Below are 55007 nucleotides of genomic sequence, written 5' to 3'. Positions count from 1 at the left end.
CTCGGTCTCCGTCGGGAACCCGGCGATGATGTCGGCGCCGAAGACCATGTCGGGGCGCAGGCGGCGTGCTTCCTCGCAGAAGCGGATCGCGTCGTCACGCAGGTGCCGGCGCTTCATCCGCTTCAGGATCATGTTGTCGCCCGCCTGCAGGCTCAGGTGAAGATGCGGCATCAGGCGGGGTTCCGTGGCGATCGCCTGCATCAGCGCTTCATCCGCCTCGATCGAGTCGATGGAGGAGATGCGCAGGCGCGGCAGGTCGGGCACCAGCCGCAGGATGCGCTGCACCAGATCGCCGAGCCGCGGCTCCATGGGCAGATCGGCGCCCCAGCTCGTCAGGTCCACGCCGGTCAGGACGACCTCGTTGAAGCCGCGATCCACCAGCCGCTTGATCTGCTCCACCACCACGCCCGCGGGGACGGAGCGCGAATTGCCCCGGCCATAGGGGATGATGCAGAAGGTGCAGCGGTGGTCACAACCGTTCTGCACCTGAACATAAGCGCGATGGCGGCCGAAACCGTCGATCAGATGACCGGCGGTTTCCCGGACCGACATGATGTCATCGACCGTGACACGCTCCGTCTCGCCGATGAAATCGGGCGCGCGGGCGATGCCGCGCCAGGTGTCGGCCTGCATCTTCTCATGGTTGCCGATGACGCGCGTCACCTCCGGCATCGCGGCGAAGGTCTCGGGTTCCGTCTGGGCCGCGCAGCCGGTGACGATCACCGCCGCATCCGGGTTTTCCCGTCGCAGGCGGCGGATCTCCTGCTTGGCCTTGCGCACCGCCTCCGCCGTCACCGCGCAGGTGTTGACGATTACCGCATTATCGAGCCCGGCGGCGGCGGAAAGCTCTCGCATCGCCTCCGTCTCATAGGCGTTCAGACGACAGCCGAGGGTGGCGAAGATCGGCGCGCGGGCATCCATCAGAGGGCTCCGAGAAAGGCCGGGGTGAGCACCCCGTCAAACACATAGGTTGTCGGTGCGGTCATCCACACCCCGTCATCGCGCCAGTCGATCTCCAGCACGCCGCCATCGACATGGACCGACACGCGCCGACCGGTTAGGCCGCGCCGGGCCGCCGCCACCGCCGCCGCGCAGGAACAGGAGCCGGAGGCGAGCGTCACACCCGTTCCCCGTTCCCATATCCGCAGACGGATCGCGTCGGGGCCAAGCAGGCTCACGAATTCCACGTTGGTCCGCTCGGGATAGAGCGGGTGATGCTCATACCGTGGGCCAAGCCGTTCCAGCTCCACCGTCTCCGCATCCGGGACGAAGAAGGTGCAGTGCGGGTTGCCCATGCCGGTGGCCACCGGATCCCCCTCGATCGGCAGATGGAGCGTGTCCACCTCCTCCGCCAGCGGGATCTCCTGCCACTGAAGCAGCGGGGCCCCCATGTTGACGCGGGTCAGCCCGCCGCCTGCATCCTCCGCCAGCAGCAACCCCCGCTCCGTACGAAGGGTCAGGCGCGCCTTGCCGGTCTCGTCCATCAGGAACCGCGCGATGCAGCGCGTGGCATTCCCGCAGGTGGCGGAGAGCGAGCCATCGGCATTCCAGAAGGTCAGGCGCGCATCGACGCCGTCCTCCGCCTCGATCACAGCAAGCTGATCGAAGCCGACCCCCCGGTGCCGGTCGCCAAGCGCGCGCGCCAGTTCCGGCGTGACAGGCGTCCGCCGGCCCCGACCGTCGATCACGACGAAATCGTTGCCAAGGCCGTGCATCTTCATGAACGGCAGTCCGTCGGGGGTGCTGTTGTCCTTCATGCGCGACGATATACGCGAGCGAGACACTTTTTGCCAGTGCCGCGTCGGTTTTGCCCTTGACCCCGTCCCCACATGTTTCTAGTTACCCGCCTCACAGAGTGGGCCCATAGCTCAGTTGGTAGAGCAACTGACTTTTAATCAGTGGGTCACAGGTTCGAATCCTGTTGGGCTCACCACTGTTTCCAGAAACATAAGAAAATCAACTACTTGCTGTCGATTTTACAGCAGGATTTTCCGAGTTTACAGCAAGGCGTTTCGGGTCCGTTCCCATGACGGCTTTTCGCCGGTCTGCGCGCTTTATGTAGTGCGTGATCTCTGCGAGACTCTGATGGCCTGTCCAAGCGCCAATCTGGTGTGCGGAGGCGCCATGTTCGGCCAGCCAGATCGCCCGAGATTTCCGCAGCCCATGTGCGCTTCGATCGAATCCAGATTTCTCCGCAGCGCCCGATATCAGATTGCCGATCGCGTTGCTTGATCGCGTTCCCTGCTTCGTCGCGAGGAACGTCATGTGTCCCGTTGAGATCGCTATAATCGCTTCGTGCATCATGCCCCTGTCCGCCTCGCCCTCGATGGCGTGATCAGGAAGGGCGCAGGTCCACGGGATGTAGGCCTCCTCTCCCGTCTTGGCCTGACGAAAAGTGAGCACCCCGGCCTTGTCCACCATGCCTCTTCCGAGCATCACTGCATCGCTACGCCGGGCGCCCGTCCAATAGAGCAGCTCCATCGCCGCGCGAGCGACGGTGCCAATGGGCCAGCGCGCCCGGAACGCCTCAATGTGGTCGATCGTCCACGGCTCGTGTCCCTTCAGCTTGGGTGCATCAGGGCGGCGCACCCCTTCGCTCGGGTCGGTCCTGATCGTTTTGCCGAGAGACTGGCCGCACAGGAAGCGCCACGCCTTCATACGATCGCGTGCCTGCACGGGAGTGAGGGGTACAAGGTCGGCCTGAATATCGTCGGTCCGAAGGTGGCGCATCATCGCGTCCTCGGCCTGTTCGCGAATTGCCTCCAGATGCCTGCGCAGGATCGCCCTATAGCCCGCCGAGAGCTCAAGGTAGGCTGCGCTGCGCATAGCGCTCTCTATTGCGGCAGAGATTGTGCCAGAGGGCGCACGTACCGCTTTGGGCGCCGCGCGTAATCCCTCCACATAGGCTGCAAGAAAGGCTGGGTCGTCGGGTGCAACATCAGGCAACTTGATGCGAGGCTGACCGGGGACGCGAAGGTATCGGTATATCCTTCCGGCGCGGCGGACGGTCTGAATGTGCTTAAGCGTCACCGCGTCCGTCCGAACTTGCCCTGACACGTGTTGACCTCTTCCGATTCGCTCTCTGTCGGCAGTTCGGAAGCATAGGCATCCAGGTCGAGTCGGTCATAGAGCTTCCGTCCGCCCAGAATGCGACGCGGGATGCCAAGTCCCCGCAGAGTAGTCTCACTGATCCCGAGGTACGATGCCGCCTCTGTGGCGCCCATGAGGCGCGGGGCGAAAGACAGCTCGGCATGTCTACCCATTCGCGGGTCCATCATTCGCCTGCAGTATCGACTGGCGCTGCTCCGCGATGAGTTTCGCCGCCCGGCGCGCCGCCGCCTCTGCCTCAGCTTCAGAGGCGGCGGCATCTCCCGCTTTGGCGCGGAGGGCGCGGACTTTGGCGATAAGGTCGTTCCGTCTCTGGCGGTTGTCGTTTTCGTCCCTCATCACCAAACCTCATCCTGCCATTTTTCATAATCACGCTGCATCTGCTCCAGCGTCAGCAGCCCGTATTCCGCCCGCAGATACGGGGGCCAGTGCACGGTCAGCCACGGGTCGGATTTAATGATGCGGATATGCTCCTCATTGATCGGCATGCCGGGAGAGAGATACCACGCATCGCTGTGATGATCGTATTCGGGGGTGCAGGATTTGATAAGCTCGCGCATACGGTTGTCGTGCTGCCAGCGCGCCCAGAGACGTCGGATCAGGCCCATTTTGACCTCCAGAGGATAAGGGCAAGAATAGCCGCTACGAGCAGTCCCCCGGGTGCCGGGGTCGGCACAGGCGAGGGGGCAGGCGGCGCAGGCGGGCGAGGGTGATGACTACCTCCACCGCTCGGCGGATTAACGACAATCGGCGGGCGCGGTTCGGGCGGCACATAGACAAACGTGCTGGGCGGCTGGCGCAGTCCGCTGAAATCCACAGGCCATGCGGATTGCGATCCGCAGGTTTCCCCGGAGGGCAGGTATATGACCTGAAAATCGCTCGGTCCTGCCGTGTCTGCGATGGTCTGCGTGATTGTCAGACCAATCGCCACGCCCGCCAGAGTGCTGGGGATGAGTTCGAGCATATGGCCGAGGCGCATCATTGTGCCACCTCCATCTGGTCGATGTTGCGGCGATGGACGTCAAATGTCAGCGCGCAGACCCACGGGTTATCGTTCCACGCGCCGGGGCCGTGCAAGCTGTCCCAGAGCGCCCGAAATGCCATGCGCGGCATGTCCAGATACTCGTCGGTTTTCTGCACGCCCTCGGCCAGCGCGTCCTCGACCGTGATGTCCTGCAGCCGCTGAACGCGCACATCCGTAACGATCAGCGTGAGGCGGGAGGCCCATCGGGGCATATGGATGGAGGGCTTCCATGGCGGGTTGTCCAGCGTGGACTCGCTATCCGGATCATACCAGGTGAGATGAAGTTCGGTCGCGCGATACCACGCTTTTCTGTTGCCGACCGGCCTGCCGTATTGGTCATCAATGTCGAATCCGGTAACAAACGACTCCCGGACCCACAGTCTGTCGCCGACGGCACAGCGCAGACGATACGGCTCAGCCCCCATGACGGTGGTGATCTTGGCCAAGCGCCGCGTCTGGGTCTTTCGTCCCTCGATGAGGGCGCGCACCATGGGGGCGGAGAACAGGATGGGCTTGTCAGCCATCACGCATCCTCCCCCATGCATCCGTCGTAAATCTCTGCGGCGATCATGCGCGGCGCGTCCCCGCCGATGATGTAGAGGCCGTAGGCGACGAGGATGATGCCGGTCGCGGTGCGGGACGGGTCTGGCACGGTCGCGGCAAAGTCTGGCAGCGATATGCCCGCCTCAGCAGCGGAGGCAGCGCGCAGCGCCATCGTGGCCACGGCAAGGCAGCGGTCGGCCTCGCCAGCCTGTGCAGAGGGTGCGAGCATCAAGCCCGCTGAAAGCAGGAAAAAACGCATCATCGCAATGATCCCGTACTAGATTGATGGGGCTTTCTTCAGCGGTATCAGGCGGCTTCTTCGTGGGCTGATGGCGCCTCGGCCTCCGATGGCCACTGCAGTTCGGCGGGCAGCCATGCCTCGATCCGCTTGCCGTCCTCCTTCGTCAGGAACAGCGCGTCGCGGAAATCCTGATCGCGGAACAGGCGGTCGAGGTCCTTGGCCTTGAGCGCCTTTTTCATGGACAGCCAGCCGTCTCCGTCCGGCCCGCCGCCCGGGACCAGCTCCGCCCAGATCGCATCGAGCCGCGCCACCGGCAGGCGGGAAAAGTAGTTTTCGGCCGTCGGCGTCCAGCACGCCCGGATGTTCGCCCCGGAGAGTTTTGCCACGAGCGCCGCAAAGTCCCCGTCCTGCGGCTCATAGAGCCGGGCGAGCGCCGTCGTCAGTAGGGCGTTGCGGGCCTTCTTGCCCATGCCTTGGATGTCCAGCAGATGCGCAGGGGAGAGGTCGGTACTTCCGGCACTGCCCTTGTTGACGGCGTCGGCCAGCCGGTCATCCACCGTTGTCGCATCCGCTTTCTCCGGCATGATTTCTTCCGGTGACAGGCTGATCGCGAGCGGGCGATCCCAGTTCCAGACCGGCGCGGTCAGCGCAACGGTGAGCAGGTCCAGCGCAAGTTCCGGCTTTTCCAGCAGCGCTGTCTGGATGGCGAGACGGCGGATGCGGTGCAAATCCTCCACGAGAGAGTTGGACAGCTTCTCCACCTTGGACGTGTCGGCGACGTCCTCGGTTTGCGGCTTCGCTTCCTTTTCCCGCCACGGGCCGCTGAGGATCAGCTGACCCTCGCTGTTGACATAGATGTAGACGCCCGACGTCGCGCGATCTTCATCGGAGATGTCACCTTCGGAGCGCTTCTCCAACTCGTTCAGCCGTTCGATTTCCTCATCGGTCAGATCGCTGGATTCGAGCAGGCGCTCCAGTTCCTCGGCATCCGCCTCCGGAAGATCCACAGGGATCATGTCCACCCTGAGCAGGTCCTGCGTGACGTCGTAGGGCAGACACGCGTTTTCGGCATGGACCTTAGCCCATGCGTATCCCTCTGAAAGCTGAAGTGCCGCAAACTCCTCCAGGCGCTCGCGGAAGAGCTTGTCCAAAAGTGCCTCGTCCAGCAGCGCGACATCGTCGCTGAACAGATCCTCCCGCATTGCGCCGCCGGCACTGCGATAGGTGTCGAGCCCCAGCCATTTGACCCGGCGGTCATCCAGCCGGACGCCGCGCGGGGCAAGGTTGCGGCGGATGTCGGCCGCGCTGATCCCCCATGTTGTGGTGAGCACCCGGCGCAGCTCAGCCAGCAGCGCCTCTTCCGACTGTGCGGAGGTCAGCGCGCCGGCCTGATCCAGCGTGATCTGATTGCCGCGCAGTGCGTCCAGCGCTGCGGCGGGCAGGGTGGCCAGTGTCATGCGCTGGCGGACGTGCCGCTCCGTCACGGCAAAGGCCTTGGCTATGGTGGCCGGATCGGCGCCGGTGGTACTCATTCGGGCATAGGCGCGGACCTCATCGGCCGGGTGCAGCGGCCGGCGGGCCGCGTTTTCGGCGCTGGCCCAGAGGCGGGCGGTGTCCTCATTCTCGGTCAACAGCACGGGAACCGTTACCGCGTCGGCGTCGCGCCCGTCGCGCCCGGCCAGCAGCTGCAATGCCCGCAAGCGCCGCCCGCCGGCGACGATGCCGATGCGGGTTTCTACGGCCATCGGATCGATGCCCAGCTTCCCGACGGGATCGCGGAAGCCCGACAGGTTCTGCAGCAGCCCGAGCTGCGCGATGCTGTCGGCCAGCGCCGCGATCTCCGCATCAGGTGGCGCACTTCGGGTGTTGAGCGGGTGGATATAGAGATCGGACAGCGGCACGAGGGCCGTAACGGGATCGGACATTGTGGTGCTCCTTGCGGTCATCTGACCAGCTCCAGCAGGGCGAAAGCGGCCTGTGCGGCAGTGATGGCGATCAGGGCGATGGCGACAAAGCCGCAGAGGCGGCGCCAGAAGGCCTCGATCAATTCCTCGCCCCGGGTTGCAGGCTGTACGACGACCAGCTTTGCTTCCCTCGCCTGTTCAAGCCGGCTGGCGAGGCGGAGGGCGCAGTGCGGCGTGATCAGAAGGCTTACCGGCCCGCCGTAAACAGCAGCAATCCGCAGGCTATCCGGGAGATTCTGAATGTACTCGTCCGCTGACAGGTTGAATTCGCGGGCGCGTGCAAGATCGTCGGCAAAGGGATCGGACATCACGCGTTCCAATCGTGTTTGAGGGAAAAATCCCGGCCCGCCTGTTGGTATCCGGGGGGATGGCGGGCCGGGAAGGTACGCGCCGGGGACCGAGAGTGGTTGGCGCGGGACCGCAGCCGGGACAGGTGGCTGCGGATTGGGGTTCAGGCCGGGACCGGGCTTCCGGCGGTGAGCATGGCGCGGCGGTTGTCCAGCAGGATGTGCCACGCCTCGGTGCGCAGGTCCTCAGGCAGGCGGGCGGCGAGATCGGTATCCGTCACGGCGCGGCGTGCATGGGCCACGGCAGCGGGGTGAATGGCGATGGGTGTCGTCATGGTGATCCTCCATCGGGGCAGACAAAGTGTCCGGGTGTTCGATGAGGAGAATATAGGTTAAAAAACCTACGTCAAGATAAAAAATAGGACAATAAACCTATGTCAGTTTACATGACGAGCGACTGTATGCCAGAATCACCCTGCCGGCGCCGGGCGGCGGCGCGTGAGGGCGGCATGAAAAAGCCCCCTCGGTGAAGGAGGGGGCTGTGACCACAGCAGAACAGAATGAGGGCCTCTCTGAAGCGAGCGAGCTCAACCTGACGAAGCAGGTGTTGGCATTGGCGCTTCAACTCAGCGAGCTACAGGTAAAGGTGCGGCGTATGAATCGCCGGATCGCAGAATTGGAAAGGGAGATAGAGCCGACCGAGTGTGTTGACACAACACCGTTCCGCGACAGGTCATGGTCCATAGAGTAGTTGGTTAGTCGTCGATTTCCTCGGGTTCTCCTGGGCGGCCAAAGCCGACTGAGCTCTGTTGAAGGTCAATACTTTTGGGGCCGTTGTCCGTCCGTCTTCTTTTTATATAGTCCCCTATACGATAGCCATCAGTGGCGAACTCGAAATCGACCGCCCGGTGTTCGTCGAATACAGTTTCGTATTCAAGGACACCGACTACGCCGATAAGAACACGCATCGTGTTTGTTTCGTTATCCAAGGCGACTGCCTTGTGTATAGCCATCACTGTAGGAAGATTTCCGACGCTCAGGGTCCGCTCTGCGCCCGCCTGAGGGCCGCTGTAGTATGAACTCGTGAAAGTATGTCGAAGGTGATCTTTGTGGCCGCCCTTCTCAAGGTGCTCACGAACGAAGATTTCAGCCATAATCCGAAAGCGCCGTCCGGGGGTTTGCCCGGTATTTCGGACCGAGGCGGTGAAGCCATAGGCTTCCAGAGATTGTTCTCCTTGCTTCGGCACGGTCCGTCCGCGGTAGGAAACAGATAGCTTGGAGACACTGAGATAGGCGCGAGCATGGTCCCGAGATTACAGCTCCTGAACCTCTACTGCACGAAGGGCCGCATTCGTTGCTTCTCTGGACGACTGAAGCGTCTTGAAGAGTGCGATCAGGCCCAGGGCAGTGGCGATGAGAGAGCCAAGGGAAATTGCAGCGGATAGACGTGCAATCGAAACTGCTTCACGGTTCCAGATGTCCTCGGGGCTGATGCGCGGAGAGGTCGTCTCTGCTTCCTTCGAAATGGTCTGCAATTCACCATAGAGGGACTGTGCAGCGAGATGCTGTGCGAGAATCCATACCACCGGAGTGAGAGCAAGGAACAATGCAACATAGGCCATGGGTCCTTGCCAGAGTGAGCGGGGGATATTTCCAAGCTTGCTCCACTTGGAGCGATAGCCGGGTCTTTGTGTCTCCATGACCGATAAGACTCTCTACCTTGACCGAATCTCAGACATGTTGTTGCTTTGTTCTCATTATGATGTGGTAAATTCAAAGGGTTAAGTGGTGAGACAGGTTACTGATTGGAATGAGATTTTGACGCAGCTGCGAGAGATTGTTGCTCAGCCCGCTGGTGAGCGTCGTGCATACCTCTTGCGGCAGCTAGCAGCATCTCCCGCTCTGCGGGTTCTAGTTGATCAAGCAGAAACAGAACCTCGGATACGACGGGATCGTGCTGCTCAGACATAAACGTCTCCACTGTCTCTCCGAGAGCGCGGCATATCTTGATCGCCGTATCGATCCTCGGATTCCGATGAAACTTGATCATCTGCCGGATTGTGCTGTTGTCCAATCCGGCAGCTTTCGCGAGCCCTGCCTCGCTAAGAGACGGGTCTGCTGCGATGCGGTCTGAAAGGATGTCTACGAAGTCGCGCATAGGAAAAATATCCTATCCCCAAGAAGTTGGGGCAATCGGATTAAAAACCGTTGACGATATAGGTTTTTAAACCTAGTCTCCGCCTCATGGAACACCTCATGAGCGAAATCAGGTTGTACGCTGCGGCGCGGGGCATCCTCCCTTCCACCGTGCTGCAGAATGCAGCCAATCTCGGCGGTACCACTTGGTCGAAGTGGGAGGCGGGAACCGCGTCCTGCACGATGAAGGTCGCGGAGAAAGTTCGCGCCTACATGGCGGCCAATCCTCCCGAAGAAAAAACCGAGGCGGCGGAATGACTTTGCCCTCATCCGCCGCCCCTCACTCAACATTGGAGACAGATCGTGACCGGAGACGAAATCCTTATGCTGATCAATCTGATCGCGCTGCTCATTCAGGTGGCGGCGGTGATCTACCAGATACGTACGCTCTGGCTCTTGCTGAGGTGACGGCGGTCGAGCCAGCGGTAGCGGATAGTCAGCCGGCGTGGCAGCCGGCCCTTGGCGAGGATTTCGAAGCGTGTCTTGCGCGCGGGGGGCACATGCAGGTCGAGGCCAGAGATGCGTCGACGCGCTGTGACGCCCGCGTCGGTCTTCGGAAGATGCTTTGTAGTTCTGCTCCGCATCTCTCCGGTGATGTACTCTTGGTAGTGGGTCTCGGTCTCCTCCATAAGCCGCTGGCTCATTTCCACCCGTCCCGGCTGGAACCATGGGATGGAGATGCTCTCGATGGTGAGCGTGGCCGGGCCACTGCTCGTCGCGTCGATGCGAATCTTGTGCCAGCCGGGCCAAGGGTCGTCGGAGAAAGTTCTCACTTCGAACACAGGCGTGGGGCGCATGAGGGCCCTGCGGGCGGCTTGGGCCGAAACGGCGGCGGCACCCGCGCTGATCCCCATGAACAGGATGTTTGCGCCGGTGATCCATGCATTCCCGTTTTGTGTGAGGACATCCCAAGTGTGCTGTAGTGCAAGCCAAGTCATGCAGAAGTCGCCTCGTGCCGGTGATACCGCGGCGATCTTGTGCTGCGCGGTGCAGCCAGTCGAGCCGAAAGGTTCTGTCTTCACTCTTAGAAACGAGGCGGCGGAATGACATTGCCCTCATCCGCCGCCCCTCACTCTCTACGTGGTCACCCTGAACGGGACCAGCATGGAGCGTATTGCGTGGAAAAGTCTTGCCGAAAATCGACGGGCGTGGCGACGGTCGCGGCTCAGGATGAAGAGGCGGAGTTGCAGAGGTTCGCGCGCCTTCTTCGCAAGGCATTTCCGGGGGCTGCCTCGGACCACGAACTGTCCGAAACCGCCGCCGCCGTGCTGTCCACGCGTCGCCGCAATGTCCAGCCGAAGACCGTCCGCAACTGGCTGAACGGGGATAACACGCCGCATTTCCGCCATGTCATGCGGGTGCTCGCCATCGCTGGCGCGGAAGGGGTCTTCGGCCTGCTCGACCCGGAGGATCGCGCATGAACACGTTATTCTGGATCCTGCACCGCCTCTACCGCGTCCGCCAGCATCGCGCGGAGCGTAAGGCGCTGCGGTTCAAAAAAAAGGCGGAAAAGTTTTTCCACTTCGTCAAGCCCAAGGCTGTGGAAAATGCAGAGGAGCAGGTCGAATGACGGATCGTGTGCCAGCGGATGACGAGTGCCACCGCGCACTGTGCGAGCGTGAGAGCGCGGGGTCGGCCGATCTGGCCTTCCTCCTGACCGGCGGAATAGCCACTCCGGTCGTGATGGTGGGAAAAATCCTTCCGTTTGCGCCGGTATTCCGGCCTGTCAGGGCTTCCGGCGCCCGATGACCCACACCTTCACCTCGATCGGCAAGGCGGCGGCGCGGGTTGGCCATCGCGCCACGCTCCGCGCCCAGCTGCTGGAGCATCTGCGGTCGGTGGGTGGGGTGCGCACGCTCTCTGAACTGGCGGAGGAACTGGGGCGGGATTGCACGCTGCTCCGCGCCGATCTGGATTTTCTCGAAGCGGCGTCGCTGGTCTGGCGGCGCGACATGACGTGGGCCCCGTTCGGGGTCGAGCTGACGGAACCCTGCTGGTGGGCACCGCGCGTGCCGATGCCGGCGCAACCCGAGGGCAGATCATGAATCTGGACGATATGAGTGCGGATGACCTGAAGGAACTGAACAAGTCGTTGTCCCTGATCGGGCGGGCGGCGGAAACGCTGGCGGCACTGCCTGCCTCGGTCGAGGGCGGTGTGCGGATCAGCCTGCAGCCCGGTGGGGTGGCGGTGCTGGCAACGGCATGGATGATGCCGGAGTGCCGGGAGGGCGGGTGCACCTGCGCCGGGGATGTGGGTGAGCTGGTGGTCGACGATCTGGTGGTGCGCGGCTTGGAGGATCTGCAGCGTCCTATTCTCGCGGATGGTCCCCCCGCCGCACCGGCAGCGTCACCGCCGGAAACGGGTGAAAGCCCCGAGGCGATCCCACGCGCCGAAGCTCCGGTCGGGGAGGTGGCTCCGGCTGCCGCTCCGGCCGGGGAACCCTCCTGTGCATCCAATCAGCTGGCGCAGGTCTGGACCGAAGACGACGAAGCGTTGCTCATCGATCTGGTGGCGGAGCGTCTGGCCGCTGGGGATACCCGAAAGGCCGCACTGGAAGTGGGCGCGGCGGCGATCGGGCGGACGCCGTCCGCCAGCGATTTGCGTCTGCGGTCGAAGCTGGAAGAGCGGCTGCAGGCGGCCATTGAAAATCATCGTGCTGAGCGCGCGAGACGAAACGCGGCGCTGGAGCGCATGGCCGTGGCTGCGGCAGAGAAGCCCGCGCCGGTTGCATCTGCGCCGCCCGCAACCCCCGCGCCGAAACCGGAAGCGCCCGCGCCATCTGAGGAGGAGTTGACCATCGCGCAGCGCGGCATCCTGCTGTCCCTGCGCAAGCTGGGCGGTCGCAAGGGGTTTGACCCGGAAACCGATCTGGAGATCGTCGAAGGCTTTGCGCGGGGCACGAAAGCCGCCGTGCTGGCGCTCGACCTCGATCTCGATTCCGCGCTGATGGTGTCGCGATTCAAAGACCTGACCTCCGTGATCCGTGATGATCGGGGTCTCCTGACGATCAACGGGCAGGCGGACCTCATGCAGGTGCTGCGCCACATGGTCAGGGAGGCGCGCGGCGTCGCCGCGTGACCCGGTATGGTCAGCGTTTCCGACGATCCGCGCCGCGCCGAGGCGTTGGCGATGGACATCGCCGAGATTGCCGACCGGCTTGCCATTCAGGGGCTCAAACGCGCCGGTGCGCGTGAACTGACCGGCTCCTGTCCGCAATGCGGCGGGCGGGACCGGTTTTCGATCAACACCGCCAAGCGGGTGTTCAACTGCCGCCACTGCGGCGGCACGGGCGGCAATATCGATCTGGCGATGTTTGTCCTCAGCCTCGATTTTCCAGCTGCCCTGACGTGGCTGTGCGGGGAGCGGGACGGGATATCGGAGGCGGAGCGCCGGGAGCGCATCGCCCGGGCGGAGGCCAACCGGGCGCGCAATGAGCGGCGGGCAGAGGCGGAGCGGCAGCGCGCCATTGCCGGTGCGCGTGATATCTGGTCGGCCGGGGTGCCGGCTGAGGATACGCCGGTGCGGGATTATCTCGCCCTGCGGGGTGTGCCGCGTGAGCGGTTTCCGCGCCTGCCGGCGTCGCTGAGGTATCACCCCGATCTGGCCTATACGATCCAGATCGGCGGCACATGGGTAGAGGTCCATCGCGGACCCGCCATGCTCGCTGCGATCCAAGCGCCGAATGGGCGGTTTCAGGGGGTGCATCGCACCTGGCTGGACCTGTCCCGCCCGAAGGGCAAGCCGGTGATCCTGCATCCCGAGACCGGCGAGCCGGTCAAGGTCAAGAAATCCCTCGGCTCGGTGAAGGGCGGGGCGATCCGCCTGACGCTCCCGGCCCGGGTGATGGTGATGGGCGAGGGGATTGAGACGACGGCCTCGGCCCTCGTTGCGGATGTGCCGCCGGGCGCCGGGTATTGGGCGGGAGTGTCGCTCGGCAATATGGCGGGCAGCCGGAAGCTGGGGGAGGGGATGCGGTACGCCGGTATCCCGGACCTGACGGACCGCGCCGCCTTCGTGCCGCCGCCCGGAACGGAGCGGCTGATTTTCATACAGGACGGGGATTCGGAGCCGCGGCTGACGCGGGCGCAGCTGCTGTCAGGCCTGCGCCGCGCGATGGTCCTCCGCCCCGGTCTGCAAGGGCAGATCGTCCATGCCGGGACAGGCGTGGACCTCAACGATGTACTGATGGGGCAGGAAGATGACCTCTGAACTTTATCCCGCCAGCGCTTTGCGGATGGCCTCGTTCACGAACGCGCTCTTGTTGCCAAGTTCGGCAAGCCGGGCGGCTACGTCCGCGTCAATCATCAGGTTCATGCGCACCTTTCTTTCTTCGGCCGGCATGGGCGGTCGGCCCCGCCGGGCGGTGGAGAAGAACGCATCGCCCAGTTCGCGGACTTCGCCATCCTTGCCGATCATCGGATCATTCCTGCTCATATCGCTTCCTTTCCCTTGTATTGGCCTTGCGCAGGCTGATCACCCGCAGGGCATCGCCGCGGATACACCACGCCACCACGCAAAGCCGGTTCCGGATCGGGACGAGGCTGACGAACCGGCGTTCGGCATAGTCCTCGCGCAGGTCCTCGGCGGTCAGGGCGCTGTCCCAGTCAGCCTCGGCCACACTGGCGAAGTCCAGCCCGCGCTCCCGCAGGGTCCAGTCTCGCTTCGCATCGTCCCAATCGAGTTTCATAGGTTTTATATACACACCAAAAATGCCCCGCGCAATATGGATGTGTATGGAAAAGAAAACCGATTGAGGTCAGAAAAATGACCGATCGTGTCGAAAGCGTCCGCTCCATCATGTCCAATCCTGAGGACGTGGATCTGCCTGAGGGCATGGATGTGGCGCCGGAAGACGGCGGCAATAGCCCGTCGCCCGAAGACCCCGCACCCCGTGATGAGGGTGAGCCGGATGAGCCTCCGGCAGCCCGCTGCGTTGACCTGCCGCTCAATGACCACGGCAATGGTCAACGGCTGATCGCGCATTTTGGCTCCAATCTGGCCAATGTCAAACGGGTCGGCTGGTTCGTGTGGGATGACACCCGGTATGTCGCCGATCCCGATGACGTTGCCGTGCGTCGTCTCGCACACCGGATGACGGAGCTGATCGAGGCCGAAGTCGAATACATGGTGCTGCCGGATGCCGAGGCGGATATCCTCGCGGAAGCTGAGCAGATGGCGGTGATTCTGGATGAGATCGGGGTGATCCCGGCCAAGGACAGGACGCCCGACCAGCTGGATCAGATGATCGCCGCGAACCGGGTGATTGCGGCTGGCAAGGAGATCAAGGACCGGCGCGACAAGTCGATCGGTCGTAGGCTCACCCATGCCAAGAACGCCGGAAACAGCAATACGATCAATAACATGATTACCGAGGCAGGCGCGATCATCGCGCGTCCGCTGGAAGACCTCGATGCCGATCCGCTGGTGATCAACACGCTGGGCGGTGTTCTGCGGTTCCGGACGGAGCCCAACACCGAGGATGATGGCGGCATGTATGCGCCGCCGCCCAAAGTCATCGTCGAGCGGCTCGATCACAGCCGCGATCAGCTGCTGACCAAGATCATGCCGGTTGGCCTCGATCCCGCTGCCAAATGCCCGACCTTCGTGGCCTTTCTCAACCGGATCCAGCCCTCGCGCGAGATGCAGGGGTTTATCCAGCGCTGGTTCGGATATTCGATGACCGGCCTCACGCTGGAGCAGGTCTTTGCGTTCTTCTACGGCGCAGGTGCCAACGGTAAATCCGTGCTCGTCGATCTGATGGCCCGGATCATGGGCGACTATGCTGCCTCGGCCAAGATCGAGTCAATCACCGGCCGCAGTCGTCGCGGCGGCGGCGATGCCACCCCGGACCTCGTGCCGCTGATCGGTGCGCGATTTGTCCGGACCTCCGAACCCGATCAGGGACAGCAGCTGCAGGAAGGCCTGATCAAGGAGCTCACCGGCGGCGAGCCCATCATGGTGCGGTCGCTCAACGAGAACTTCATCACCGTCTATCCGTTCTTCAAGCTCACGATCTCCGGCAACCACCGTCCGGAGATCAGGGGCGGTGATGACGGCATCTGGCGCCGGGTGATGCTCGTCCCCTTCGAGGTGCAGATACCACCCGATGAGCGTGATCCAGACCTGGGCGACAAGCTCTATGCAGAGCGGGACGGTATCATGAACTGGCTCGTGCAGGGGCTGCGGGATTACCTATCACATGGGCTGCAGATACCCGACCAGGTGCTGAGCGCCACGGCGGAGTACCGGGAGGACAGCGATCCGCTGGCGACCTTCCTGACGCAGGTCTGTGGCGTCTCCGGCAAGCCCGAGCACTCCATGCGCGCCAAGATGCTGCAGGAGGCGTTCGCCTACTGGCTCGATGAGGGAGGGCGCGGCGTGTGGAAGCCCCGCACCATCTTCAATGGGCTGAGCGCCAAGCAAGGCAAATGGCGCAGTCCCGCAACCGGTCAGACCTTCACCCGGCGCAAGACGTCGGATGCCTATTACGACGGGATCGCCCTTCTGGAGCCCTTCAAGAGCCGCTTCGAGGAGTATCAGACAGTTCTAGCCCGCGCCGAGTTCCGCAGGTCCGGGGACTTGATATGACGCCCCGCACCCCGCTTTCGCTCGAAATCAGGGACGTCAGGGACGTCCGGGGCACAGCGGAGGGGCGACGTCCCTTGAGCCGGGGTCCGGGGGAAAGCCTGCGAAATCAGCGGGATGAAGCTGGGTCAGGGACGACAGGGACGTCAGGGACGACGATGCGCGCACGCGCGTGTGGTGATGGAGACTACGAAGGGTGCGGGGGATCGCTGTTCATGCGTAGCGTGGAAACGTCGTCCCTGACGTCCCTGTCGTCCCTGATTATCAGCAGGTCATTGATTTCACGTGTTTATCTTCCCTCTCATCCCACATCCTGTCGTCCCTGAAAAATCATCTGTCGTCCCTGACGTCCCTAAGAAGAACAAACGAAAACAAGATGCTGATAAAGCGGCAAACGGAGGCACAAGATATGGATTTCAGCGCAAAAGGTCTGAGTGTCGGGGATGTCGTGGCGGCTGGTGGGGGGCTTGCCCCCGTCTTCGTGGCGGGTCCGGCGCGGTGGTATGCGCTGCGGGTGTCGCCCCAGCGGGAGGATCAGGCGGAGGCGTGGCTGCGGAGACGGGGGGTCTATGCCTTCCACCCGGTGCTGATGCGTCGGGTCCATCGCATGGGCAAGGCGCGGGACTATGCGCGCCGCTATCTGCCGGGCTATGTGTTCGCGCGATTCCCGGGTCAGGCCGTGCCGCACCGGCTGGTCGGTCGCTGTGGGATCACCGGCGCCATCTGCTGCGCCGATGGGTCATGGGGCATTCTGGAGCCATCCGACCTGCGCGCCCTCCATGCGATGCGCAAGGTCGATGCTGACAGCGATGAGGAGCGCCGTGCGCTCCGTGCTGCACAGAAGCGGGCTCGCTCGATCCGGGTGGGTGAGCAGGCGATGTTTCGGAGTGGTCCGTTTGCCGGGACGCAGTGCGAGGTGGTTGAGCTTAGGGCTGATGATGGAGCGAAGGTTATCGTGACGATCTTCGGCCGGAAAACGTCCGCAGACGTATCTGTCGCCGATCTCGTCAACATTAAACGGTCCTGTTGACAGTCTCGATAGGCTGTGAGTATGTTTCTGTTATAGACTTATGTTGGCAAGCCCGCCCCCAAAGGGGGCCTTGCGCCCCAACTGGTGGTCGGTGACGCGGGGTTTCTAAACTCGTGACACGGGGTTATAATGTCCTCACTATCGATGGAAGCTAAGGAATGGTTGCGGGTCAATGACCCGGCGCGCCGGTTCAGAGCTAAGAAATACAAGGCGATGGTTGCTCACAAGCGTGGAAAGATCGCGCTGGGGCCAGCAGCCTCTTCAGTAGCTATCGACAGAAAGGCGAGAGATGAAGAACCGGTCCAGTCAGGTCGCTTTCATGCTGCACCGCCGTCCGCTTTGGCATTCCTGAAACAGAACGTAGGGTTTCAGGGTGAAGACTGTCTGTTCATGCCGTTTGCGAATGGAGTTTCGCCGCGTAAAGTGAAATTCCGTGGAAAGCCTACGCCATGCTCGCGGGTAATGTGCACTCTAGCTCATGGTGAACCTTCCATAGAACGGCCGCTATCTCGGCATTTGTGTGGAAATGGGCATCTGTCGTGTGTCAATCCTGCGCATCTTGCATGGGGCAGCGATTTCGACAACGCCTGTGACGCTCAAGTCCATCGGTGCATGGCGTTGTCATCAGCTGCAGAAAAGGCTGAGGCCGCAAAGCTCGCTGAGGCCTTAAGAGAGAAGTGCCGGAAGTAAACTCTCTGACAGCCTGTAATGTGCCCTGAGGGATGTCCTTGGGGCCTTTTGCTTTTCTGGAGTATCGTATGGGCTACTCGCCTAACATAATGGTCGCTCCATGCCCGGGCTGTGGCGCAAGGCCGAAGGTGCATACCCGCATCATCAGGTTCGCCGCGCAGCTGAGATGTAAGTGCGGCATCGCCGGGCAGTGGGTGCAATTGAGAGATGTAACGGACAACCCGTGGAATGCTGCGTCTAGAGGCTGGGATGTGATCGCAGGACGGATCATGCCGCGCTTTCGGACCCCTCGGAAAGACTGAAAGCAGCGGGGACATCATGATCGAACTGACGCTCGACGACGGCGGCTTTCAGAAGGCGCTTCGTCAGTTGGCAACCAAAGATGTCGCTATCGCGGCGACATGGGCCATCAACGATACCGCGGCGGATGTGCTGGGCAAGGTGCAGGCCAACGTACGCGAGCGCTTCGACCGTCCGACCCGCTTTACTCAGAACGCATTCGCAGTGGTGAAGAAAGCCCGGCCCAATGAGCTTGAGGCGGTGGTGGGTGAGCGTCCCTCTGTGTCGCAGCGCCATTACCTCAAGGTGCAGGAGCGGGGCGGTCAACGCGGAATGACCGGGACGGAGAAGCTTATTTCCCTCGCGACGCCGACGCACATGGATATCCGGGGGGTGCTGCCTGCTGACGAGGCCAAGCTCGATGCCTTCGGCAACTGGTCGAGCGGGGAGCGCAACCGGGCGCTGTCAGCGATCCGTGCTCAGCGGGACGTGACAGCAAACACCACCATCGCATCGAAGAAGCGTCACAAGACACGGGCGACCTACTTCATTCCGCGCACCGGCCTCACGCCGGGCATCTATCGGAAGGACAGCACGGGCGCGATCGGGATCGTCGCGGTGTTCACTTCGAAGGTGCCGACGTATCGCCGCCGCCTCGGGTTCATGGACGGGGCGGAGGAGGCGTATCGGACGCGTCTGCCCCTGCACCTGCGCCGGACCCTCGCCCGGATGGTCGAAAAGAGGGGTCTGGGTCCTTCCGGGCTGGATTCTGCACGCGGGTAATTCGCACCCCGGTTCGTGCGCGTTTTTTTAGTTTTCCGCACCTTAACAAGAGGTTGTTGTTGTGGTTCCCGAGGTAAGTCAACCTGAAACTCCGGAGCTGATGCCGGTCGAGGTCGACGATGCGATGCGGGACCTGTTGTCCCGGTTTCCTTTGCCGCATGGCGTCGAGGATGCCGATTGCAGTCAGGAGGAAATCGCCCAGGCGTTCAACATGTCGGTAAACACGGTCGCGACATGGATAAAACAAGGCGGGATGCCGGTGGTGCAGCACGGCGGCAACGGTCGCCGTTACATCATCCGGCTGTCCCACTGCTGGGCGTGGCGCAAGGCGATGGAAGCGCAGGAGGATACCAGAGACCGGCATAACAAGGCGCAGATCACGGCGCTTCAAGCATCTTTCCTTGGCCTCGAAGTTACCGATCCACGCGCGGAGATGACGCCACAGCAACGCCGCGAAGCAGCTATGGCTGATATCGCGTGGTCAAAGGCCGCGCACATGCGCCGCCAGCTGGTCCCGCTTGGGGATGTGGTCAATCTGCTCGAAAGCCTGTTTCAGATCGTGCGCGATGGCGTCGAGGCGATGCCGGATCGCCTCGAACGGGAGCTGAGCCTGAAACCGGATCAGGTGTCGGCAGTGGTTCGCGTCGGAGACGACGTGTTGCGCGCCATGACCGAGGCCGTGGAAGAGGCGGAACTCAAGGAACGGGATGTGCCGGATGTCGACGTTCAGGAACGATGGCTGATCTGAGCGGCGCGCCGGTCTCGGCTCCGCGTGGGGTTGAGCCGCTTCCTGCGTATACCGATCCGCGGTCGGCGCTGAAGATCGCACTGCCATCGCTGCGACCAGCCGCGCGCATCAGCGTCACCGAATCGGCAGAACGCTACATGCGGGTGAACGTCTCTGGTCAGTGGCAGCCCTTCCGCGCGGATGTCGCGCCCTACATGGTCGAACCGACCGATATGTCGGCGTCGCGCCGGTTCAGGGGTCTCGTCTTTGCCGGGCCTTCGCAGTCGGGAAAAACGCTGATGTTGCAGACGGTCGCAGCCCATGCCGTCATGTCGGACCCGGGCCGGGTGGCAATCTTTCAGATGACGCGGGATGCTGCCGCGCTCATGGAGCGGGAAAAGATTGCGCCGGTGATTTACAACAGCCCGGCGCTGCGCGGCCGGCTGGCCAAGGGACGGGGATCGGACACGATCTTCCAGAAGCTTTTTGTCGGCGGCACCCATCTGACCCTCGATTGGCCGACGCCGGAGAAACTCGCCTCGACCACGGTCCGCACGCTGCTCGCGACGGATTTCGACCGTCCGGCTTGGGGAAATGGTACAATCGGAGACGGTGATCCCTACACGCAAATGCGGGCCCGTACCCGGACCTATCTTTCGCGCGGAATGGTTGTCATTGAGAGCAGCCCGGGCGCGCCGATCGAGGATGAAAGCTGGCGACCCCAATCGCCGCATGACTGCCCGCCCGTCAGGTATGGGGTACTGTCGCTATATCCAGGCGGGACCCGTGGACGGTGGTACGTACCATGTCCAGATTGCGGGGCGATGTTCGAAATGACGTTCGCACGTCTGGTTTACCCCGATTCCGCGGACCCAGTAGAGGCCGGGGAGGCGGCCCGGATGCGATGCCCGCATTGCCACGAGACGTTCGGGCATGACCTGAAGCGCGAACTGAATGGCGCGGGGTGCTGGTATCACGAGAGCACTCCGGACGAAGGTGGCCGGATAGACCTCGTCCGTGTCGATGACGGTAATCTTCGCCGCACCGATCTGCTCAGCTACTGGCTCGACGGGGCGAGTGCGGCGTTTGCCAGCTGGGCGGAGCTGGTCACCGCCTACCGGCAGGCAGAGGATCATTTCGACGCAACCGGCGACGAAGAAAAGCTCCGCGCCACGGTAAGCACGGGGCAGGCGCAGCCCTATCGCCCCCGCACTGCGAGCTCCGAGATGGAGATCACGCTGCAGGGACTGAAGGACAAGGCGCAGGGGATCGACACGCCGAAAGGTGTGGCACCATCATGGGCGAAGTACCTGACCATCTCGGTTGACGTTCAGGGCGGCCGCTTTCCGGTGGGAGTGACGGCGTGGGGGGAAGGCGGGCGACATCAGCCGATCGACCGCTTCGACCTGATCCAGCCCCCTGCTGGTGCGCCCGGATCGTCCGGTCGGGCCTTGCGGCCCTTCGAGATCGCGGAAGACTGGATCGTTCTGGAGGCGCTGTCGACACAGGTCTGGCCGGTCGATGGCGCGGACTGGGGTCTGCGGGCCGTCGCCATCGCTGTCGACATGCATGGTGGCGGTGCGACCACGGACCATGCTTATCGCTTCTACAGGGCGCGTCGGAAGGCGGGGGAGGGAAAGCGCTGGTTCCTGACGCGGGGAAACGGTGGTCTCCACCACACGGACCGGGTCTGGCTGCGGGCGCCAGAACGCGCGAGCGGCAAGCGGCGGGTGGCGAGCGACATCAAGATTCTCAATATGGCTACCGACAAGCTGAAGGATGCGGTGGCTGCATCGTTGCGCCTGACAGATGACGGCCAGAACCTCTGCGTCGTACCCGGCTGGATGGAAGTATCGGAACTGACGGAATTCACGGCGGAACGCCGCGGCACGTCGGGCTGGGAGAAACGGCCCGGGATGGTACGGAACGAGAGCCTCGACCACCTCGTGCAGGCGCGTGCTCTTCATATCCACCTCGGTGCCGAAAAGATCGACTGGTCCGCGCCGGCGAAACCATGGGCGATCCTGTCGGAGGAGAATGAGTTCGTTGTGCGAGTCGGAACGAAAACAGACCCGGTGCCCGAGACGGCAGATCAAGCATCTGTCCAGCCCTCTGGCCGCGTTGCGGCGCGCGGAGGGTGGATCAAGCGAAGGGACAAATGGCTGTGAGCTACACCGTTGAACAGTACCAGACCCTTTGCAGCGCAATCGCTAAGGGCGTGACCTCACTAGAGCAGAACGGCGAGAAGGTGACGTACCGGAGCCTGGCGGAGATGCGCCAGATCAAGCGCGAGATGGAACAGGGCCTCGGGCTCGTCCCATCTCCGCGCACCCATTACCCGGCGTTCCGCAAGGGGTGACATCATGAACATGGTCGAACGGGCCATCCTGGCGGTTGCGCCGGGATGGGCTGCACAGCGCGCGCGTTCGCGGGCCGTTACCGCGCATTTCGACGGGGCAACCGTCGGCCGGCGCTCCTCCACCCTGCGTCCCAGCGGGACCGACGCCGACGGCGCTGCCCGGAATCGCCAGCGGATGTCCTTCTTCGCCCGCGACATGGTCCGGAACACGCCTTTCGCCACCCGGGCACAGGCGGTCATTACCGGCAATACTGTGGGCGACGGCATCATCCCGAAAGTGTCGGTCAGTTATCCCAAGCTGCGGAAGACGGCGCTGAAACTGGTCAGTGCGCGGGGGCTGAAGCGGATCGAAGAGCATTTCGACACGACGCGCGTCGATCGGGCAGGGCTGCTCAACCTCTACGGCCTCCAGCGGCTGGCGATGAACACGGTGATCGACGCCGGGGAGTGCCTGATCCGTATCCATAACGACGCACTCGTCCCGGGTGCGCTGCCGCTGCAGCTCGAAGTTCTGGAACCGGATTATCTCGATCAGTCGAAGGTGGGCTGGGGGTCCGGCGGAGGCGATATTCGCAATGGCATCGAATATGATGCCGCCGGGCGGCGCATCGCTTACTGGTTGTTTCCGGCGCATCCGGGGTCGGACTGGCCTGGCAACCGGGGAGCCACGGTCTCCCAACGCGTACCGGCCGACGAAATCCTTCACTTGTTCCGGGTCGACCGGCCCGGCCAGCAACGCGGTGTGACATGGTTTGCGCCGGTGATGATGCGCCTGCAGGACCTTGCCGATCACGAGGATGCGCAATTGATGCGGCAGAAGATCGCGGCCTGTTTCGCTGCATTCCGTGTGTTGGGTGAGGGTGGGACCAGCGAAGTCCCGACCGATATCATGCCAGGCATGATCTATGATCTGGGCGACGGAGAGGACGTGAAGTTCGCCGTTCCGCCGGGCGTGGAAGGATATGACGAGTTCACCCGTTCGGTGCTGCGGTCGGTCGCAGCCGGCATGGGGATCACCTACGAGGCGCTGACCGGTGATCTCGCGCAGGTCAACTTCTCGTCGGCCCGCATGGGCCGGCTGGAGATGGATGCCAATGTCAGTGCCTGGCAATGGCTGATGCTGATGCCGCAGATGATGCAGCCTCTCTCAAGGGTTTTCGTCGATGCGTGGCAGGCGGTGGATGCGGAAGAATTCGCTGCCGCAGGTCTGCCGGATGACATCTGGCAGCATATCGGGCTGAGCTGGGTGCCGCCGCGCAAGATCATCGTCGATCCGGCCCGAGAGTTCGCCGCACTGCGAGAGGCTGTCCGGTCGGGTTTTGCATCCCGCCAGCAGGTGGTTCGCATGCTGGGCATCGACCCCGAACGGCTGCTGGAGGAGCAGGCGCAGGATAAGGAGGAGGCAGATCGGCTTGGTCTTCCCTTCGACAGTGATCCCCGTGCCGACGTTTCGCGTCAATCGAAGATGGAGGACGACGCGAGCGGGCGCGTCACGAGCCTTCTGCATGCGATCCGGCAGGCGCATCCCGCGGCTTTTCATGCCGTTGTCGAAACTCTCGCAGCCTGAAGAGGACATCATGAACGAACTGCTGCTCTACGGGACGGTCGGATCGTCCTGGTGGGATGAGGATTGCTTCACCGCGAAGAGCGTGCGCGAGGCACTGGCGGGGCTGACGGGCCCCCTGACGGTGCGCCTGAACTCCGGCGGCGGAATCGCAAGCGAGGGGCAGGCGATCTATACCGCGCTTCGCGGTCACCCCGGCACCGTCGCGATCGTCGTTGAAGGTGTCGCAGCATCGGCGGCAAGCCTGATCGCCATGGCAGGGGACACGATCACCATGTCCCCCGGTGCGATGATGATGATCCATGACCCGGCACAGGATTACCTCGGCGAACGAGGTACATCGGAAGCACATCGGAAGGCGGCGGAGACGCTCGACGTGATCGCCAACGCATATGCCGGCATCTACGCGGCCCGCTCCGGCATGTCGGTCGATGACGCGCGCGCTGTCATGAAGGCGGAGACCTATTACGACGGTCCCGGAGCCATGGAGGCAGGTTTTGCGACCGCAGTGGAGGAGGAGGGCGAAGAACTCGCCCCCGCCGCCTTCGATTACCGCATTTATCAGCACGCGCCGAACCGCTTGCTGACTGCCGCAGGCGCACTCTCGCGCCAGCGACCCCGTGCAACGGTTCTGGCCATGATGGTCGGTGCCGCCAATCCACCCGGCAAGAAAGGGAAACCCATGCCGAAGAGCAAGGTGACGGCGGCGACTGCCGCCGATGAGGACGATATCACCTCCGAAGAGGAAGAGGATGTCACGGCTGAGGCGGAAGACGACATTACCGCGGAGACCGAAGACGAGGTGACCTCCGAAGAGGAGGATGAAGTCGACGCGTCCGAAGAAGACGAAGTCGAGGCCTCAGGCGCCCGTGCGGTCGCGATCATCAATATGTGCGCGCGCCACGGTGTCAGTTCCGCCAAGGCGGCCGATTACATCGGGCGCGGCATGAGCATGCAGCAGGTTTACGCCGCCATCAAAGGAAAAGGGGGTGAGAAGGTGAAGATCGATGGTCGTGGTCCGTCGACGCGCATCAGCCGCGATGAGACCGATACGAAGCTCGAAGGTATGATCGGTGCCCTGATGGGTAAATCCGATGGTCCAGCGGCGAGCTACCGCGGGCTCAGGGTTCGGCGTCTGGCCATGGAGCTCGGAGCGCCGAAGGGCCGGGTCTGGGGCTTCGATGAGAATGAGGCCGTCCGCCGCGGCATGCGTGCGACCACGATGATGGGAGGTGCGATTGGCGTGAGCGATTTTGCCTACATCACTACGGAGGTGATGAAGCGCTCGCTGATGGCGGAGTATACCCGGCGCGCCCCGCAGTGGCAGCTGGTCACAGGGCAGGCAATCACCGCAGCCGACTTCCGTGAGATCTACGCTGTCCGCTTCGGGGGTGACTTCCAGCTCAAGGAGGTCAAGGAGAACGGTGAGTACGAATCTGCTACCCTCGTTGATGAGGCTGAAGGCCTGAAGGTTCATCGTCGTGGCCGCACCATCACGCTGACCTTCGAGGCGGTCGTCAACGACGACATGGGAGCCTTTGCCCGCATCCCGCGCGAGTTCGCCCAGGCGGCGCGCACGATGGAAAACAGCATCGTCTGGTCGCTGATCCGGGGCAATGCCGTGCTGAAGTCGGACGGAAAAACCCTGTTCCACGCCGACCACGGCAACCTTGCCGCTTCGGGAGGAGCCATTTCGGTCACCACCATCGCCGCTGCCCGTAAAGCCATGGCGGAGGCTCGTGTCTTCGGTTCGAAAGACCCGGATGACTTTATTGCCCCCGAGGCTGAGCTTCTGATCGTGCCGCCGGCGCTGGAACTCGCGGCTCTGCAGTTCACCGCGGACATCGTTCCCGCCAAGGCAGCTGACACCAACCCCTACCGGTCGCGTTTCAAAGTAGAGACCGTGCCCAACCTCGGCCAGATCGCCGGCGGGTCCGATACCGCCTGGTACTTGATCGATCCTGACCTGCCGCCGGTGCAGCACGCCTATCTTGATGGCTATGAGGCGCCGACGGTGGAGACGATCGAAGGCATGAATCCCGATGCGATCAAGATGAACGCCCGCCACATCTTCGGTGCCGCCGCGATCGAGTTCCGCGGCGCTTACAAGAACTCCGGCGCCTGATCCCGGCGCTGAGATGACCTGACGGACGGGCGCCTTCGGGCGCCCTTTCAAACCTCGGCCCCCTCAAACCTCGGAGTTTACTATGAAAAACTACAAGATGCCGGGTGAAAACATCACCCTTCCGGCACCGGCAGATGTGCTTTCGGGTCAGGCGCAGCTCGTGGGCGCGATCTTCGGTGTCGCACAGTTCGATGCAACCGCGGGCGAGGCATGCGTGTATGTCCGGCGCGGCGTATTCGTCCTTCCGAAGACCTCGGCGCAGGCGTGGACTGCCGGCGCGAAGATTTACTGGGACGATACCAACAAGGTCGCCACGACGACGGCCTCTGGCAATACGCTCGTGGGCGCTGCCGCTGCCCCTGCGGCTAACCCGTCGGCGGCTGGCGACGTGCTGCTCGACGGCGTGATCCGCTGATCTGATGACCAGCATCTTCGACGGCATGGCGGGTCTGATCGCGGGCGTCCTGGGACGCCCCGATATTCTCTATCTCCCGGCCAGCGGCGTCGATCGCACCGTGCAGTCGATCTTTCGCGAAGCCCCGGTCGAGGCTCAGAACAGCGAAGGTGTCGCGGTGCTCATCACCTCGCCCAGCTGGCGCGTCGAACGTCACCTCGTGCCGGAGATCGCGCGCGGTGACCGGATAGAGCCCGGGAACGGCAAGCGCTACCGGGTGAAGAACGTCTGGCCGTCCGGGTCCCCTGCCGCGGATGCAGTGGTCCTCTGCGAGCTGACGGAGGATATCTGATGGGGGCGTGGCGGACAGCCTTCCGGACGACGGCGCGCGCAGCCCTTGCCGAGGTACCACGCTTCTCTTCCGTCAAGGTCTTGCCAGCGTGGCGTGGCAACGTGGATGAGGAGACACTTCCTGTCCTCGGTGTTGTGACCCCCGATGAGCGGATCACGCTCTCCGCGCGCGGCGCGACTGAACGCGGAACGCTCCTGCAGGTCGTCGTCAAACGTCTTGGTGGCGACGAGGTCGAGGATGACCTCGACATCGATGCGGAAGCGATCGAACAGGCTTTGTTCGCGGCCTTTCTGAGTGCCAGCACGATCTGCAAACCCGAAGGGATCAGCCTCATGGTCGAGGATCACGCCTCGCGCGCCCTTGGAACGCTGATCTGCACATTTCGCATCACCTCATTTCAGCCGCTGTCCCGCGGCTGACCCTCATCCCTCAGTAATGGAGATCGACGATGGCCGACGGCATGATCGGTTATGGCAGCAGCGTCCGCATTGGGCGTGGCGCCACGCCCACCTGGACTGACCTCGAACTGGTCGGAGACCTCGATCTCCCGGATGAGCAGGTCGACGAAGTCGAAGTCACGCACATGAAATCTCCCGGTCGCCGCCGGCAGTTCATTTCCGGTCTCATCGACGGCGGTGAGGTGGCAATCCCCACCAACCTCGTGCCCGGCAACCCGACCAACGTGCTCCTCCTCGCGATCAAGGCAAGCGGTGAGCAGGTCCTGATCGAGATTACCCTGACAGAGGATGGCGCGCCTGAGACCTATTCGGGATTCCTGAAATCCTATGCCCGGTCGGCGCCGATCGCGGACAAGATGACCGCGACGGCCACCTTCCGGCTCTCGGAGCAGGTGGTGACCTGATGGCGAACACGTTTCTGGGGGAGGTGACGGCTGGCGCTCATGGCGCGCGCTACACTCTCCGGCTCGATTTCAACGCCATGTGCGCGTTCGAGGAGGCCTCGGGTGGCAAAAGCTCGTTCGACCTTCTGGCGCGGTATGAGATCGGTGCCATCCGTGCCATCGAGATGCGGCTTCTCGTCTGGTCGGCACTGCAGCATCACCATCCCGATGCCACAGAAGAGACAGCCGGGGACCTCCTGTCGGCGGATGGTCAGATCTTACATCAGCTCATCGCGGCGGCGGCACCGGATGCGCCGCAGGAGGCGAAGGGCCGGAGAAAAAAGAAATAGGCCCGGTTGCCGGACGCCCGGGCTGGGCCGCGATGCTTGAGGCCTATGTCGCGGCGGGCTTCGATCCCCGGTCCTTCTGGGGCCTGACGATGCGGCTCTATCAGGTGCATATGCTCGGGGCTCGCCGTCGTCTGCAGAGCGAAGCGGACGCGCGGCTGACACAGGCCTGGTTGACGGTTGCGCTTGGAAATCAGCGCAGACTACCCAAGCTCAAGTCGCTCCTGAAGCGCCATGAGTCGCAGGACCCGGAACTTGCGCTTCGCAGCCTGTCTGCGCGGCTCCCGAAAATTACGATAGAGGACTGGCGCGCGCGCCAGAGAGGGTGACATGGCCACGCCGAACAATGCTGCCCTGCGCGCGCGCCTTGGCCTCGACATCGGGCCGTTTCAGTCCGGGCTGGACAAGGCGAGTTCGGAAGCAAAGGGTTTCAGCGGCCGTCTGAGCCGTATGACCAGCGGCATGCGCTCTTCGATGATGTCGCTGGGTGCTGTCTTTGCTGGCGGATTTCTGGGTGGCGCGGCCGTTGCGGCGATCTCCGAGGCCACAAGTCGGGTGCGCGGGCTCGCCACGGAAGTGGCTTCCGTCGGTGACGAAGCGAAGCGCGCGGGTATGAGTACCAAGGCATTTCAGGAGTGGAAGTTCGTTGCCGATCAGAACCGCATCGGCGTGGACAGCCTTGTGGATGGCTTCAAGGAGTTGAACCTGCGGGCCGATGAATTCGTGCTGACCGGACAAGGCTCTGCGGCCGAGGCGTTTCAGCGTCTCGGCTACGGTGCTGAAGAGTTGAAGGAGAAGCTGAAGAACCCGTCCGAGCTGATGCTGGAAATCATCGGGCGCCTTCAGAAAATGGACCGTGCCGCCCAGATCAGGATTTCGGACGAATTGTTCGGCGGCTCCGCTGGCGAGCGGTTCGTCGAACTGCTGGATCAGGGCGAGGCGGGTATCCGGCGGACCATCGACCAGGCCAACGAGCTGGGTATCGTCATGGATGACGAGTTGATCGCCAAGGCCGCCGAGGTCGACCGGCAGTTCAATCTGATCGCAACCACAGTGGGGACGACGCTCAAATCCGCGATCGTGTCTGCTGCCGCGTCGCTTTCAGATTTTATCGACGGATATCGTTCGTTCGAGAACCAGCGGGATACCACGCTGCAAAACCGCCAGTCGGAAATAATGAAGGAGAAGGTGCGGCTGAATGAAATGATGAAGCGTATGGCGGGCCGTCCGTCCGGCATGCGCAGCACGGGTCAGATCAGCCAGCGCCTCCGCGATCTGAACGCTGAAGAGGATGAGATCATCGGCATCCTGTCGAGCCGGCAGGAGACGACCTGGAAGCCTCAGAACGACAACTGGGTGCCTCCCGTCTTCATCCCCAGTGGCGGGTCTGGCAAGGGTAAGGGATCAGGCGGAAGGGGCGGCGCCGCTAAGCCGAAACAGGACGAATACTCTGCTGCCGTTGCGTCCATCCGCGAGGAAACCCGTGCTCTGGAGGCGCAGTCCGACGCGTTCAGCAAGGCGGAAGCCTCAGGGCGGACCTATGCGGATGCCGTGGAATACGCGCGGCGGCGCGCCGAGCTGATGACCGCCGTGCAGAAGGCCGGCCTGAAGGTTACGCCGGAACTGGAGGCGCAGATCGAAAGCCTTGCCTCCGCCTATTCCGTGGCCGCCCAGGGCGCTGAGGACGCCGCGGACCGGATGCAGGAGTTGCAGGACAATGGAGAGCGCGGCAGCAACGCGGTCGCCAACCTGTTTCTGGCAGCAACCGAAGGGTCGGATATGGCGCGGCAGGCATTGGCGCAGCTGCTCGCCCAGATTGCCCAGGCACAGGCCCTCAAGGGCTTCGCGGCCCTCGCCGGAGCCGGCGGGGCGACAGGCGGGATTTTCAGCTTTCTGGGCAGCCTGATCGGATCGAACGCCAACGGCACGGATAACTGGCGTGGCGGATGGACTTGGGTCAATGAACGGGGGGGTGAACTGATGAACCTGCCGAATGGCACCCAGATCATTCCGCATGATATCTCGAAGCGGATGGCAGACTCAGCCGATCGCGGCATGGCTGTCGACATTTCGCTGAATACCGATCTCTTCACCGCAACAGTGCGGAAGGTATCGGTCGATGCCGCGACCGGTGTCGTCGGTCAATATGACCGGCAGGTCGCGCGCGAGACGGTATCAAAAGCCATGCGCGATCCCCGGGTGCGCTGATGGCGATTCTTTCTCAGACCCTCAGCCTCGATGACTTCTTCGATGGCCTCAGGGTCCAGAGCTGTACCTTCGCGCTTTCCGATCCGCGCGTGTCTGCAGGCGAGACCGGGGCGGGGGATGGCCTGACGGCCGATGTCGGCTCTGAGCTCTGGTCCGGGACCTGTACGCTTGTCCCGGCTTATCACGCCGACGCCGAGGCGGTCGCCGCGAAGCTCTACCGGCTTCAGCGATCGGGCAGCGCGTTCATGGTGTACAATCCCCGACGTCCGGGTGCTGCACTCGCCGGTGCGCAGATCAGCGCCATCGGCAGCGACCGGACAACAATCACGATCCCGAATGCGACCAGTGTCGCCGTTGGGGCATTCCTTTCGTTTTCCTATCTGAGTGACCCGGTGCGCTATGCCTTGCATCAGGTTGTCGCCAAGTCGGGCAACACCCTCGAAATCGTGCCGCGCCTCCGGCACGGTGCGGTGATAGGGATGCCGCTCACCTTCCTGCGACCGGCCTGTAAGGGATACATCCGCCCGGGGTCCGTCAACACGGGGCTGGGCGATCCGCTGCTCACGACCGGCATGACCTTCAACTGGAGACAGACCCTGCGATGAAGTCGTGGAGTGCCGCCCGGCTCGCCGCCCGCACCACGCGGCGCGGCCTGAAAACACGTCTGCTGCTCTGGATTGCCGCCCGGAACCGGGAGACAGGTGGCATCGAGGGTATCGGATTCTGGAACGGGGATGATCATCAGACCATTGCCGGTCGGCCCTACTTCGGGGCGGAGAACCTGCAGGCGGTTGGAACGCTTGTCTCAGAGGTGGGTCTCACGATCCGGTATCTCGATGTAAGTTTTGCGGGTGTGACGCCGGAGGTCCTGCAGGCCGCACGCGGCTTTGACCTGAAGGGTGCGGCGGCCGAGCTGCACCGGGTGGACTTCGATCTGATCTCGGACGAGCTGACCGGCAGTCCGGAACGTCTTTTCAAGGGATGGATCGACAAGTCGATCATCAACACGCCGCCGGTCGGTTCGTCCGGTGCGACGGTAGAGCTGTCCCTCGCGAGTGCCAGCCGGGCGCTTACCCGCACACTGACCACGAAATATTCCGACGCCAGCCAGCGACTGCGCGATGCGAATGACCGATTCTTCGCGGATGCGGAGATTTCCGCGCAGCCGATGTGGGGCGCACGCCAGACAGGGGGCCGGAGACGATGAACAGGCAGATGATGCTCTTCGACTATATCGCTGCTGTCTGGTCACGCCCGATGGATGACGGCCACGATTGCGCCCGGTTCGCGGATGACTGGTATCGTGCCGTGCACGGCGAAAGCCTGATGCCGTTCAATTACCGCTCGCAGGGGCGCGCGCTCGCCCGGCTGCGCAAGATGGGCTTTGCCGATCATGTCGCCTATCTGGCGACCCGTCTGGAGGAATGCCCGGTCGCTCTGGGTCAGGTGGGCGATATCGCCGCTGTGCCCGGCCAGCAATATCCCGCCCTTGGGATCGTGCAGGGGGAAGGTATCTACGCGCCGATGCCAACGGGCAAGATCGTCGTGCCCCTTACTGCGGCCGAACGGATGTTCCGGCTATGAGACGGCTGCTGCTCGCCACGACGCTTTTGGCCGGTCTCTGGGCGGCTCCCGCTGCCGCCGATCCGGTCTCTTTCGCGCTGCTCGCCAATGGCGCAAGCTTCTGGTCAGCCTTCGGGGCGACGATCGGCAGTGTGGCGCTGCGCCTCGGCGCTGTCGTGGGCGCGTCGCTGCTGTCGCAGAAGCTGGCTGCCAGAAAGGCGGTCGGCTCCGGCGGCGTGAAGTTGCAGACGACAGTGGGCGGCATCACGCCCCAGACCTTCGTGATGGGGCGCTACGCCACTGCCGGACAGCTGGCAGCCCCGCTTATGACCGGGGCCACAACGCCGGGTCACACCCCGAACCCGGTGCTGTTCTACATCATGGCGCTTGGCTGTCGGCCGGGTCAGACGGTACGGCGTGTCATCATCAATGACGATTACGCCGAGCTCGGCGAGGAGATGATCAACCGCGCCGGGCTCGGTGAAGTGCTCCCGGTCCTCGGCAAGTATTCAGACGCCGCATTCCTGCGTCATTATGACGGCAGCCAGACGGTGGTTGACCCGGTGTTGAGCCAGCATTTCGGCACCGCCGCGAACCGGCCATGGGGATCGGACCGGATCGGGCATGGCATCCCCTACGCCGTGGCTATGTTCAAATTCGACGCCAGGGTCTGGTCGGGTCAGCCGTCGATCCGCTTCGAAGTGGACGGCGCGCCGCTCTACGATCCACGCTTCGACAGCACGATGGGCGGCTCTGGTCCGCAGCGGTGGTCCGATCAGGCGACCTGGGCACAGACCGCGAATCTTGCGGTGATGATCTACAACCTGCTGCGCGGTATCCGCCTGCCTGACGGAAATATTTACGGTGGGAGTGCCGCGGCAGAAGACCTGCCTCTTGCGAACTGGTTCGCAGCGATGAATGCCTGCGATGCTCTTGTGGATCTGGAAGCAGGCGGCAGCGAGCCCGCCTATCACGGCGGTACGGAGGTCTCCGTCGATGAGGACCCGGCGGACGTCATCGAGCGCCTGCTGGCGGGTTGCGATGGGCAGCTGGTGGAAGCCGGCGGCGTCTGGCGTATCCGCATCGGTCCGCCGGCGCTGCCCGTGCTGTTCCTGACGGAGACCGACGATATCCTTGTTACCTCTGCGCAGACGCTCGACCAGTTCCCGGGCGACGCCGATCTCTACAACGGTATTCAGGCGGCATATGTCGACCCTGCCGCGCTCTGGGCGGAGAAGGACGCGCCGCCGCGCTACAATGCGGCGTGGGAGGCCGAAGACGGGCAGCGCCGGGTGGCGGAGCTTCAGTTGCCGGTGGTGACGAGCGCGACGCAGGCGCAGCGGCTGATGGAGGCGAACCTCGCCGACAACCGGCGTTTCCGGGTGATCAACATCACGCTCGGGCCGTATGCCTCCATGCTGGAACCTCTCGACAGCATTGCCTGGACGAGCGGGGTCGAGGGGTATACCGGCAAAGTCTTTGAGGTCACGCGGGTCGACGAGGACCTCGGCACCGCCACGGTGACCATCACCGCCCGGGAGCGTGACCAGAGCGATTACAATTGGTCACCTTCACAGGAACTGCCCGTCATCCCATCCGACCCCGGCACCGGGCCTGTGGTCGTACAGGCGGTCCCCGGCTGGACCGTGGCCGCGATCACTTATCGGGACAGCGCGGGCCGTGCGCGGCGCCCTGCGATCCAGATGGGATGGACGCCGGAGGGCGCGGTGGATGCGAAAGGTATCCGCTGGGAAATCCACATGGTCGGCACGGCGGAGATCATCTCAGGGCCGCTCGTCGCGATGGAGGCCGGCGGCGCCATCGTCATGGACGGCATCCTGCCCAATGCGACCTATGAGGTGCGCGCCCGCATCGAGGCGGACCGGCAGACGATGTGGACGAGCCCGGTCACCGTCACCACACCCGACGTGCGCCTCTCCGAACTCGATATCACCTATGGTGAGGGTGTGGTCGAGGAAGTGAATGAGTTCGTCGACGGGTATACGCAGTGGCTGAAGGACAGCACGCGGGACTTGTTGGAAAGCACCCGTCGCAATGTCTTCCGGGATATCGACGCCGACACCGCCGCCTATACCGCGCGTCAGAAAATCAGGCGGGAGGTGACCCAGACCGCGGAAGGGGTGACGGCCAGCTACCGCGAGGAGATCACTGCCGCCACCGGTCCGGGATCGGCACTGGCCCAGCAGCTGACGGAATTGAATGCCACTGTCGCAGGCAAGGCCTCGGCCACGGCCCTCAACGCGCTGACCACCCGCGTCACCACCGCCGAGGGCGACATCGATGCGACGGCGCAGGCGCTCACCGATCTGGCTGTCGTCGTCAACGGCAAGGCCTCGTCAACGGCCGTCAGCGCGCTGCAGACGCAGGTCACCCAGCAGGGCAGTGATATCACCGCCAATGCCAATGCTATCACGGCGCTCGATGTCGCGGTGGGCCGGATGTCTGCCAGCGCGCTGTTCCGGGCCTACACGGTCGCCAACGCCGGGGGGTCGCTGTCGCGGATCGCCCTTCAGGCGGCGGCCTCCTCCGGCGAGGCTAACAGCGCGCGCTCCGCCGCGATCTTTCTGGAGGCGATGTCGGGCGGGCTGAGCCGCGTCGCCATCGTGGCGGATCAGTTCGTCGTCATCAATGGCAGCGCCCGCGAGGCGCCGTTTATCGTCGAGAACGGGGTCCTGAAGGCCAAGGCCTTGCTGGTCGATGAGCTGGTGGTGCGCGGCAACATCGTCACCGGCGCGGTCACGCAGGCCACGACGATCTCGGCAAGCACGCCGCTCGCGCTCTCCGACAATGATGTTGCCCTGCAGCTCGACCTCGGCACCGTGCCGGAGGATGAGACGCTGACCGCCCAGACCAATTTCGTGTGGACCGGCAATAATACCCGCCTCTCGCTCAACTGGTGGTTTCTGGAGGACGGCCTCTGGCTGCTTGGCGATACCGTCGACAGCTTCGGGGGGAAATCCGGCGCGCGTACCGGCTTCATGACGCTCTTGATCCCGGGCGGGGGTCAGCGGCGCGTCATGCTGACCGCGAAATCCAACGGCATATCGATCACCACCCGCCGCCTGACCGTGAAGGTGCCGAAACGATGACCCATGCCGCTGAACTGACCCACTCCGCGCTCATCGACGCGGAGGGCTGTGTGCTGCAGTCCTGGCCAACGGACAGGGCGCCTGACCCGCTGCCCGAGGGGGAGATCGTCGCGATCAGCCCGTGGTATGACCACACGCTGATACGGTGGGACGGGGAGGTCTGGGTGCCGCGCGCGACCTGCGTCGTCGAGGCGGTACCGACCGGGGCGGAGGTTACTGCGCCGGAGGGCACGATCATCGAGGTCTGGGACTTGGAGGCGGACTATCTGCTGGCCACGCTCTCGCCCTCGGAGGCCGACGACTACCGCGTCTCAATCGAGCTGAGTGACCTCGGCCGCTACGCGATTGATGTCCAGCCGCCCTCGCCCTGGCTGCGATCCCGTCTCATCGTGGAGATCATCTGATGGTGGAAGTAAGGCGCAACAGCGCGGCAGTGCTCGCCGCGCGCAAGGCGGTGAAATCCGCCGCAGTGACGCTCAGGCGGCAGGAGGTTGAGAGCGGCACGGCCACGATCGCCGGGGTGCCGATCTGGATCGACGCGACCAGTCAGGGGAAGCTGACCGGGGCTGCGATCGCGGCGGGGCTCGACCCGGCCATGTCGCTCGTCTGGAAGGGCAGCGACGGGGAATTCTATCAGCTCGACGCAGCTGCGGTGATCACACTGGCCCAAGGCGCCATGGCCTTTGTGCAGGCGGCATTTGCCCGCGAGGGCCAGCTGCTGGCGGAAATCACGGCAGCGCCCGATCTGGACGCCCTCTCGCTCATCGACATCGCCACCGGCTGGCCGGGACAGGAGACCTGACATGCTCATGACCCGTCACTATGCGACCGGCACGGTCAGTGTCCCGGCAGGCGGCACCGCTGTCACCGGCGCCGGCACCGGCTGGGCAGGCGCGATCCGCGCGGGCGATGTGCTCTGGATCGCTGGCATCACCTGTCGCATTGCAAGCGTCAACAGCGCGACCTCCGTGACGCTCGCCCGCCCGTGGCCGGGGCCAGCCGCCAGCGCGGCACCCTATGAGGTCTGGCTGACGCCTGACGACGTGCTCTACGGCGAGGCGACCCGGCAGCTGATCGATATGCTGGATGAGGGCGCGCTCTCCGCGCTGTCGGGCGTCACGATGGCGGCAGACAAGGTGCCGTATTTCGACGGTCCCGGAACGGCCACGACAGCGACGCTCACCACCGCCGCGCGCGCGATTCTCGGGCTGTCCGGCGCTGCGGGGGCGGCGAAAATCCCGGTGGTCACGGGCACCGGCACAGCGGCGCTGCGCGATATCGTGGGTGTGGCCGCGCAATCGGGGGGCGTACCAACCGGGGCGCTGATCGAAACGGGGTCCAACAGTAATGGCGCGTATTGGCGGTTTGCAGGCGGGTTTCAGATTTGCATCGTTGGAGAGCGGGCGGTGTCGCACAACGGCGCCGATAACAATCAGCTTCGTGGCAGCTGGTCGTATGCCTTACCCTTTTCTGCGGTTCCGGCCGTCTTTTGGTCGCTCAACCCGTCCCGACAGACGGCTGGTAACGTCGATCGGGCGCGGCTGGCCAATATCTGGACTGAAGCGTTTGTGACTGGCGTCAACCTCTACGCGCTCAAACAACAGTCTGCTGCCGCCTGGGCCGCAGGTGATGTGCTGTCGGGTATCGACCTCGTCGCCGTGGGCCGCTGGCACGCCTGATCTTCAACCCACTTTTTCTGACAAACCCCGCCTCGCGCGGGCTTTTTTCTATGGGAGCACAGAATGCCGATCACCGCCCTTACCAAGATTATCGGGGAGGTCCGCGATGTACGCGGGCGTCCTGTTACCGGCACGCTCACCTTCAAGTCCAGCGGGCTGGGGATTGACGACGCCTTCGTGGCGCCCGCGGAGGTGACAGCCTCGCTCGATGCTTCAGGCGCTTTTGAAGTTGATCTGTGGCCGAACACGGCGGGACTCACGGCCACCAAGTACTCCGTATCGCTTGCAGGCAACGGCCTGAGCCAGACACCGATCCAGATCGGTGACGTTGTGATCCCGGAGAGCGAAACCCCGATTGAGCTCTCTCTGCTCACGAACGGTACGTGGATTGTTCCGGGCAAGAAATACGTCCAGCTGACGCAGTCGGCCTATGACGCTCTGCCCGCCAAAGCGGCTGACACGATCTACATCGTCGTGGAGGGCTGACCCGTGGCCGATATAGTCAGAATGTATAGCGGTCCTCTGCGGGTGAGGGCGATCTACCATGCCGACGTGCTGATCTGGTCTGAAGCCGGCACAGTGCCCGCCGGAGTGGTCGCGTGGTCCGGTTCAGCGACAGACCGTGCCGGCGAAATTGAAGTTCGTCTGCTGTCTGAGCCGCCGGAGGGGGCGGACGCCGTTTATATCATCGATGGCGTCGAGCGGCTTGTAACCAGCTCTCCACAGCAGGGCGGCCGCTTCATCATTTCCGACGGCATCATTGCCGGTGCGCCGCAATCCATGCAGGTAGCCTGGCGGAATGCAGCCGGACGCGGTCCGCTTGGCACGGCGCAGGTTGTCGAAAGCGCGCTGGATGAAGTTGAGCTGATCAGCCCACCGGTACTGCTCATTTCCAATCTGGTGCTCACGGGCGGTGAGGTGGGCCGCGAAAGAGCCAACTGGGGTGCAGGTGTTACCGCCGGACCGGGCGGGTGGGTCGAATGGAACGGATCGGAGTGGATACCGAGCACACAGACCGGAGACGAGTTCATCGCCGGCGCGGGAGGCAGCCAGTTTACGTGGGAAGAAGTGGGGACCGATGCGACAGGCCGGACACGCAAGGTAAGAGCGGAGCCAGCGACGGTCTATGCCATGCCAGTCATGGTCACCCCCGCGACTTACACGAGCGCAGGACAGCCGGGGGCGCAGTACATCTCCACACGAGCAACATTTTCCGGCTACCCGGCGCCAGATATCAACGGTTTCGTGCAACGCCAGCTCGGCACCACAGGGGCCATTGAATTGGTGGCTGAGACAGGGACCGAGGCAGAAGGTTATCGCTACCGTCCGGCCACCCGTGCCACTGTGGACAGCCTCGGCTTCGAGACCTGGGATTATGGTGCGGGATGGGGGCCGGTTGTTACGGTCCCGGCGGTAGCCCCGACCGTCAGTCTCGCCCGTACGCCCTCTGGGGCAATCACGCAGGGTGATACAGTCACGCTGGATGCGGCTCGAACCGGAACGCCTGATCCGACCCCGGTGTGGGAGATCACCCGCAACGGAGCACCGTTCACCACCGCTGGCGGCACATGGTCGCGGTATATCGACGATATCGAGGACGGCAATTACGTCGTGACGGTGACTGTCACCAACAGCGCCGGCACGGCCACGGATACGCTGTCTTTCACAGCCGCAGCCGCCAGTACTGACGTTCCTCCGTACGTCATCAGCAACCCCAATCTCCCAGCTCTCACGGAGGGCGTCGAGGTAACGGCGCCCGCTGTGACCTTTGGCGGAACGCCTGTCCCGACAGCCAGCCAAAAAATCCAGCGCCGTCTGCCACCAGCGACGACTTGGGAGGACACCGGAACGGGGCTGACCTTTGTCCCAGCGGCCAATTATGTCTACAGCCGCCTTGCCACGGTGAGTAATGGCGTCGGCCCTGCCCTGGTCGTCCGCAGTGCCGAGAGCGGGGCCGTCGTTCAAGTGGACTGGGCATTCACCGAAGTGGACGGTCTTATCACGATCGTCAAGTCTCCGGGGCAGCCTCCGACACCGTCGGTCACAGATATCACGTATAACAGCGCGCGCATCGTTCCCGGAACTGTCGCATCCCCGGCGTTCACCGGCTTTGCGGTGATGCCGAAAGCCGACTGGAACGGCACGAACCCCGAACTGAGCCAGCGGGGCAACCTGCAACAGTTCACAGGGACGCAGTTCAACAGCCCCGCGCCAAAAGTCGATCTGATGGTCTGGCGCAGGAGCGCGAAAGGGCTGTTCACGACGGCTGCCGCGCCAATCGCGCCGGAGTTCGCGGATACGTTTGACGCTGCGACGGGTGACCTTGCCGGCCACCAATCGGACAGCGAGCATATCTGGGCAGCCCCGGTGTCAGGCACGATGCGGATCACCGCCGCAGGACGCCTGCGTGGCACGACGAACAACTCCGGGACTGACCTGCAGCTGACGAATTACGAGCTGCCCACCGCTGGGGGGTATGTTGAGGCTGTCGGCAGACAGATGGGCGGCGGAACTCCGCCCACTGCCGTGCGTCGCACTGGCACCCTGAGTGTAGTCGCGCTCTACGCGGATGCCGCCAACTGCCTGCTTTTGAGCTTTTTCGTCGCGTCGGCAGGCTCTGCGAGCGATGCGATCCTCGTGCAGGAGCGGATCGGCGGGACTGTGACATCGCGGATTACCCACTCCATGCCCGGGCTGGGCGACGCCATCGCTGAGCACACGGCGCGGGTCGTCATCAACCGGTCGACAAAAGCGTTGTCGCTCCTCGTCGATGGCACACAGGTCGGCACCGGGACGTATACCGGCGCCTATCCGGTCGGCTCGAAGTTGGGCGCGCGCTGGCAAGGTTCGACCTCGCAAGCGCCTTCGGAAAATGGTGCAATGCAGTTCGTGGAAATCTCTGCGGGGAGGCTCTGATGCCGGTCTTTGCCTATTCCCGAACGGCCGTGGGAGACTCTGACACACGCCTGACAGGCTCGGTCCAGCTGGCGGCACTGCTGTCAGAGCAGGGCTACGCGGTCGAGCAGTGGAGCGTCGTGGCGGGCGAATACACGACGTCTGACACTCAGACAGCCCAGCCGTTCACCGCGACGAGCTCGTCCGGTCTGGTGACAATTGAGGGCATCATGCCCCCCGGAGCGCGGCTTATCTACACCGATGACCCACAGCGGCAGGCGATTATCCTGCTGCCCGCTGGCGGGACGGTGACGGTCAACAGCCGGACGCCTGCGACCACGGCAGATGAGTATGGGCGGACCATCCATGGGTCCACGGTGAATATCGGCGTGATGACAAGCTCCGTTGGGCTGGCGCGTCCGCACGGTTATGATGGCCGGTCGCGGCCCGGCTATACACAGGTCAATGATACCTATTCACAGTCTAAGCTGGCGACATTCCCGGTTATGCTGACCGCTGGCGATGTCATTAACTGCGCTCTGTCTGAGGTGCCGCTTCTGTCTGCCGCAAACGGCTCTCTCATCACTGAATATCTCTCCCTGACCGTGATGGAGGGGACGGCTCCAAGCGGTGATTTGTTCGCGCCTCAAGTCTGCCGTGCGGCGGGTGTCGCTCCGGTACTGACCGGTATCGACATTGACGCAATCTATGACAGCCTTCCGCGCTATGATGCATCTGAGACAAGCCCGCCTGCCGATCTGGACCTCTACCTCCAATACGCAGAAAAATTCCAAGGCTCCCTCCGGGCAAACTATCAGGCCGGGGATGGCACGTTTAAAGGCGGGTATGGCGAATTCATGCCGAATAATTCCGGTTTCGGGGGGACTGGGTATGGTCGTGGCATGTCGCAGGTGGCTGCGGGCCTTTTCCCGTTGCTCTGGACGAATGCGGGAACAGAGGAGCAGACCAAGCGGGCGCTCCGGGCGATAATCTCGTCCGGAATTCAGCAGGACGGGATAAATACGGGTCCAAACGGCGGCATCTGGACGACCAATTTTCCCATGATCTACCTTGCCCGCCATTTCACGGGCAAAAGCCTGTCGTCGTTCGTCATGGGAGCAAAAGGGGTTGCTCCGCAGAGCGGCGGAAACGTCCTTGGGCAATTCTATCAGGAAACGGCACAAAACCTGCTGCGCTACCGGACACCGCATACGAATTCATCTGATCCGGTGATCTGTAACTTAAGAGAAGTTCTGGCCGTCAACGGGCAGGATATAACAGTAGATAATACAGCGAATACATCAAGGCGCACCTCCAAGCTGGGGTTCCGTGGACTTCTTCTCAAAAGTCAGGACGGCACAAAGTCAAACCGGATGACCGGCCCCACGCCCGGGAATGCCTCGGGTAACTCTTTTGTCGTGACTGTAGAGGGCGCCCATACGTTCGTCGTTGGGGAGCAGGTCTGGTTCTCCGAGGACGGAACCCTAGTTCCGGGAGACCCTAACTGGTCTATCCGGTGGAGAGACAATATCCCAACATACACGCACGTCGACAACCCTGCGGCTGGCGCAGACTATCGAAAACAAGCGGTGGGCGGGGACTTCGTCCTTGTCGCGCAGGCGCTAGGTATTGTTCAGCCGTCATGGACGCCGGTCGTTCAGTATGCAAAGCGCACCCTGCCGATAGAGGGGGCAGCCTTCGGGATTTACCCTTCGGAATTCTCCCCTTACTCCCACATATTTGAGGGCGAAACCATCGTCGCGTCAGACGACCCCACGACGACATGGGGGATGCGCTTGTGGCGGAAGCATTGGTCCACGCTCGAAACCATACCCCAGATCGGAGCCTGACATGCCGCTGTTTACCTATTCCCGCACGGCTATCGGCGATTCCGATACGCGGTTTACCAGTTCCGTTCAGCTTGCAGCACTCTTGTCAGAGCAGGGCTATGCCGTCGAGCAGCTGCATGAGCTGGCGGGGGAGTACACGACCGAGGATCGCGTTGTGCCGCAAAACAGGATCGTCGTGGCACATCTGGCGCAGTCAGAGCCGGTTAGCTGCACTGAGCGCGGAAGCTTCTACCAGCAGCTCATACCGCCAGATTTGACGCGGGACGGAAATCTTGTCCTGATGCAGCGCAACGGGGCAAACAACTCTGTCGATTCAGCATCTCGCACAGAGGCGATTACGACCGCAACAAAGCGCACGTTCAATTCGTCAATGGCCCTGCTTGCCAATGCGCTGGAATACATCACGCCCGGCGTGGACTATGCGCTGGTAGAGCTTGGCGAAGCGGGAACAGGCCGCACCGAGCTTGTAAACGACAACAGCAACGGAGGTCGGCAGTGGCATTTCACAGCCGATATGATTGGTGAGTGTCTGACGGAGTTAAAGAAATACCCGGACCGGATTGCAGAGTTCTGGTATGCGAATGACAGAAGCTATGAGAATAGGTGGCTTCGTGTATTTTCTCCGCTTTATTATGGACAGCTTGAAAATGGTGCGGCCTTCGATCTTCACAATCCTAACCCCGATGTAGCGACAGATAGCGATGTGAAAATTCGAAGCGTCGTTTTCGACCATTGCTTCTGGGATTTTGAAGAATCCGACCCCACTCAGGTTGGCCGGGGTCTTTTCCCGCGCGATATTCCCTTCGACTTGCAGCCGCACAGCCCGTGGTCCTCAAGTATTATAGCCTATCTGGGCATCGAGCGTTTTGCGAAAGACAGCCGGTTCCAGTCTCTCGGCGGCGTGTTCGGCTGCCCAGCCAGTATGTGGCAAACCGATGACGGCAATCACCCCGGTAAAGTGCACTGGGCCGGGCAAGGCGAGGCTGTCTACGGATTTTTCCTCTGGCCGATGCTCAGAGCGGCGGGGGTTACGGTAAATCCCCCGGTTTTGGGAAATCTCACAGTCGGACCGGGAGGGGCTTATGCTGAGGTAGGATTGTCGCAAGGAAACGGCGGCATCCTTTCCACTAAGGCGCTCGTGCACAATATCCAGCCGGACCAGAAATGGCTCGATGAGGCCCCGGAGTTTCAGGAAGTCATGGGGTTCGGCATCCTTCGTGCGGGAGAGCCGCCCAGCCAAGCCTATTTCATCAGCCGCCCCGGCGTGAATCCTGCCATCGACGCAAAATACCTCGGCACTGTGACCATCGTTGGCGGGAAAATCCGGTTCACCATGCAGGTGCCTCTCAAGAAGGGCGACCTGATATTTCCGATGAGGGCCAAGGAGATCAGCGAAACCGCGCCCGCCTTGGCCGGGCCATATTATCGCAGCGACTATGGGAGATATTTCTTCCCCCGCGAGGAGAGCATGATCCGCATGTTCTATCCCGTGGAACATATCCCTGCGTGGTTTGATCCGGCCTCCCCTTGGGGGGTCTCTGGCATTGAGATCAATCAGTGGCAGCAGGGGTTCATGGTTCAGGAAGATGTGCCAGAGACGCACTTCACAACCGCAGGCAATGGACCCTTCTTCCGTCGCACTGACAATCTTCCCACAGGAACGACGAAAATTCGGCACCGGATCATGTGGCGGGTGCCGAACAGCGCCGCATATGTTTCAGCCAACTCCACAAGCCGCTGGCTGGCATCCATCGACACCAACGCATTTGATTTCGGGTATGTCTCGCAGCTGGATTCCATCCGGCTTGAGAGCATCAAGGACGGATCAGGCGGCACAGTCCTTGGTGAAACGCAAATCGGCAGGGTGCATCGCGGTCTCTGGATGCTGCTGGAATTCTACGCCGACTTCAACGAGGGGGCCGCCGGCACCTTCGGCGTTCGGATGAACGGCGAGGCCAACAATGAGGCGTGGACAAAATATCCGTTCAGCCAGAAAGGGACGGGGGCATTCACGACAAGCCGCCCGCTTCGCATCCACGGCATCGCATCCCGGCCAATGAATGCGGGGATCGAGATAGCCTCGCATCAGGTGTGGATCACCTCAGGCGGAACGGAAACCCTATGGATGGAGGTCGCCGGCAACGCAGCGACGGTCAATGCGTCGCCCTACAAAGACCCTGCGTCCGGGAACGCGGTCTAAGCCCTTCGGCGGCGACTCACTGCATAGAGAGCTGCTGTCCCGGCCAGTAAGAACGGGGCGGCGGCGGGGAGTGGAACGGGCGCGGGCGTTACTTCCACTGTCCAAGTTCCGGGGCCATAGCTGCGGGCGTCATCTGTGCTGTCATATCCGTCAGGACCGAAGGAATATGGGTCTGGTGACCCCCCAACTGCAGAGCCGCCCGACCAGCTCAATACCGAAAGATCATCCCCAATCTCTATGTGGAAGCCCGAGTGATATTGAATTGGGGAGTACATAAAAATCAGGCCGTAAGAGGTTACTCCGGCCGCGCTCCAATCTGGCATGCTAGAAAACGTGCTAGAACCTGAATATTGGGAGCCATTGCCTGATGTTATCGAGTAAGTAGCGGTGCGTTCATTCGTTGTGAATTCCAAGGTTGCACCGGCTAAACTTCCTCCGGGCAGCAAAGATTCATCTACGATAAAGCCACCTGTAATTCTTCCGTATGGGGTTATCGGGTAGACGAGTTCCGGGAGCCAGTACATCATCTGCCCGGTATAATTGTACGTCACAATCGCCGCCCCTGCCTGACCGGCCATCAGAGCAGCCGCAGCCGCCAGCGCAAACGCTCTCATCCTCAAATCCCCCGGATTAACCAACGCCTCACGGTCGCGTGAGTCGGGCGATTCGGGCAAGCACAATCTTCATAAACATCAGAGGCCTGCATGATCGTGGTCAGACGCCTGCGCGAGGGTATCGTCGCGCACTTTCCGATCCGGTTCAGCGAGTGGCTGATGCTGTTTCCAGCTGTGGCCATGGGCATCGCCCTGCGGTTTCAGCAGGACATGTTCAGCGTCACGCCCTCGTTTGCGGCAGTTGCCCGATGGGGCGATGAGACGTTCTGGGCAGTCCTGTTGCTCGGATGCGGGGCGATGCGGCTGCTGGCACTCGTGGTCAACGGCACCTTCGCGGGCTTCCGCTGGTCGCCGCATCTGAGGGCGTTGGCCAGCGTAGCGGGGGCACTGACATGGGCGCAGTTCGCCGTCGGTATCCTGAGCGCCGCCGTCTTTGAGGGCGGGACGTGGTCGGGCGTGGTCATGTACTCAACGATGCTCCTGGCGGAGATCGTCAATCTCGCCCGTGCGTCCGGCGATATCCAAGCTGGCCGGGGTGTGGACCGTGAACATCGCTGAACTGGATCTGGAAAAAGCCGCCAATGCCCTCGTCGTGCTGATCCTCGGCCTCGCCGCCGCTTTTGGCTGGAACCGGCGAAAGCAGGCCGCTCCGCAGGAAGAGGTCATGGAGGTCTCTGCCGCGATCGTCAGCGACAAGGCAGCCCGCGAGATCATCGAGGCGCTGGACCGCAATACCGAAGCGCTGGAGCGCAACAGTGAGACCGCAGAGGACATGCGCGATGAAATTCGTGACGTCACCCGGTCGATGTCGTCGCTGGCCGTAGAGCTGGCCCGCAAGAGGTAAGGAGCCTCATCCCATGACAGAGCCTTGGAAGGGCGCCGCGCATCGTGCGGTCGCCGATGATTTCGTGCGCGCGGCTGAGCGGATCGGCTGCGAGGTGGCGGCGATCCGCGCCGTATGGGCAGTGGAGGCGGCGGGGTCTCCCTATCGCCCGGATGGCTCGCTGCAGCGTCGGTTTGAGCCGCACAAGCTGCGGGTGCCGATCGGCGACTATCGCTCCAGCCTGCGCCTGACGGCGGCGCGCCGGGAGGCGCTGTTTCAGCAGGCCTATGCCCGCGATCCGGAGGACGCGCTGCGGGCGACCAGCTGGGGCGGGCCGCAGATTATGGGATTCAACGCCAGCGCCGCCGGCTACATCACTGCGCTCGGCATGGTGCGCGCCATGGCGGAGAGCGAGGCGGAGCAGGTCACCGCGTTTACGACGCTGATCCTGTCATGGGGGCTGGACAGTGCGCTCCGGGCGCATGACTGGCGCACCTTTGCCGCGCGCTACAATGGCTCGGGCAATGTGGCCGAGTATGCGACCAGCATCGAGACGGCTTATCAGGAAATTTCCGGGCAGGCCTCGCCCGTCGTGCTGCGGGCCGGTGCCCGTGGGGAGGCGGTGCGGCGTCTGCAGCTGGCCCTCGGGGTCGAGCCGGACGGCGCCTTCGGCCCGGAGACAGAGGCGGCAGTGCGGATATTTCAGGGGCAGTCCGGCCTGCCGGTGGATGGCATCGTCGGCGCGCGCACTTGGGCGGCATTGGCGCGGCGCCGAGATGCGCAGCCGATTCGCCAGCCCGCGCGGGAGGATCGTCTGGCGCAGATCACCAAGGTCAGCGCCGCCGCGGGCGGGCTGGCCTCGGCCGTCGCGGCCATCGGCGACGCGCTGCCGGAATCGACGCTCAATATCCTTGTCGGCGGCGGGATGATCCTCGGGCTGATTGCGGTGGCGCTATGGGCATTTCAGCGCAGCCGGGGGGTCGCGTGATGGTCATCCTCTACACTGCCCCCGACTGCCAGCCCTGCCGCGCCACCAAGCGTGCGCTTCAGCAACGCGGCATCGCCTATGAGGAGGTTGATCTCAGCCGCGATGCCGAGGCGCTCGCGCGGGTGCGCTCATGGGGCTACCAGTCCGCCCCCGTGGTCTATCTCGGACAAGACCATCACTGGTACGGCTATCGGCCCGATCTGCTCGCGGGGCTGACATGACGTGGCTGCTATCCACCCGCCTCGGCCGCGCGATGGCCGCGCTCGGCGGGATCATCGTGACGCTGCTGCTGGCCTTTGCGGGCGGCAAGCGCGAGGGCCGGCGCGATGCGCGCGCCGATCGCCTGCAGGACTATCAGGACACCCGGCGGAGGATGGACGATGCGGATGTATCTCGCGGCGATGCTGCTGACGATCTGCGCTGGCTGCGCGACCGGTCGCAGCGGTGAGGCGATCTGCGACGGGACGGCGGCGTCCCGGGCGGCGCTTGCTGCCGCGTTGGTTGCAGACGGCGGGCCGCAGAGCCGCGCGGCGGGGCGTGATCTGATCGCGCGGGTGGATGCGGGGTGCCTATCGCCATTGGACAAAGGAAAATTGCGTGGCGCCTTCATATTTCCCTCAAGCGATAAACCATAGTTCACGATGCACGCATGACGTGTGCATTTCAAGGAGGGAGATGGCGCTAAAAGCGTACAGCGCTTGGCCCTAGCCGCGGGCCACCAAAACGTCATCGGGCAGGGGCCGCTGAAGCTCTTTCGCAACAACCCATGGCGCGGTCAGCCATGTCTGCCACTCGACAGGCTCGGTGAGGATAACAGGCATCGCCTTAGGGTGGATTGCGCCCACTTCGGCATTCGGCGGGCAAGTCAAGAAACCATAGAGGTCGTCAGTCGTCTCGCCGTCCTTGACCTTCCGAACTGACCGCCATCCGGGCACATGAATACCCGCGAAGAACGCAGGCGCTTCCGCGTCCCGCAATCTGAACCACGCCACTCCGAGGCCCGGCCCCCGCGGCTCCGCGAAGGCAGTGAGCGGGACGAGGCAGCGATGCGCCACGCCAAGCCAACGTCGCCAATGTGGGGAGCCGGTGTTGCGGACATTCGTCACGCCCCGGTCGTAGGGTGCGCCGCGCTGGTGCAGCACAGTCTGCGGCGTGGGCAAGCCCCAGCGCGCCATGACCAGCTCCAGCCCCTCCGCCCCGTGGCGGACAATCGGGGCCATCTGGTCGGGGTAGATTTCGGGCTGCGGCTGAAGGTTGCCCAGCCGATCAAGCGGGGCAGGGGTGAAGAGCTGTCGCATGTAATCCTGCGACTTCTTCGACGCATATAAGTTGCACATATCCCAGTCCTTCTCCTCGCGCCGGCCGAACGGCAGGTGCGGCGACGAATAGGTGACGCACTCGGTGCCATCGGCCAGCACAAGGCCCGGAAACCGCGCCATGAACGCGTTCGCCTCCTCCAGCCCCCGCAGGTGCAGTTCCAGCACGTCCGGGCTGCCCGGCTGGCACTGAGAGGTTGTCGCGTGCTCCGTCAGGCCGATCTGGTGGAGCCACGGCCAGATGTCATTCGCTCCGCGCAACCCGCCCGACGGGACGATTACGCGGAGCGTCACCGGCCAAGCGCGGAGATCAATTTTCCATTGTGGCGTGGAGCGACGGGTCATGGCGCAGAGGCCAAAGCGGGGGTCATGGCAGTGATCCTCGTGGCAGCGAGTCTCATTGTTCTACATTTGTTCCGTCCACTAGTCGAGTCAGGATTGCCTAGGTGATCGCGGATGAGGCCGATTTAAGTTTACAGCCGCCTTCGCAACCCATTGAAACTGAACGGGTGAGCAATTAGCTGCTTTACAGCGTATGTATCTGAATTTAAGCAACTATTCCGGTCCTGTTGGGCTCACCAATATATACAAGGGCTCAGGCGGAAACGCCTGAGCCCTTTGCTTTTGCGGGCGTCGACCAGACGAGGTTCGGTGACATGTGGTCTCCCACGGCCCGCGGGGTTGGAAGGTGCAGACCCGACCCGCTTGCCCGTGAAAATCGCCAGTTGCTTTCGAAAGATCTGGTCCGAGCGGGTGAGCCGCTGACGAGGCGCCCCTACACTCTTTCGATACCGTCGCCTGAACAGTCTGGCTCAGAAATCCGAGGGCGCCGAAGGGCCGCCTGCGACGCCTTTAAGGCAGGATTCTTGCCAGCAACCGGAAATGCGGATCGCAGTTATGATGGGAGAAGCCTGCCTGATGCAGGACACAATCGGGAAATGGTCGGAGCGAGAGGATTCGAACCTCCGACCCCCTGCTCCCGAAGCAGGTGCGCTACCAGGCTGCGCTACGCTCCGACCGTGGGAGGCGGACTAAACGATGACGCAAGCGTTTGCAAGGGGCCTTGCAGAGAGATTTGCCGGCTTGGAATGCGTTGCAAGCGGCGGCGGGGTTGCAGTGGCAAAGGCAGGGCCTCAGTCCGAAGAACCGCGCCCCGGCTGTCGTCCCGACGGCTGATTTTTGACCTCATGAAAAGCCGGTCGAACGTCAGCGCGAGGGTGGACGGGGGAGAACGGAGAGCGGCTGGAACACCATGCCTTGCGATGTCTGGGCGGTGAAGGCGGTGATGCCGAAAACCTGCGCGAGGTTTTCCGGCGACAGGACCGTCTCGGCCCTTCCCTCTGCGGCGATGTGGCCCGCATGCAGCAGGACGAGCCGGGTGCAATGGCGTGCCGCAAGACCAAGGTCGTGGAGGGAGGCGAGCACCGCCCCGCCCCGGGCGGCGATCCCGGAAAAGACCTCCATGACCTGTATCTGGGCGGCGGGATCGAGCCCGGCGATCGGCTCATCGGCGATCATCAGCGGTGTGTCCTGTGCGATCATCCGCGCGATCAGCACGCGGGCCTGTTCCCCGCCCGACAGGTCGGTGGCAGGCCGCTCCCGGAATTCCGTCAGGTTCAGCAGCGCCAGCGCCTTCGCCACGATCTGCCCATCCCGTGCCCCCGCCGGATGCGCCGCTCGTCCGAGGGCGACTACCCGCTCCACCGACAGAGGCCAGGCAATCTCCCGGCCCTGGGGCATGAAGGCGGCACGGCGTGCCCGTTCCAAAGTCGGCAGCGCCGCCAGGGAAGAAGTCCCGCCACAGGGCAAAAGCCCCAGCGCTGCCCGTAGCAGGGTGGTCTTGCCAGCGCCGTTCGGGCCGAGAAGACCCACGAACTCCCCCGGGTGAATGCAGAGGTCGATCCCTCCCAGAACCGGGCGACCGCCGCGATGGACGGTGAGGCCGCGGGTGGTCAGCACTGTCATGTCGTCTCCCGCCGCAGGCGCCATATGAGGTGGAAGAAGAACGGCGCACCGACCAGTGCCGTGAGGACGCCCAGCTTCAGATCCCGCCCCGGCGCGATCGTCCGCGCGGCGATATCGGCGGCAAGGATCACTGCCGCGCCACCAAGCGCGGAGGCTGGAAGCAGGCGCGCCGGACTGGATCCCACTGCGCGGCGAAGCAGATGCGGAACGATCAGTCCGACGAAGCCAACGGCGCCCGCCACCGCGGTGACGGAGCCGATCAGCGCCACCACACCGGCAAGAAGCATGAGCCGTAGCCGGGGAAGGGAGATCCCCATGGTCGTCGCCGCTTCTTCCCCGAGTGTGAGCGCTTCCAACCCCCGGCCGGTGGCGAGGATCAGCCCGGTGCCGAGACAGAAGAACGGAAGCACCATCCAGACATGGGCCATTGAGCGGTCGGCGAGCGATCCCATCATCCAGAAGACGATCTCGTTCGCGGCAAAGGGATTGGGCGAGAGGTTCAGCACCAGCGACGTCATCGCACCGGCCAGCGCGGATATCGCAATGCCGGCCAGGATGAGCGGCATGGCCCCGCCGCGGCTCCCCGCCAGCATCAGGATGAGTACGAAGGAGAGAAGGGCACCTGCCAGAGGGGCAGCCATGAAGAACGCAGGCGCGACAACGGCAAGCCCCGTCTGAAGCGCCAGGACCGCACCGAGGGCCGCCGATGCGGAGGTGCCGATCAGCCCCGGTTCCGCCAGCGGATTGCGCAGGAAGCCCTGCATCGCCGCGCCGGAGAGCCCGAGGCTCGCCCCGAGCAGAACGGCGAGCAATGCGCGGGGGAGGCGTATTTCCTGCATGACGATCACCAGCAGCGGATCGCCCCGCCCCAGCAGTGCCCGGAGCGCATCCATCGGTGGCACCTTGGCCTGCCCGATGAGCAGCGAGGCCATGAACAACAGCACAACGGCGGCACCGAGGGCAGGCAGCAGGCCGCGAGACTGTCCGGTCACGGTTCCGCCCCGGCGCGAAGCCGCCGGACCGCGTCGATCACATGTGGCGTCCCGCAGACCCAGTCGCTGTCGGCCAGAGCCCCTTTCGCGGTGCCGGCAAGCGCGGCGAGGGCAGGGTGGTCCAGAAGGTCTTCCGCGCGGGAGGAACCGGCATAGCGTTCCCCGCGTATGAGCAGGTCGGGGTCGGCCAGCACCAGTTGTTCCAGTGACAACATCCCGCCGCCGCGCATTCCCAGCTCCGACGCGATATTGGCAAGACCAGCGGCGGAGAGGATCTCTCCCGCGAGGCTGGCATCTCCCGCTGTATAACCGTTGGCGTAGTAAATCGCGGCACGGCGCCGATCGGCGGAGGGTTGGTCAAGCGCTGCGAGGTTTGCGTCGAACCGGTTCACAAGGCGTTCGGCCTCTGCCTCCCGCCCCAGAGCGGCGCCCATCCGGCGCAGGTTGTCGCGGATGCCGGCGAAGCTGGTCTCCGGGTCAAATACCTCTACCGGTACGCCGATGCGGCGCAGGAGAGCGGTTGTTGCCGCGGAGCCGTAGCGCCCCGCCAGGACCAGGTCCGGTCGTAGCAGAACGATCTCCTCCGCAAGCCCGTGGTTCTGGGGATACTGGGCCGCCTCCGCCACCATGGCGGAAGAGCGGGGGTCGCTGGCCAGATGGCTGACGGAGATAAGCTGCCCAGGCGCCGCCAGCATCATGGCAAGCTGGTCCGTGCAGAGGTTCAGCGAGACAACGCGTCCTGGCGCCCCTCTGCCGGAGGCAGCGGTCTCTGTCGGGGGGGTGAAGGCGGGTTTCTCCGCTCCGGCGTGCATCCCTTCGGCAGACGCCGGAAGGGCGGACGCTGCCCCGCCAGCGGCAGCGCGGATCGGCGCATGAGCGAGCGTATGGGTGTCGGTCGAAGCGTCCTCTGCTGTCTTTGACATACCGCCGGCCGCAGGAGAGGACGCGAACATGGCAGACTTCGACAGCGAGGCCGAGATGGGGATCAAAGACGCGCCCATCCGCCACGCCGCCTCCCGCCCGTCTGCCGGCATCGGGTCGCGGCGTATGATCGTGGTCATGAGGGCAGATGTCTCGGCTGCGCCGCCAACCTCAAGCGACGTTCTCGAAGCGGTGCTTGATGCAACGGCGCTGCGGAGGGGCGCTGCCCGTGCGCTATCTCGCGGGGCAGGCCCATGCAGTGACACCAAGGCGCGTGGAGAGGGGGGCCTCACAATCGCGGGGACTGCGAATACACGCGCTGCCGAGGCACCCGCCTCCGTCGGGGGGGCAAGTTCCGCAGCCTGCGCGGAAACCGCGCAGGTCAGCAGCGCCATCCCGATGAGCCGTGCTACCACTTCGCCTCCAACCCGAGATAGGCCTGCCGCCCCTGGCTCCGGAAGCCCCAGACCTCCATATACTCCTTGTCGAACAGGTTCACCACGCGGGCGGTGGCGCGAAGATTTTCCGTGAGATCGTAACCGGCGGAAAGATTGACCAGCGTGTAGTTACCCAACTCCTTCGTGTCGTAGAAGCCCCAGTACTGGGTGTCGTAATTGCCCGAGACGTAACGGATATCTGCTGTGAGGGAGCCGCGACCGTTCAGCACCTGCTGCGTAGCCTCGAGGCCAAGCTCATGGCGGGGGCGGCGCACTTCAACCGTGCCATCGGGGTTTTTCGCGTCCAGATAGGTATAGCTCACCGACAGGTTCAGAGCGTCCGTCGCAGCGAACCGCCCGGCGATCTCCACCCCCTCGCGCGGGCTTTTGCCCCGCTGGTTGATATAGGTCGCCCTGCCATCGGGGGCGCCCCCGAAGACATAGGTGATCTCATCCGCCATCTTCTCGTTGAAATAGGTGACGTCGATCAGCCCACGCCCGTTCAGCACCTCCGCCTCGACGCCGATATCGTAGCCGGTGTTGCGTTCAGGCTTCAAAGCGGGATTGCCGAGCGTATAACCGTCATTGGCGAAAAGCTCGTAATAGGAGGGCTTCACCAACCCCCGCCCGGCAGAGGCATGCACGCGGAAGGCGCTGTCCGGGATCTGCCACGACAGACCGATGTTCCAGCTCGTGAAATCCTCGAATGTGTCGAAATCGTCGTGGCGCAGGCCCGCTTGCACATCCACGCCCGTATCGAAGGAGCCTCGGTATTCCACGGCCACCGAATTGTTGGCGCGGTCGTAGTCGCGGGCGGTGTCGTTCTCATCCTCCGACCGTTCGAGCATGAGGTTGAGCAGATGCCGTGCCTCGGCGATCGGCTGACCGTCCAGCCCGTAACTGAGCCGGTATTTCAGCGCCCGCGTCTCCCCCCGGGTTTCCGCCGCCTCCGTCGTGCCCTGCCGGAAGATCGAGTTCTGAAATTCCAGCCGATTGACGAGCCGGCCCTCCAGCATTTCGTATTCGGCCCAGAGGGAACCGGTAAACTCCTTGCGCTCGCCCGTGAGGTGCGGATCGTCGATCAGGTAATCACGATAGCCGGTGGCGGCATAGTTTGTTGCATCATAGCCGTAGTTCTCCCTGGAATAACGCAGGGTGAAGCCAAGCTTCAGGGCCTCCGTCGCCTGCCAGTCGCCGGTCAGCCCGATGGTGCGGCGGTCTGTCCCGTCCTTCTCGCTGCCGGTGAAGGCGGGGTTGTAGCCGTGATCGTCCCGCTTCGAGACGTTGAAGGACAACCCGCCCCGCTCCGTCCGCTGGGTGACCCAGCCGGAGGCTGCGTAACCGTTTCCGACCTCCACCGCACCGCCGTAATGCGTGCCGATCTCTCCCCGCCGGGTGATGATGTTGATGACCCCGGCGGAAGCATTGGAGCCGAAGTAGACGGACTGAGGCCCACGCAGCACCTCGATCCGCTCCACATTCGCGGTTTCCAGCCCGGTCAGGATGTACTCGTCATTGCCCCCGGTCGCCGGAACCCCGTCGATGAGGATGAGCGTATGGCTCGCCTCTGCCCCGCGGATGCGGACCTGTGTGAAGCTGGGGCCGGCGGAGGTGACGGAGACACCCGGCACTCCGCGGAGCGCGTCCTGCACCGTGCGGATACCGCGTTCCTCGATCTCCGCCGCTGTGACCACGCTGAAGGCTCTGCCATAGGCCGCAGCAGAGATCGGGGAGAGCCCGCCCGACAATACGATGCTGTCGAGCAGTACCGGAGAACCGGCCTGGGCGTGTGCTGCCACGGGGGTGAGGGCGGCGAGAATTGTGATCGTCCTGATGCCAGTGAAGGTCATCGCAAGGGCCTTTCCAGCGCAGCGCCGCACGCATGGCGGCCCGCGAATTGCAGAATGGCCTAAGGGAATCCCGCAGGCCGGTGACGTCACCTCTGCGGAAAAGCCGCTTTCCGGACGCGCCCCGCGCCGGAAATGGGTGAGCGCTGCGGCAGGTCTCCTGGCTCACGGGTCATCGCTCGGGCCGGTCTTCCCGGAGGCCGGACCTCCAGTGACGTTCTGGGCCGTCGCTCGCCGCTCACAGTTGCGGGGGCAGCCGCGGTTTTGCCCGAAGGCTCACCGCAGTTCCCTTTTCATCCGGTTTTGCCGGAACCGAAGCGGATCATGGATGATCCGCTCTTCCGATCCTTGTCAAGGGGCGAAGGGCGCGGGTGGCCCTTCGCAGACAGGCGGATCAGTTGGGCGAATGGCCGTTGCCCATGCCCGACTTGCGGGCTTCCACGTTGAACACGACCGGAACTTCACCGGCGTTTTCGAACACCAGAACCGCGTCCATCCGGTCGGCAGCCGACCAGATACGCGCTTCGGGCGCCGTGAAGCTCACATGCGGGCCGGTGGGGCTCAGCGTCACCGTCTCCCCTGCGGGAATGGTGATGGGGCCGGCAGACGTGGTGGAAACCATGTGCCGAAACCGCTCCGCCGTGCGGAGGCTCGCTTCACCCTGCGCCGGACGGATGGCGATCAGCCGATCATCTGCTGCACCCGCATTGGTCACCGAGAAATAGCCCTGCGGCGCCTGGCCGTCTCGGGTTGTCTCGAAGGCATAGGGATGCCCGACCGTCAGGTCGCCTGCGCGGAAATCATGCGCGAAAGCGGGGGTGGCAAGCAGAAGCGACATCAGCGGAAGGCTGCGAAACATGGATACTCCAATCATACTGGGATCATACCGGGTACCGACAAAGCGGCGGGCAGGCTTCGTACCAGAAAGGATCAGCGACCGCGAGTCACAACGTTAACATTATGCCGTATTTTTATGCATATCTGCTATGAATGTGCGACATTCTGCCGCGCGGCTAGTTGGCCGGGCAGCCCAGGATATCCACCGCGCCCGTGTCGCCGATAAGCGTGATGCGCAATCGGGAGCGTTCCAGCGCCAGCGTTTCGCCGGGAGGGGGCACCAGATCCGCGGTCGCCGTCACGCCATGGCCGTCCCGCCGCGTATCGCTTTCCGATACCCACACGGAGGGGTCCGGTGTCTCGAACACCGCCAGTTCCCGTCCGCCAAGAGGCGGCGCCTGGAAAGAGGCTGTCACGCGCAGGCCATCCGGGATCATCTCCACCCGGCAGGCCACGCTCTTTACCCCCGCTGTGTCCGCATCCAGCGGGCCTGAGGCCAGCGCTGCCCGGATCGCCGGGTCCGGCTGCTTCGTCATCGGCAGAAGGGCTTCTATCCGCAGGTCGACCGGCACGCAGATGTCGCGGCATACGCCCAGCATGACATGGCTTCGCAGAGAAATGGGCTGATCCGCGTTCTGGGCCCGGATTTCCAGAGGCAGGATCAGTTCCCGCGTGTAGCCGACCGTGCGCATTCCGTTCAGCTCGAACACATGCGGCGTGGGCCAGTGGAGCTTCACATCCGCCAGATTTTCCGACCCACGCCAGTCAAAACTGGGCGGGATGCCCGCATCTCCCGGTGCGCGCCAATAGGTTTTCCACTGGTCGGCGAGCGTCAGGCGAAGCGCCGCGACATGGCTGCCATCGGCCTGCCGCCAACCCGGCAGAACCTCCGCCTGCACGACATCCTGCGGCCGCGTGGGGGCGGCATGGCCGGCGACGGCGGGCAGCAGCGTCGCTGCGGCAAAAGCGAGGAGACGGAGCGGGCGGAGCATCATGGCAGGACTGTCGGCGGGATGTTGCAGGAGTTGAAATCACATTCCGGCGACGACAGGCCATTGTCTCCGATGTGGCGCAATCTCCGCTTGTGCCGAGGGTCCGATGCGCCATCTTATGCTCATGAGCAGCAGAACCACGCATATATCTGACCTGGGAGGCAAGCTCCTCATCGCGATGCCCGGCCTGGGCGATCCGCGGTTTGAACGGAGCGTGATTCTTGTCTGCGCCCATTCTCCGCAGGGGTCCATGGGGCTTGTCATCAACAAGCCGGCTGCGGATATCAGCTTTGAGGCGCTGCTGGACCAGCTTTCCATTCCGCACCTCGG

Annotated in this window: 64 protein-coding genes, 2 tRNA genes and 1 riboswitch (2 of these 67 running past the window's edge); of the genes, 41 read left to right on the top strand and 25 right to left on the bottom strand. The window is 63.5% G+C overall.

Annotated features, from left to right (window positions below):
* Both mtaB and dapF read right to left on the bottom strand, forming a co-directional pair.
* Positions 1 to 921, bottom strand: the 5' portion of a protein-coding gene (gene mtaB, locus CN97_RS06830) for a tRNA (N(6)-L-threonylcarbamoyladenosine(37)-C(2))-methylthiotransferase MtaB (protein ID WP_035708975.1). Its footprint begins 342 nt before the window's first position; the window shows 921 of its 1263 coding nt (coding positions 1-921); its start codon is at positions 919 to 921; its stop codon lies beyond the left edge, outside the window.
* Positions 921 to 1721 (bottom strand): diaminopimelate epimerase, encoded by an 801-nt coding sequence (gene dapF, locus CN97_RS06825; RefSeq protein ID WP_338085410.1) that lies wholly within the window; start codon positions 1719 to 1721, stop codon positions 921 to 923. The genes mtaB and dapF overlap by 1 nt, the downstream gene beginning before the upstream one ends.
* Before the next feature lie 136 nt (positions 1722 to 1857).
* Between dapF and CN97_RS06820 the strand changes: the two genes are divergently transcribed.
* A tRNA-Lys gene (locus CN97_RS06820) sits at positions 1858 to 1933 on the top strand.
* 23 nt (positions 1934 to 1956) lie between these two features.
* Here the strand turns inward: CN97_RS06820 and CN97_RS06815 are convergent.
* The 9 genes from CN97_RS06815 to CN97_RS20590 form a co-directional block, all read right to left on the bottom strand.
* Entirely contained in the window at positions 1957 to 2826 is an 870-nt protein-coding gene (locus CN97_RS06815) for a tyrosine-type recombinase/integrase (RefSeq protein ID WP_242685188.1), read from the bottom strand.
* Positions 2827 to 3026: 200 nt separating this feature from the next.
* The gene (locus CN97_RS06810; RefSeq protein WP_035708969.1) at positions 3027 to 3263 is read right to left on the bottom strand and encodes a helix-turn-helix domain-containing protein; all 237 of its coding nucleotides are present in this window, start codon (positions 3261 to 3263) and stop codon (positions 3027 to 3029) included.
* Positions 3256 to 3447 (bottom strand): DUF2786 domain-containing protein, encoded by a 192-nt coding sequence (locus CN97_RS06805; RefSeq protein ID WP_035708968.1) that lies wholly within the window; start codon positions 3445 to 3447, stop codon positions 3256 to 3258. The genes CN97_RS06810 and CN97_RS06805 overlap by 8 nt, the downstream gene beginning before the upstream one ends.
* Positions 3447 to 3716, bottom strand: coding sequence for a hypothetical protein (locus CN97_RS06800; RefSeq protein ID WP_035708966.1), 270 nt, complete (start codon positions 3714 to 3716; stop codon positions 3447 to 3449). The genes CN97_RS06805 and CN97_RS06800 overlap by 1 nt, the downstream gene beginning before the upstream one ends.
* A gap of 370 nt (positions 3717 to 4086) precedes the next feature.
* On the bottom strand, positions 4087 to 4656 hold the full coding sequence (locus tag CN97_RS06795; protein ID WP_035708964.1) for a hypothetical protein: 570 nt from the start codon (positions 4654 to 4656) through the stop codon (positions 4087 to 4089).
* Positions 4656 to 4937, bottom strand: coding sequence for a hypothetical protein (locus tag CN97_RS06790; protein WP_035708963.1), 282 nt, complete (start codon positions 4935 to 4937; stop codon positions 4656 to 4658). The genes CN97_RS06795 and CN97_RS06790 overlap by 1 nt, the downstream gene beginning before the upstream one ends.
* 44 nt (positions 4938 to 4981) lie before the next feature.
* Positions 4982 to 6841 (bottom strand): ParB/RepB/Spo0J family partition protein, encoded by a 1860-nt coding sequence (locus CN97_RS06785; protein ID WP_035708961.1) that lies wholly within the window; start codon positions 6839 to 6841, stop codon positions 4982 to 4984.
* Between the two features lie 17 nt (positions 6842 to 6858).
* A complete protein-coding gene (locus CN97_RS06780; RefSeq protein WP_035708959.1) occupies positions 6859 to 7188 on the bottom strand; it encodes a hypothetical protein in 330 nt (109 codons plus the stop codon).
* A 143-nt stretch (positions 7189 to 7331) separates the two neighbouring features.
* Positions 7332 to 7502, bottom strand: coding sequence for a hypothetical protein (locus CN97_RS20590; protein ID WP_156969579.1), 171 nt, complete (start codon positions 7500 to 7502; stop codon positions 7332 to 7334).
* Positions 7503 to 7708: 206 nt separating this feature from the next.
* Here CN97_RS20590 and CN97_RS20890 point away from each other — a divergent pair, with 206 nt between their 5' ends.
* Positions 7709 to 7918: a hypothetical protein gene (locus CN97_RS20890; RefSeq protein WP_088217291.1), complete on the top strand. Its 210-nt coding sequence runs from the start codon at positions 7709 to 7711 to the stop codon at positions 7916 to 7918.
* 4 nt (positions 7919 to 7922) lie between these two features.
* On the opposite strand, the gene CN97_RS20585 is transcribed toward CN97_RS20890, so the two are convergent.
* The 3 genes from CN97_RS20585 to CN97_RS06760 all read right to left on the bottom strand — a co-directional run bounded on the left by CN97_RS20585 (position 7923) and on the right by CN97_RS06760 (position 9325).
* Positions 7923 to 8414, bottom strand: a complete 492-nt coding sequence (locus CN97_RS20585; protein WP_131389558.1) for a hypothetical protein — start codon at positions 8412 to 8414, stop codon at positions 7923 to 7925.
* Positions 8415 to 8480: 66 nt separating this feature from the next.
* Complete coding sequence (locus CN97_RS06765; RefSeq protein WP_035708955.1) at positions 8481 to 8789, bottom strand: hypothetical protein; 309 nt, start codon at positions 8787 to 8789, stop codon at positions 8481 to 8483.
* Positions 8790 to 8965: 176 nt separating this feature from the next.
* Positions 8966 to 9325 carry a helix-turn-helix transcriptional regulator gene (locus CN97_RS06760; protein WP_051911024.1) on the bottom strand — a complete coding sequence of 120 codons (360 nt, stop codon included), beginning with the start codon at positions 9323 to 9325 and terminating at the stop codon, positions 8966 to 8968.
* Positions 9326 to 9423: 98 nt separating this feature from the next.
* Between CN97_RS06760 and CN97_RS06755 the strand changes: the two genes are divergently transcribed.
* Positions 9424 to 9621, top strand: a complete 198-nt coding sequence (locus CN97_RS06755; RefSeq protein ID WP_242685187.1) for an XRE family transcriptional regulator — start codon at positions 9424 to 9426, stop codon at positions 9619 to 9621.
* Positions 9622 to 9734: 113 nt separating this feature from the next.
* Here CN97_RS06755 and CN97_RS06750 read toward each other — a convergent pair whose 3' ends face one another.
* Positions 9735 to 10301, bottom strand: coding sequence for a hypothetical protein (locus CN97_RS06750; RefSeq protein ID WP_035708952.1), 567 nt, complete (start codon positions 10299 to 10301; stop codon positions 9735 to 9737).
* A gap of 180 nt (positions 10302 to 10481) precedes the next feature.
* Between CN97_RS06750 and CN97_RS06745 the strand changes: the two genes are divergently transcribed.
* The 6 genes from CN97_RS06745 to CN97_RS06725 are packed head-to-tail and all read left to right on the top strand — an operon-like array spanning position 10482 to position 13573.
* A complete protein-coding gene (locus CN97_RS06745) occupies positions 10482 to 10784 on the top strand; it encodes a hypothetical protein (RefSeq protein ID WP_248700069.1) in 303 nt (100 codons plus the stop codon).
* Positions 10781 to 10933 carry a hypothetical protein gene (locus tag CN97_RS20580; RefSeq protein WP_156969578.1) on the top strand — a complete coding sequence of 51 codons (153 nt, stop codon included), beginning with the start codon at positions 10781 to 10783 and terminating at the stop codon, positions 10931 to 10933. Before CN97_RS06745 ends, CN97_RS20580 begins: the two co-directional genes overlap by 4 nt.
* Positions 10930 to 11112, top strand: coding sequence for a hypothetical protein (locus CN97_RS06740; RefSeq protein ID WP_035708947.1), 183 nt, complete (start codon positions 10930 to 10932; stop codon positions 11110 to 11112). Before CN97_RS20580 ends, CN97_RS06740 begins: the two co-directional genes overlap by 4 nt.
* A complete protein-coding gene (locus tag CN97_RS06735) occupies positions 11109 to 11408 on the top strand; it encodes a hypothetical protein (protein ID WP_035708945.1) in 300 nt (99 codons plus the stop codon). The genes CN97_RS06740 and CN97_RS06735 overlap by 4 nt, the downstream gene beginning before the upstream one ends.
* Positions 11405 to 12442, top strand: coding sequence for a hypothetical protein (locus tag CN97_RS06730; RefSeq protein WP_131389556.1), 1038 nt, complete (start codon positions 11405 to 11407; stop codon positions 12440 to 12442). Before CN97_RS06735 ends, CN97_RS06730 begins: the two co-directional genes overlap by 4 nt.
* A 6-nt stretch (positions 12443 to 12448) precedes the next feature.
* Positions 12449 to 13573, top strand: coding sequence for a DUF7146 domain-containing protein (locus tag CN97_RS06725; protein ID WP_035708940.1), 1125 nt, complete (start codon positions 12449 to 12451; stop codon positions 13571 to 13573).
* Positions 13574 to 13576: 3 nt separating this feature from the next.
* On the opposite strand, the gene CN97_RS06720 is transcribed toward CN97_RS06725, so the two are convergent.
* A complete protein-coding gene (locus CN97_RS06720) occupies positions 13577 to 13780 on the bottom strand; it encodes a hypothetical protein (protein ID WP_242685185.1) in 204 nt (67 codons plus the stop codon).
* 4 nt (positions 13781 to 13784) lie between these two features.
* Positions 13785 to 14051, bottom strand: coding sequence for a BrnT family toxin (locus CN97_RS06715; protein ID WP_035708934.1), 267 nt, complete (start codon positions 14049 to 14051; stop codon positions 13785 to 13787).
* A 77-nt stretch (positions 14052 to 14128) separates the two neighbouring features.
* Here CN97_RS06715 and CN97_RS06710 point away from each other — a divergent pair, with 77 nt between their 5' ends.
* From CN97_RS06710 to CN97_RS06555, 31 genes are all read left to right on the top strand, one after another.
* On the top strand, positions 14129 to 15952 hold the full coding sequence (locus tag CN97_RS06710) for a DNA primase family protein (protein ID WP_051911023.1): 1824 nt from the start codon (positions 14129 to 14131) through the stop codon (positions 15950 to 15952).
* 406 nt (positions 15953 to 16358) lie between these two features.
* The gene (gene nusG / locus CN97_RS06705) at positions 16359 to 16979 is read left to right on the top strand and encodes a transcription termination/antitermination protein NusG (RefSeq protein ID WP_165496690.1); all 621 of its coding nucleotides are present in this window, start codon (positions 16359 to 16361) and stop codon (positions 16977 to 16979) included.
* 1008 nt (positions 16980 to 17987) lie between these two features.
* Positions 17988 to 18731 carry a hypothetical protein gene (locus CN97_RS06700; RefSeq protein ID WP_242685184.1) on the top strand — a complete coding sequence of 248 codons (744 nt, stop codon included), beginning with the start codon at positions 17988 to 17990 and terminating at the stop codon, positions 18729 to 18731.
* Positions 18732 to 18831: 100 nt separating this feature from the next.
* Positions 18832 to 19479: a terminase small subunit gene (locus tag CN97_RS06695; RefSeq protein ID WP_051911022.1), complete on the top strand. Its 648-nt coding sequence runs from the start codon at positions 18832 to 18834 to the stop codon at positions 19477 to 19479.
* On the top strand, positions 19467 to 21626 hold the full coding sequence (locus tag CN97_RS06690; protein ID WP_051911021.1) for a terminase gpA endonuclease subunit: 2160 nt from the start codon (positions 19467 to 19469) through the stop codon (positions 21624 to 21626). The genes CN97_RS06695 and CN97_RS06690 overlap by 13 nt, the downstream gene beginning before the upstream one ends.
* Positions 21623 to 21817, top strand: coding sequence for a phage head-tail joining protein (locus CN97_RS06685; protein ID WP_131389608.1), 195 nt, complete (start codon positions 21623 to 21625; stop codon positions 21815 to 21817). Before CN97_RS06690 ends, CN97_RS06685 begins: the two co-directional genes overlap by 4 nt.
* A gap of 4 nt (positions 21818 to 21821) precedes the next feature.
* Entirely contained in the window at positions 21822 to 23384 is a 1563-nt protein-coding gene (locus CN97_RS06680; RefSeq protein WP_084684020.1) for a phage portal protein, read from the top strand.
* A 10-nt stretch (positions 23385 to 23394) separates the two neighbouring features.
* Entirely contained in the window at positions 23395 to 25506 is a 2112-nt protein-coding gene (locus tag CN97_RS19795) for a head maturation protease, ClpP-related (protein ID WP_165496689.1), read from the top strand.
* Positions 25507 to 25588: 82 nt separating this feature from the next.
* Positions 25589 to 25921, top strand: a complete 333-nt coding sequence (locus CN97_RS06665; protein ID WP_035708918.1) for a DUF2190 family protein — start codon at positions 25589 to 25591, stop codon at positions 25919 to 25921.
* Between the two features lie 4 nt (positions 25922 to 25925).
* On the top strand, positions 25926 to 26252 hold the full coding sequence (locus CN97_RS06660) for a head-tail joining protein (protein ID WP_035708916.1): 327 nt from the start codon (positions 25926 to 25928) through the stop codon (positions 26250 to 26252).
* Entirely contained in the window at positions 26252 to 26671 is a 420-nt protein-coding gene (locus CN97_RS06655; protein WP_035708913.1) for a hypothetical protein, read from the top strand. The genes CN97_RS06660 and CN97_RS06655 overlap by 1 nt, the downstream gene beginning before the upstream one ends.
* A 29-nt stretch (positions 26672 to 26700) precedes the next feature.
* The gene (locus CN97_RS06650) at positions 26701 to 27114 is read left to right on the top strand and encodes a phage tail tube protein (RefSeq protein ID WP_051911019.1); all 414 of its coding nucleotides are present in this window, start codon (positions 26701 to 26703) and stop codon (positions 27112 to 27114) included.
* On the top strand, positions 27114 to 27443 hold the full coding sequence (locus tag CN97_RS06645) for a GTA-gp10 family protein (RefSeq protein WP_051911018.1): 330 nt from the start codon (positions 27114 to 27116) through the stop codon (positions 27441 to 27443). The genes CN97_RS06650 and CN97_RS06645 overlap by 1 nt, the downstream gene beginning before the upstream one ends.
* A 32-nt stretch (positions 27444 to 27475) precedes the next feature.
* Positions 27476 to 27769, top strand: a complete 294-nt coding sequence (locus tag CN97_RS06640) for a hypothetical protein (protein ID WP_035708910.1) — start codon at positions 27476 to 27478, stop codon at positions 27767 to 27769.
* A gap of 1 nt (position 27770) precedes the next feature.
* A complete protein-coding gene (locus CN97_RS21100; protein ID WP_051911017.1) occupies positions 27771 to 29648 on the top strand; it encodes a phage tail tape measure protein in 1878 nt (625 codons plus the stop codon).
* Entirely contained in the window at positions 29648 to 30253 is a 606-nt protein-coding gene (locus CN97_RS06630) for a hypothetical protein (protein ID WP_035708906.1), read from the top strand. Before CN97_RS21100 ends, CN97_RS06630 begins: the two co-directional genes overlap by 1 nt.
* On the top strand, positions 30250 to 30855 hold the full coding sequence (locus tag CN97_RS06625) for a hypothetical protein (protein ID WP_035708903.1): 606 nt from the start codon (positions 30250 to 30252) through the stop codon (positions 30853 to 30855). The genes CN97_RS06630 and CN97_RS06625 overlap by 4 nt, the downstream gene beginning before the upstream one ends.
* A complete protein-coding gene (locus CN97_RS20885) occupies positions 30852 to 31232 on the top strand; it encodes a DUF6950 family protein (RefSeq protein WP_035708900.1) in 381 nt (126 codons plus the stop codon). The genes CN97_RS06625 and CN97_RS20885 overlap by 4 nt, the downstream gene beginning before the upstream one ends.
* Positions 31229 to 34321, top strand: coding sequence for a phage tail protein (locus tag CN97_RS06615; protein ID WP_035708896.1), 3093 nt, complete (start codon positions 31229 to 31231; stop codon positions 34319 to 34321). The genes CN97_RS20885 and CN97_RS06615 overlap by 4 nt, the downstream gene beginning before the upstream one ends.
* The gene (locus CN97_RS06610) at positions 34318 to 34725 is read left to right on the top strand and encodes a hypothetical protein (RefSeq protein WP_035708892.1); all 408 of its coding nucleotides are present in this window, start codon (positions 34318 to 34320) and stop codon (positions 34723 to 34725) included. Before CN97_RS06615 ends, CN97_RS06610 begins: the two co-directional genes overlap by 4 nt.
* On the top strand, positions 34725 to 35123 hold the full coding sequence (locus tag CN97_RS19790; protein WP_051911016.1) for a DUF4376 domain-containing protein: 399 nt from the start codon (positions 34725 to 34727) through the stop codon (positions 35121 to 35123). The genes CN97_RS06610 and CN97_RS19790 overlap by 1 nt, the downstream gene beginning before the upstream one ends.
* A gap of 1 nt (position 35124) precedes the next feature.
* Positions 35125 to 36000: a hypothetical protein gene (locus tag CN97_RS19785; RefSeq protein WP_051911015.1), complete on the top strand. Its 876-nt coding sequence runs from the start codon at positions 35125 to 35127 to the stop codon at positions 35998 to 36000.
* 63 nt (positions 36001 to 36063) lie between these two features.
* Positions 36064 to 36486 (top strand): phage upper tail fiber protein, encoded by a 423-nt coding sequence (locus CN97_RS06595; protein ID WP_035708887.1) that lies wholly within the window; start codon positions 36064 to 36066, stop codon positions 36484 to 36486.
* Positions 36487 to 36507: 21 nt separating this feature from the next.
* On the top strand, positions 36508 to 38916 hold the full coding sequence (locus CN97_RS06590; protein ID WP_035708883.1) for an immunoglobulin domain-containing family protein: 2409 nt from the start codon (positions 36508 to 36510) through the stop codon (positions 38914 to 38916).
* Positions 38916 to 40745: a hypothetical protein gene (locus tag CN97_RS06585; protein ID WP_035708880.1), complete on the top strand. Its 1830-nt coding sequence runs from the start codon at positions 38916 to 38918 to the stop codon at positions 40743 to 40745. Before CN97_RS06590 ends, CN97_RS06585 begins: the two co-directional genes overlap by 1 nt.
* 1 nt (position 40746) lies before the next feature.
* The gene (locus CN97_RS06580) at positions 40747 to 42945 is read left to right on the top strand and encodes a hypothetical protein (RefSeq protein ID WP_035708876.1); all 2199 of its coding nucleotides are present in this window, start codon (positions 40747 to 40749) and stop codon (positions 42943 to 42945) included.
* 704 nt (positions 42946 to 43649) lie between these two features.
* Entirely contained in the window at positions 43650 to 44117 is a 468-nt protein-coding gene (locus tag CN97_RS06575; RefSeq protein WP_035708873.1) for a hypothetical protein, read from the top strand.
* Positions 44104 to 44403 (top strand): hypothetical protein, encoded by a 300-nt coding sequence (locus CN97_RS06570; protein WP_131389550.1) that lies wholly within the window; start codon positions 44104 to 44106, stop codon positions 44401 to 44403. Before CN97_RS06575 ends, CN97_RS06570 begins: the two co-directional genes overlap by 14 nt.
* A gap of 13 nt (positions 44404 to 44416) precedes the next feature.
* Complete coding sequence (locus tag CN97_RS21095; RefSeq protein WP_051911014.1) at positions 44417 to 45370, top strand: N-acetylmuramidase domain-containing protein; 954 nt, start codon at positions 44417 to 44419, stop codon at positions 45368 to 45370.
* Complete coding sequence (locus CN97_RS06560; RefSeq protein ID WP_242685183.1) at positions 45370 to 45591, top strand: glutaredoxin family protein; 222 nt, start codon at positions 45370 to 45372, stop codon at positions 45589 to 45591. Before CN97_RS21095 ends, CN97_RS06560 begins: the two co-directional genes overlap by 1 nt.
* Complete coding sequence (locus CN97_RS06555) at positions 45588 to 45818, top strand: hypothetical protein (RefSeq protein WP_035708860.1); 231 nt, start codon at positions 45588 to 45590, stop codon at positions 45816 to 45818. Before CN97_RS06560 ends, CN97_RS06555 begins: the two co-directional genes overlap by 4 nt.
* Before the next feature lie 256 nt (positions 45819 to 46074).
* Here CN97_RS06555 and CN97_RS06550 read toward each other — a convergent pair whose 3' ends face one another.
* From CN97_RS06550 to CN97_RS06515, 8 genes are all read right to left on the bottom strand, one after another.
* Positions 46075 to 47031, bottom strand: a complete 957-nt coding sequence (locus CN97_RS06550) for an SOS response-associated peptidase (RefSeq protein ID WP_242685182.1) — start codon at positions 47029 to 47031, stop codon at positions 46075 to 46077.
* A gap of 594 nt (positions 47032 to 47625) precedes the next feature.
* Positions 47626 to 47702 (bottom strand) — tRNA-Pro (locus tag CN97_RS06545).
* Between the two features lie 190 nt (positions 47703 to 47892).
* A complete protein-coding gene (locus tag CN97_RS06540) occupies positions 47893 to 48651 on the bottom strand; it encodes an ABC transporter ATP-binding protein (RefSeq protein WP_035708851.1) in 759 nt (252 codons plus the stop codon).
* Positions 48648 to 49643: a FecCD family ABC transporter permease gene (locus CN97_RS06535; RefSeq protein ID WP_035708843.1), complete on the bottom strand. Its 996-nt coding sequence runs from the start codon at positions 49641 to 49643 to the stop codon at positions 48648 to 48650. The genes CN97_RS06540 and CN97_RS06535 overlap by 4 nt, the downstream gene beginning before the upstream one ends.
* Positions 49640 to 50704, bottom strand: a complete 1065-nt coding sequence (locus tag CN97_RS06530; protein WP_242685181.1) for an ABC transporter substrate-binding protein — start codon at positions 50702 to 50704, stop codon at positions 49640 to 49642. Before CN97_RS06530 ends, CN97_RS06535 begins: the two co-directional genes overlap by 4 nt.
* A gap of 269 nt (positions 50705 to 50973) precedes the next feature.
* Complete coding sequence (locus CN97_RS06525) at positions 50974 to 52851, bottom strand: TonB-dependent receptor plug domain-containing protein (protein ID WP_035708837.1); 1878 nt, start codon at positions 52849 to 52851, stop codon at positions 50974 to 50976.
* A gap of 130 nt (positions 52852 to 52981) precedes the next feature.
* Positions 52982 to 53180: riboswitch (cobalamin riboswitch) on the bottom strand.
* A 62-nt stretch (positions 53181 to 53242) separates the two neighbouring features.
* Positions 53243 to 53707, bottom strand: coding sequence for a copper chaperone PCu(A)C (locus CN97_RS06520; RefSeq protein ID WP_051911013.1), 465 nt, complete (start codon positions 53705 to 53707; stop codon positions 53243 to 53245).
* A 154-nt stretch (positions 53708 to 53861) separates the two neighbouring features.
* A complete protein-coding gene (locus tag CN97_RS06515; protein ID WP_242685180.1) occupies positions 53862 to 54680 on the bottom strand; it encodes a protein-disulfide reductase DsbD domain-containing protein in 819 nt (272 codons plus the stop codon).
* A gap of 121 nt (positions 54681 to 54801) precedes the next feature.
* Between CN97_RS06515 and CN97_RS06510 the strand changes: the two genes are divergently transcribed.
* Positions 54802 to 55007, top strand: the 5' portion of a protein-coding gene (locus tag CN97_RS06510; protein ID WP_035709496.1) for a YqgE/AlgH family protein. Its footprint extends 373 nt past the window's final position; 206 of the gene's 579 nt are visible here — the first part of the coding sequence; it begins with the start codon at positions 54802 to 54804; its stop codon lies off the right edge, out of view.

The organism is Haematobacter massiliensis (assembly GCF_000740795.1).
In the GTDB taxonomy this organism is placed as follows: domain Bacteria; phylum Pseudomonadota; class Alphaproteobacteria; order Rhodobacterales; family Rhodobacteraceae; genus Haematobacter; species Haematobacter massiliensis.
This window is presented reverse-complemented; position numbering and strand designations above follow the sequence as displayed.

Coding starts and splice junctions, on each gene's coding strand:
- dapF (WP_338085410.1), bottom strand. CDS start 1,721: ATGAAGATGCACGGCCTTGGCAACGATTTCGTCGTGATCGACGGTCGG.
- CN97_RS06815 (WP_242685188.1), bottom strand. CDS start 2,826: ATGCGCAGCGCAGCCTACCTTGAGCTCTCGGCGGGCTATAGGGCGATC.
- CN97_RS06810 (WP_035708969.1), bottom strand. CDS start 3,263: ATGGGTAGACATGCCGAGCTGTCTTTCGCCCCGCGCCTCATGGGCGCC.
- CN97_RS06805 (WP_035708968.1), bottom strand. CDS start 3,447: ATGAGGGACGAAAACGACAACCGCCAGAGACGGAACGACCTTATCGCC.
- CN97_RS06800 (WP_035708966.1), bottom strand. CDS start 3,716: ATGGGCCTGATCCGACGTCTCTGGGCGCGCTGGCAGCACGACAACCGT.
- CN97_RS06795 (WP_035708964.1), bottom strand. CDS start 4,656: ATGGCTGACAAGCCCATCCTGTTCTCCGCCCCCATGGTGCGCGCCCTC.
- CN97_RS06790 (WP_035708963.1), bottom strand. CDS start 4,937: ATGATGCGTTTTTTCCTGCTTTCAGCGGGCTTGATGCTCGCACCCTCT.
- CN97_RS06785 (WP_035708961.1), bottom strand. CDS start 6,841: ATGTCCGATCCCGTTACGGCCCTCGTGCCGCTGTCCGATCTCTATATC.
- CN97_RS06780 (WP_035708959.1), bottom strand. CDS start 7,188: ATGTCCGATCCCTTTGCCGACGATCTTGCACGCGCCCGCGAATTCAAC.
- CN97_RS20590 (WP_156969579.1), bottom strand. CDS start 7,502: ATGACGACACCCATCGCCATTCACCCCGCTGCCGTGGCCCATGCACGC.
- CN97_RS06765 (WP_035708955.1), bottom strand. CDS start 8,789: ATGGCCTATGTTGCATTGTTCCTTGCTCTCACTCCGGTGGTATGGATT.
- CN97_RS06760 (WP_051911024.1), bottom strand. CDS start 9,325: ATGCGCGACTTCGTAGACATCCTTTCAGACCGCATCGCAGCAGACCCG.
- CN97_RS06755 (WP_242685187.1), top strand. CDS start 9,424: ATGAGCGAAATCAGGTTGTACGCTGCGGCGCGGGGCATCCTCCCTTCC.
- CN97_RS06750 (WP_035708952.1), bottom strand. CDS start 10,301: ATGACTTGGCTTGCACTACAGCACACTTGGGATGTCCTCACACAAAAC.
- CN97_RS20580 (WP_156969578.1), top strand. CDS start 10,781: ATGAACACGTTATTCTGGATCCTGCACCGCCTCTACCGCGTCCGCCAG.
- CN97_RS06740 (WP_035708947.1), top strand. CDS start 10,930: ATGACGGATCGTGTGCCAGCGGATGACGAGTGCCACCGCGCACTGTGC.
- CN97_RS06735 (WP_035708945.1), top strand. CDS start 11,109: ATGACCCACACCTTCACCTCGATCGGCAAGGCGGCGGCGCGGGTTGGC.
- CN97_RS06730 (WP_131389556.1), top strand. CDS start 11,405: ATGAATCTGGACGATATGAGTGCGGATGACCTGAAGGAACTGAACAAG.
- CN97_RS06725 (WP_035708940.1), top strand. CDS start 12,449: ATGGTCAGCGTTTCCGACGATCCGCGCCGCGCCGAGGCGTTGGCGATG.
- CN97_RS06720 (WP_242685185.1), bottom strand. CDS start 13,780: ATGATCGGCAAGGATGGCGAAGTCCGCGAACTGGGCGATGCGTTCTTC.
- CN97_RS06715 (WP_035708934.1), bottom strand. CDS start 14,051: ATGAAACTCGATTGGGACGATGCGAAGCGAGACTGGACCCTGCGGGAG.
- CN97_RS06710 (WP_051911023.1), top strand. CDS start 14,129: ATGACCGATCGTGTCGAAAGCGTCCGCTCCATCATGTCCAATCCTGAG.
- nusG (WP_165496690.1), top strand. CDS start 16,359: ATGGATTTCAGCGCAAAAGGTCTGAGTGTCGGGGATGTCGTGGCGGCT.
- CN97_RS06700 (WP_242685184.1), top strand. CDS start 17,988: ATGATCGAACTGACGCTCGACGACGGCGGCTTTCAGAAGGCGCTTCGT.
- CN97_RS06695 (WP_051911022.1), top strand. CDS start 18,832: ATGCCGGTCGAGGTCGACGATGCGATGCGGGACCTGTTGTCCCGGTTT.
- CN97_RS06690 (WP_051911021.1), top strand. CDS start 19,467: ATGGCTGATCTGAGCGGCGCGCCGGTCTCGGCTCCGCGTGGGGTTGAG.
- CN97_RS06680 (WP_084684020.1), top strand. CDS start 21,822: ATGAACATGGTCGAACGGGCCATCCTGGCGGTTGCGCCGGGATGGGCT.
- CN97_RS19795 (WP_165496689.1), top strand. CDS start 23,395: ATGAACGAACTGCTGCTCTACGGGACGGTCGGATCGTCCTGGTGGGAT.
- CN97_RS06665 (WP_035708918.1), top strand. CDS start 25,589: ATGAAAAACTACAAGATGCCGGGTGAAAACATCACCCTTCCGGCACCG.
- CN97_RS06660 (WP_035708916.1), top strand. CDS start 25,926: ATGACCAGCATCTTCGACGGCATGGCGGGTCTGATCGCGGGCGTCCTG.
- CN97_RS06655 (WP_035708913.1), top strand. CDS start 26,252: ATGGGGGCGTGGCGGACAGCCTTCCGGACGACGGCGCGCGCAGCCCTT.
- CN97_RS06650 (WP_051911019.1), top strand. CDS start 26,701: ATGGCCGACGGCATGATCGGTTATGGCAGCAGCGTCCGCATTGGGCGT.
- CN97_RS06645 (WP_051911018.1), top strand. CDS start 27,114: ATGGCGAACACGTTTCTGGGGGAGGTGACGGCTGGCGCTCATGGCGCG.
- CN97_RS06640 (WP_035708910.1), top strand. CDS start 27,476: ATGCTTGAGGCCTATGTCGCGGCGGGCTTCGATCCCCGGTCCTTCTGG.
- CN97_RS21100 (WP_051911017.1), top strand. CDS start 27,771: ATGGCCACGCCGAACAATGCTGCCCTGCGCGCGCGCCTTGGCCTCGAC.
- CN97_RS06630 (WP_035708906.1), top strand. CDS start 29,648: ATGGCGATTCTTTCTCAGACCCTCAGCCTCGATGACTTCTTCGATGGC.
- CN97_RS06625 (WP_035708903.1), top strand. CDS start 30,250: ATGAAGTCGTGGAGTGCCGCCCGGCTCGCCGCCCGCACCACGCGGCGC.
- CN97_RS20885 (WP_035708900.1), top strand. CDS start 30,852: ATGAACAGGCAGATGATGCTCTTCGACTATATCGCTGCTGTCTGGTCA.
- CN97_RS06615 (WP_035708896.1), top strand. CDS start 31,229: ATGAGACGGCTGCTGCTCGCCACGACGCTTTTGGCCGGTCTCTGGGCG.
- CN97_RS06610 (WP_035708892.1), top strand. CDS start 34,318: ATGACCCATGCCGCTGAACTGACCCACTCCGCGCTCATCGACGCGGAG.
- CN97_RS19790 (WP_051911016.1), top strand. CDS start 34,725: ATGGTGGAAGTAAGGCGCAACAGCGCGGCAGTGCTCGCCGCGCGCAAG.
- CN97_RS19785 (WP_051911015.1), top strand. CDS start 35,125: ATGCTCATGACCCGTCACTATGCGACCGGCACGGTCAGTGTCCCGGCA.
- CN97_RS06595 (WP_035708887.1), top strand. CDS start 36,064: ATGCCGATCACCGCCCTTACCAAGATTATCGGGGAGGTCCGCGATGTA.
- CN97_RS06590 (WP_035708883.1), top strand. CDS start 36,508: ATGTATAGCGGTCCTCTGCGGGTGAGGGCGATCTACCATGCCGACGTG.
- CN97_RS06585 (WP_035708880.1), top strand. CDS start 38,916: ATGCCGGTCTTTGCCTATTCCCGAACGGCCGTGGGAGACTCTGACACA.
- CN97_RS06580 (WP_035708876.1), top strand. CDS start 40,747: ATGCCGCTGTTTACCTATTCCCGCACGGCTATCGGCGATTCCGATACG.
- CN97_RS06575 (WP_035708873.1), top strand. CDS start 43,650: ATGATCGTGGTCAGACGCCTGCGCGAGGGTATCGTCGCGCACTTTCCG.
- CN97_RS21095 (WP_051911014.1), top strand. CDS start 44,417: ATGACAGAGCCTTGGAAGGGCGCCGCGCATCGTGCGGTCGCCGATGAT.
- CN97_RS06560 (WP_242685183.1), top strand. CDS start 45,370: ATGGTCATCCTCTACACTGCCCCCGACTGCCAGCCCTGCCGCGCCACC.
- CN97_RS06555 (WP_035708860.1), top strand. CDS start 45,588: ATGACGTGGCTGCTATCCACCCGCCTCGGCCGCGCGATGGCCGCGCTC.
- CN97_RS06550 (WP_242685182.1), bottom strand. CDS start 47,031: ATGACCCGTCGCTCCACGCCACAATGGAAAATTGATCTCCGCGCTTGG.
- CN97_RS06540 (WP_035708851.1), bottom strand. CDS start 48,651: ATGACAGTGCTGACCACCCGCGGCCTCACCGTCCATCGCGGCGGTCGC.
- CN97_RS06530 (WP_242685181.1), bottom strand. CDS start 50,704: ATGACCACGATCATACGCCGCGACCCGATGCCGGCAGACGGGCGGGAG.
- CN97_RS06525 (WP_035708837.1), bottom strand. CDS start 52,851: ATGACCTTCACTGGCATCAGGACGATCACAATTCTCGCCGCCCTCACC.
- CN97_RS06520 (WP_051911013.1), bottom strand. CDS start 53,707: ATGTTTCGCAGCCTTCCGCTGATGTCGCTTCTGCTTGCCACCCCCGCT.
- CN97_RS06515 (WP_242685180.1), bottom strand. CDS start 54,680: ATGATGCTCCGCCCGCTCCGTCTCCTCGCTTTTGCCGCAGCGACGCTG.